42 protein-coding genes are annotated in these 51,043 nt (G+C 71.5%); 25 read left to right on the top strand and 17 right to left on the bottom strand.

Annotation, left to right across the window (positions count from 1 at the left end; translation table 11 throughout):
* Nucleotides 1-257 precede the first annotated feature (257 nt).
* The 3 genes from ACQ5SO_RS13225 to ACQ5SO_RS13215 all read right to left on the bottom strand — a co-directional run bounded on the left by ACQ5SO_RS13225 (nt 258) and on the right by ACQ5SO_RS13215 (nt 2,699).
* Nucleotides 258-1,046, bottom strand: a complete 789-nt coding sequence (locus ACQ5SO_RS13225; protein ID WP_430942084.1) for an SDR family oxidoreductase — start codon at nt 1,044-1,046, stop codon at nt 258-260.
* A 118-nt stretch (nt 1,047-1,164) separates the two neighbouring features.
* Nucleotides 1,165-1,773 carry a 2-dehydro-3-deoxy-6-phosphogalactonate aldolase gene (locus ACQ5SO_RS13220; RefSeq protein ID WP_430942083.1) on the bottom strand — a complete coding sequence of 203 codons (609 nt, stop codon included), beginning with the start codon at nt 1,771-1,773 and terminating at the stop codon, nt 1,165-1,167.
* On the bottom strand, nt 1,770-2,699 hold the full coding sequence (locus ACQ5SO_RS13215) for a 2-dehydro-3-deoxygalactonokinase (RefSeq protein ID WP_430942082.1): 930 nt from the start codon (nt 2,697-2,699) through the stop codon (nt 1,770-1,772). The genes ACQ5SO_RS13220 and ACQ5SO_RS13215 overlap by 4 nt, the downstream gene beginning before the upstream one ends.
* A 927-nt stretch (nt 2,700-3,626) precedes the next feature.
* Here ACQ5SO_RS13215 and ACQ5SO_RS13210 point away from each other — a divergent pair.
* The 3 genes from ACQ5SO_RS13210 (at nt 3,627) to ACQ5SO_RS13200 (ending at nt 7,625) form a co-directional block, all read left to right on the top strand.
* Entirely contained in the window at nt 3,627-5,489 is a 1,863-nt protein-coding gene (locus ACQ5SO_RS13210; protein ID WP_430942081.1) for a dynamin family protein, read from the top strand.
* Nucleotides 5,489-6,964 carry a GTPase gene (locus ACQ5SO_RS13205; RefSeq protein ID WP_430942080.1) on the top strand — a complete coding sequence of 492 codons (1,476 nt, stop codon included), beginning with the start codon at nt 5,489-5,491 and terminating at the stop codon, nt 6,962-6,964. Before ACQ5SO_RS13210 ends, ACQ5SO_RS13205 begins: the two co-directional genes overlap by 1 nt.
* Before the next feature lie 127 nt (nt 6,965-7,091).
* Nucleotides 7,092-7,625, top strand: coding sequence for a hypothetical protein (locus ACQ5SO_RS13200; protein WP_430942079.1), 534 nt, complete (start codon nt 7,092-7,094; stop codon nt 7,623-7,625).
* A 178-nt stretch (nt 7,626-7,803) separates the two neighbouring features.
* Here the strand turns inward: ACQ5SO_RS13200 and ACQ5SO_RS13195 are convergent, their stop codons facing one another.
* The 6 genes from ACQ5SO_RS13195 to ACQ5SO_RS13170 form a co-directional block, all read right to left on the bottom strand.
* Nucleotides 7,804-8,712 carry an MBL fold metallo-hydrolase gene (locus tag ACQ5SO_RS13195; RefSeq protein ID WP_430942078.1) on the bottom strand — a complete coding sequence of 303 codons (909 nt, stop codon included), beginning with the start codon at nt 8,710-8,712 and terminating at the stop codon, nt 7,804-7,806.
* Nucleotides 8,713-8,815: 103 nt separating this feature from the next.
* Nucleotides 8,816-9,466: an aspartate/glutamate racemase family protein gene (locus ACQ5SO_RS13190; protein WP_430942077.1), complete on the bottom strand. Its 651-nt coding sequence runs from the start codon at nt 9,464-9,466 to the stop codon at nt 8,816-8,818.
* Nucleotides 9,467-9,471: 5 nt separating this feature from the next.
* Nucleotides 9,472-10,338 carry an ABC transporter permease gene (locus tag ACQ5SO_RS13185; RefSeq protein WP_430942076.1) on the bottom strand — a complete coding sequence of 289 codons (867 nt, stop codon included), beginning with the start codon at nt 10,336-10,338 and terminating at the stop codon, nt 9,472-9,474.
* Between the two features lie 4 nt (nt 10,339-10,342).
* Nucleotides 10,343-11,197 (bottom strand): ABC transporter permease, encoded by an 855-nt coding sequence (locus ACQ5SO_RS13180; RefSeq protein ID WP_430942075.1) that lies wholly within the window; start codon nt 11,195-11,197, stop codon nt 10,343-10,345.
* A 146-nt stretch (nt 11,198-11,343) separates the two neighbouring features.
* Nucleotides 11,344-12,609, bottom strand: a complete 1,266-nt coding sequence (locus ACQ5SO_RS13175; RefSeq protein WP_430942074.1) for an ABC transporter substrate-binding protein — start codon at nt 12,607-12,609, stop codon at nt 11,344-11,346.
* 43 nt (nt 12,610-12,652) lie between these two features.
* The gene (locus ACQ5SO_RS13170) at nt 12,653-13,633 is read right to left on the bottom strand and encodes an ABC transporter ATP-binding protein (RefSeq protein ID WP_430942073.1); all 981 of its coding nucleotides are present in this window, start codon (nt 13,631-13,633) and stop codon (nt 12,653-12,655) included.
* Nucleotides 13,634-13,886: 253 nt separating this feature from the next.
* Here ACQ5SO_RS13170 and ACQ5SO_RS13165 point away from each other — a divergent pair, with 253 nt between their 5' ends.
* Nucleotides 13,887-14,576: a GntR family transcriptional regulator gene (locus ACQ5SO_RS13165; protein ID WP_430942072.1), complete on the top strand. Its 690-nt coding sequence runs from the start codon at nt 13,887-13,889 to the stop codon at nt 14,574-14,576.
* Nucleotides 14,573-15,412 (top strand): GNAT family N-acetyltransferase, encoded by an 840-nt coding sequence (locus ACQ5SO_RS13160; RefSeq protein WP_430942071.1) that lies wholly within the window; start codon nt 14,573-14,575, stop codon nt 15,410-15,412. The genes ACQ5SO_RS13165 and ACQ5SO_RS13160 overlap by 4 nt, the downstream gene beginning before the upstream one ends.
* Nucleotides 15,413-15,476: 64 nt before the next feature.
* Here the strand turns inward: ACQ5SO_RS13160 and ACQ5SO_RS13155 are convergent, their stop codons facing one another.
* Nucleotides 15,477-20,663 carry a beta strand repeat-containing protein gene (locus ACQ5SO_RS13155; protein ID WP_430942070.1) on the bottom strand — a complete coding sequence of 1,729 codons (5,187 nt, stop codon included), beginning with the start codon at nt 20,661-20,663 and terminating at the stop codon, nt 15,477-15,479.
* Nucleotides 20,664-20,936: 273 nt separating this feature from the next.
* Between ACQ5SO_RS13155 and ACQ5SO_RS13150 the strand changes: the two genes are divergently transcribed.
* From ACQ5SO_RS13150 to ACQ5SO_RS13135, 4 genes are all read left to right on the top strand, one after another.
* Nucleotides 20,937-21,800: an MHYT domain-containing protein gene (locus tag ACQ5SO_RS13150; protein WP_430942069.1), complete on the top strand. Its 864-nt coding sequence runs from the start codon at nt 20,937-20,939 to the stop codon at nt 21,798-21,800.
* A 333-nt stretch (nt 21,801-22,133) separates the two neighbouring features.
* Nucleotides 22,134-23,300: an acyl-CoA dehydrogenase family protein gene (locus tag ACQ5SO_RS13145; protein WP_430942068.1), complete on the top strand. Its 1,167-nt coding sequence runs from the start codon at nt 22,134-22,136 to the stop codon at nt 23,298-23,300.
* A gap of 38 nt (nt 23,301-23,338) precedes the next feature.
* On the top strand, nt 23,339-24,550 hold the full coding sequence (locus ACQ5SO_RS13140) for an acetyl-CoA C-acetyltransferase (RefSeq protein WP_430942067.1): 1,212 nt from the start codon (nt 23,339-23,341) through the stop codon (nt 24,548-24,550).
* Between the two features lie 134 nt (nt 24,551-24,684).
* Nucleotides 24,685-25,158 carry a hypothetical protein gene (locus ACQ5SO_RS13135; RefSeq protein WP_430942066.1) on the top strand — a complete coding sequence of 158 codons (474 nt, stop codon included), beginning with the start codon at nt 24,685-24,687 and terminating at the stop codon, nt 25,156-25,158.
* Between the two features lie 20 nt (nt 25,159-25,178).
* Here ACQ5SO_RS13135 and ACQ5SO_RS13130 read toward each other — a convergent pair whose 3' ends face one another.
* Nucleotides 25,179-26,369, bottom strand: coding sequence for a hypothetical protein (locus tag ACQ5SO_RS13130; protein ID WP_430942065.1), 1,191 nt, complete (start codon nt 26,367-26,369; stop codon nt 25,179-25,181).
* Between the two features lie 215 nt (nt 26,370-26,584).
* Between ACQ5SO_RS13130 and ACQ5SO_RS13125 the strand changes: the two genes are divergently transcribed.
* On the top strand, nt 26,585-27,085 hold the full coding sequence (locus ACQ5SO_RS13125; protein WP_430942064.1) for a hypothetical protein: 501 nt from the start codon (nt 26,585-26,587) through the stop codon (nt 27,083-27,085).
* Between the two features lie 84 nt (nt 27,086-27,169).
* Here the strand turns inward: ACQ5SO_RS13125 and ACQ5SO_RS13120 are convergent, their stop codons facing one another.
* From ACQ5SO_RS13120 to ACQ5SO_RS13105, 4 genes are all read right to left on the bottom strand, one after another.
* Nucleotides 27,170-28,261 (bottom strand): zinc-binding dehydrogenase, encoded by a 1,092-nt coding sequence (locus ACQ5SO_RS13120; RefSeq protein WP_430942063.1) that lies wholly within the window; start codon nt 28,259-28,261, stop codon nt 27,170-27,172.
* Between the two features lie 64 nt (nt 28,262-28,325).
* Nucleotides 28,326-28,772: a PaaI family thioesterase gene (locus ACQ5SO_RS13115; protein WP_430942062.1), complete on the bottom strand. Its 447-nt coding sequence runs from the start codon at nt 28,770-28,772 to the stop codon at nt 28,326-28,328.
* The gene (locus ACQ5SO_RS13110) at nt 28,769-30,313 is read right to left on the bottom strand and encodes a long-chain-fatty-acid--CoA ligase (RefSeq protein ID WP_430942061.1); all 1,545 of its coding nucleotides are present in this window, start codon (nt 30,311-30,313) and stop codon (nt 28,769-28,771) included. The genes ACQ5SO_RS13115 and ACQ5SO_RS13110 overlap by 4 nt, the downstream gene beginning before the upstream one ends.
* Before the next feature lie 250 nt (nt 30,314-30,563).
* Nucleotides 30,564-31,373, bottom strand: a complete 810-nt coding sequence (locus ACQ5SO_RS13105; RefSeq protein ID WP_430942060.1) for an enoyl-CoA hydratase/isomerase family protein — start codon at nt 31,371-31,373, stop codon at nt 30,564-30,566.
* Nucleotides 31,374-31,535: 162 nt separating this feature from the next.
* Between ACQ5SO_RS13105 and ACQ5SO_RS13100 the strand changes: the two genes are divergently transcribed.
* Entirely contained in the window at nt 31,536-32,162 is a 627-nt protein-coding gene (locus tag ACQ5SO_RS13100) for a MarR family winged helix-turn-helix transcriptional regulator (RefSeq protein ID WP_430942059.1), read from the top strand.
* Between the two features lie 48 nt (nt 32,163-32,210).
* On the top strand, nt 32,211-33,200 hold the full coding sequence (locus ACQ5SO_RS13095; RefSeq protein WP_430942058.1) for an NAD(P)H-dependent flavin oxidoreductase: 990 nt from the start codon (nt 32,211-32,213) through the stop codon (nt 33,198-33,200).
* A 203-nt stretch (nt 33,201-33,403) separates the two neighbouring features.
* Here the strand turns inward: ACQ5SO_RS13095 and ACQ5SO_RS13090 are convergent, their stop codons facing one another.
* Nucleotides 33,404-34,972 (bottom strand): class I adenylate-forming enzyme family protein, encoded by a 1,569-nt coding sequence (locus ACQ5SO_RS13090; protein WP_430942057.1) that lies wholly within the window; start codon nt 34,970-34,972, stop codon nt 33,404-33,406.
* A gap of 153 nt (nt 34,973-35,125) precedes the next feature.
* On the opposite strand from ACQ5SO_RS13090, the gene ACQ5SO_RS13085 reads away from it, so the two are divergent.
* From ACQ5SO_RS13085 to ACQ5SO_RS13065, 5 genes are all read left to right on the top strand, one after another.
* Nucleotides 35,126-36,238 (top strand): hypothetical protein, encoded by a 1,113-nt coding sequence (locus ACQ5SO_RS13085; RefSeq protein ID WP_430942056.1) that lies wholly within the window; start codon nt 35,126-35,128, stop codon nt 36,236-36,238.
* A 104-nt stretch (nt 36,239-36,342) separates the two neighbouring features.
* The gene (locus ACQ5SO_RS13080) at nt 36,343-36,891 is read left to right on the top strand and encodes a TRAP transporter small permease (RefSeq protein ID WP_430942055.1); all 549 of its coding nucleotides are present in this window, start codon (nt 36,343-36,345) and stop codon (nt 36,889-36,891) included.
* A gap of 89 nt (nt 36,892-36,980) precedes the next feature.
* A complete protein-coding gene (locus tag ACQ5SO_RS13075; RefSeq protein ID WP_430942054.1) occupies nt 36,981-38,288 on the top strand; it encodes a TRAP transporter large permease in 1,308 nt (435 codons plus the stop codon).
* A 49-nt stretch (nt 38,289-38,337) separates the two neighbouring features.
* A complete protein-coding gene (locus ACQ5SO_RS13070; protein ID WP_430942053.1) occupies nt 38,338-39,198 on the top strand; it encodes an IclR family transcriptional regulator in 861 nt (286 codons plus the stop codon).
* A 227-nt stretch (nt 39,199-39,425) separates the two neighbouring features.
* Nucleotides 39,426-40,985, top strand: a complete 1,560-nt coding sequence (locus ACQ5SO_RS13065) for an AMP-binding protein (protein WP_430942052.1) — start codon at nt 39,426-39,428, stop codon at nt 40,983-40,985.
* Between the two features lie 89 nt (nt 40,986-41,074).
* Here the strand turns inward: ACQ5SO_RS13065 and ACQ5SO_RS13060 are convergent, their stop codons facing one another.
* Complete coding sequence (locus tag ACQ5SO_RS13060; RefSeq protein WP_430942051.1) at nt 41,075-42,274, bottom strand: acetyl-CoA C-acetyltransferase; 1,200 nt, start codon at nt 42,272-42,274, stop codon at nt 41,075-41,077.
* A 101-nt stretch (nt 42,275-42,375) separates the two neighbouring features.
* Here ACQ5SO_RS13060 and ACQ5SO_RS13055 point away from each other — a divergent pair, with 101 nt between their 5' ends.
* The 8 genes from ACQ5SO_RS13055 (at nt 42,376) to ACQ5SO_RS13020 (ending at nt 50,898) form a co-directional block, all read left to right on the top strand.
* Entirely contained in the window at nt 42,376-44,502 is a 2,127-nt protein-coding gene (locus tag ACQ5SO_RS13055) for a 3-hydroxyacyl-CoA dehydrogenase NAD-binding domain-containing protein (RefSeq protein WP_430942050.1), read from the top strand.
* Nucleotides 44,499-45,644: an acyl-CoA dehydrogenase family protein gene (locus ACQ5SO_RS13050; RefSeq protein WP_430942049.1), complete on the top strand. Its 1,146-nt coding sequence runs from the start codon at nt 44,499-44,501 to the stop codon at nt 45,642-45,644. The genes ACQ5SO_RS13055 and ACQ5SO_RS13050 overlap by 4 nt, the downstream gene beginning before the upstream one ends.
* Before the next feature lie 26 nt (nt 45,645-45,670).
* Nucleotides 45,671-46,090 carry a hypothetical protein gene (locus tag ACQ5SO_RS13045; RefSeq protein WP_430942048.1) on the top strand — a complete coding sequence of 140 codons (420 nt, stop codon included), beginning with the start codon at nt 45,671-45,673 and terminating at the stop codon, nt 46,088-46,090.
* Between the two features lie 14 nt (nt 46,091-46,104).
* Nucleotides 46,105-46,476, top strand: coding sequence for a MaoC family dehydratase (locus ACQ5SO_RS13040; RefSeq protein WP_430942047.1), 372 nt, complete (start codon nt 46,105-46,107; stop codon nt 46,474-46,476).
* Nucleotides 46,477-46,552: 76 nt separating this feature from the next.
* Nucleotides 46,553-47,458: an SDR family NAD(P)-dependent oxidoreductase gene (locus tag ACQ5SO_RS13035; protein WP_430942046.1), complete on the top strand. Its 906-nt coding sequence runs from the start codon at nt 46,553-46,555 to the stop codon at nt 47,456-47,458.
* Nucleotides 47,458-48,282 carry a citryl-CoA lyase gene (locus ACQ5SO_RS13030; protein ID WP_430942045.1) on the top strand — a complete coding sequence of 275 codons (825 nt, stop codon included), beginning with the start codon at nt 47,458-47,460 and terminating at the stop codon, nt 48,280-48,282. The genes ACQ5SO_RS13035 and ACQ5SO_RS13030 overlap by 1 nt, the downstream gene beginning before the upstream one ends.
* A 70-nt stretch (nt 48,283-48,352) precedes the next feature.
* Nucleotides 48,353-49,468, top strand: coding sequence for an NAD(P)-dependent alcohol dehydrogenase (locus tag ACQ5SO_RS13025; RefSeq protein ID WP_430942044.1), 1,116 nt, complete (start codon nt 48,353-48,355; stop codon nt 49,466-49,468).
* Nucleotides 49,469-49,470: 2 nt separating this feature from the next.
* Nucleotides 49,471-50,898, top strand: coding sequence for an aldehyde dehydrogenase family protein (locus ACQ5SO_RS13020; protein ID WP_430942043.1), 1,428 nt, complete (start codon nt 49,471-49,473; stop codon nt 50,896-50,898).
* The last annotated feature ends 145 nt before the right edge of the window (nt 50,899-51,043 follow it).

The raw sequence follows: 51,043 nt of genomic DNA, 5'->3' as shown, positions 1-51,043 counted from the left end.
TCCCCTTTCTCGGTGGGGTGTTTTTGCGAAACGGTATTTCACCGGGTGGTTGGGGGGAGGGGGTGGGGCGGGGGTGGTGGGGGGGGTGGTGTTTGGGGGGTCTCCCCCCCCCCAAGCCCCCTGACCCGGGGGGGATCCCCCCGGGACCCCCCTTTTTTGTGGCTGGGGGGCGCGGGAGGGGCGCGGCGGCGCTGACGCTTGCCGACGCCCCGCCCGCCCGGCCCGTGCCGGGCCTGCCCCCTGCCGCGCCCGGCTCCTCAGCCCTCCAGCATCTCCGCCATCCGGTGCGGCGTGGGGTTGAGCAGCAGCCCCCCGTCCACCGGGATCACCGTGCCTGTGATCCAGCTCGCGGCATCGGAGGCGAGGAAGGCGCAGAGCTCGGCCACATCCTCGATCACCCCCATGCGGCGCAGGGGAATGTGGGATTGCTCGTTCTGCGCCAGCCGCTCGGCGCTCATCAGCCGCCGCACCCCCTCGGTATCGGCGATGGGGCCGGGAGAGACCGCGTTGACCCGGATCCCTTCCGGTCCCCATTCGAGCGCATAGGCGCGGGTGAGCATGTCCACCCCGGCCTTCGCGGCGCAGACATGGGCCTGGCCGACCATGGCGACCTGGGCCTGCGGGGCGGTGACGTTGATGATGTTGGCGCCCGGGCGGCGCAGGTGCGGCCCCGCGGCGCGCATCACGTGGTGGGTGCCCAGCAGGTCGATCTCCATCACCGCGCGGAACCCGTTCGAGGAGATGTCCGCCGCCTTCGCCACGAAGTTCCCCGCGGCGCCGGACAGCAGCGTGTCGATCGGCCCGAAGACCTCGGCGCAGCGGGCGAAGGCGGCCTCGACCGAGGCGTAGTCGCGCACATCCACCGACATGCCTTCCGCCGCCGGGCCGATGGCGCGCAGGGCCTCGACCGCCGCCTCGACCTTTTCCGGATCGCGCGAGAAGGTGAACACCTTCGCGCCCTCGGCCGCGAAATGCTTCGCGACCCCGAGATTGATGCCGCTGGTTCCACCGGCCACCGCCAGCACCTTGCCGTCGAACTTGCCCATGTCTGGGGCCCTCCCATGCCTTCTCGCGCGCCCCTCTTCCGGTGCGGCGCCTGTCGGCATGATCCATGCCGGGGAGGGGAAGTCCAGAGTTTTTGAAGCGATGTTTTAAATGGCGCGCTCAGCCCCCGACGGCGGCATCCCAGGCCCGGACCACCGCCTCGGCCTTCGCGCGCACCGCGTCCGCCCCGTCGCCGGGGCGGTACAGCGCCGTGCCGATGCCGAAGCCGCTCGCCCCCGCCTCCAGCCAGGCGGCGAAATTGTCCGGGCCCGCGCCGCCCACGGCCAGCGTCTCGGTCCCCTTGGGCAGCACCGCGCGGATCGCCTTCAGCCCCTCCGGCCCGATGAGCGCCCCGGGGAAGAATTTCAGCCCGTCGGCCCCGGCGCGCAGGGCGGCGAAGCACTCGGTCGGGGTCATCACGCCGGGATAGGAGAGCATCCCCGCCGCCTTCGCCGCCCGGATGACCGCCGGGTTGCAGTCGGGCGAGACGCAGAGCCGCCCGCCCGCCGCGGCCACGCCCGCCACGTCCGCCTCGCTCAGCACCGTGCCCGCGCCGGTCAGCGCCCGGTCCGCGCAGCCCTCGGCCAGGATCCGCACGCTCTCCAGCGCGTCGGGCGAGTTCAGGGGGACCTCGATCTTCGTGATCCCCTCTTCGATCAGCGCCTCGGCGATGGCGAGGACTTCATCCGGGCGCACGCCGCGCAGGATGGCGATGATGTTGCGGGTCATGCGCGTTCTCCTTCGCCGCTCTCCATCGCGCGGCGGGCGGCGACCAGCCCCGCCAGCGCCAGGTCCTCGCCCGGGTGGGCGGTGGGGGCCAGCCCCTGGGCCCGCAGAGCCGCGGCGTAGCGGGCGCAGAGCGCGGGCGCCCCGACCAGCGCCACCTCGCGCCCCAGCCACCAGGGCTTGGCGCCCGCAAGCTCCATCCCGATCAGCAGGCCCGAGAGGCGCGCGCGCGCCGCGGCGGGGGGCAGCCCGTCCAGCAGCCCCGCCGCCCGGATCGCGAACAGAAGGCCCGTCACGTCCTGCGGCCGGTCCATCGCGTCCTCGACGCCCTGCAGGAAGGCCGGGCCGTCCTCGGTCCCGTCATCGGGCGCGGGCATGGAATGGCGCAGCACCGAGGCCTCGGAGAGCAGCGCGAACAGCTCTCCGGTCAGGAAGGTCTGGAAGCTGATCGCCTCGCCCGCGCTGACATGCACCCATTTCGAATGGGTGCCGGGCAGAACGACCACCCCGTCGAAATCGGGCGCGGCGGCGAGGAAGCCGGCGATCTGCGTCTCCTCCCCGCGCATCACGTCCGGGCGGGGGCGGGCCTGCGACAGGCCCGGCAGGATGCGCAGCGAGAGGCGCGGATCGGCGCAGGGGGCGGCCACGGCGCCGGGGCCCGCGGGGGCGCAGGGCAGGGCGCGGTACGGGGCCTCGACCCAGCCCTGCTTCGCGCCGACCATCCCGCAGGCGAGGGTCTCGGTCCGCGCGCCGGGCGTCAGCCAGTCGCCGACGAGGTCCAGCAGGGCGGCCTCGAACCCTCCGGCGGCGAGCGATCCGGCCCCGGCGTCCGAGCGGCGCTCCTCCAGCGCGGCGTCGCCGGGGCCCATGCGCCAGGCGCGCAGGCGGCTGCCCCCCCAGTCGAGGGCGATCCAGGCGGTCCGGGGCATGCGGGCTCTCCTTCTTGTCGGTCGGTCTGGTCCCTTGCCCGGATGGGTAGCAGACCGCGGCGGGGCTGTCTCGGGTCCGGGCGTGCGTGCACGCGCCGGAGGAGGCATCGCGCCGCGGCGCCCCAAATGGGGGATGCGGGCAGCCGAGTCGCAGGGCACGACTCGCAACCGCAGGACCCGGGCGCCGATTTCGTAGATGCCTGGGATTGAGCGCAGATTGCTGGCATCAACCCGGCGGCGAAACGGGTAAGCTCCAAGCTTCCGCACGGTGGAATTGCGCCGCCGATTTCGCAATTGAGAATACGCGCGACCAGGCGCGCCCGTGGGTATGAAAACCCGCGGCGTTTCTGAGTGACCGCAGGTAAGATGAACGAACGGTCATCGTTTCGCGCATTGTTTCCCAGTCGCCACCCCGGGCCTTGCCTCCGTCGGGCCCGTTCAAATCTGCTTAAATTCTGATCTCTACAGCCTCAGTTTCTTGCAGAGACCGTCCGCGGCGCGCGGCGTCGCGGGTGGAGTTGCGCATTCAATTGGGCGGCGCCCGTGTAAAACGGTTGAATTATTTCATTTAGTTCGAAGATTTCGACGTCAAAGCGCCCGCGCACTCAAAATTAACGATTGAGGAGGGGTGATTGACGCCGCTGGACTTCGCGCGAAACCCCAGAGGAATTTGTTCTACTGTAATATCCATCGGAAATCGGCAGGGGCATGCGCCATTCATTTAAGTATAAACCTTGACATTCGTTCAAAAACAACCAGAGCGCGTGAACGTATTAACCGGTTTCACGTTTACAGCTTGACCGCCTGCCTCTACGCCTTAGGTCAACCACCCGAGCAGACCGTGCTGTTTTTTACGCTGCGACGAGGGACACCGTGACGCCTAATCAGTTCTTGAATCGACGTGCCCGCGCGTCGACCGCCATCGCTGTGCTTGACGCCGCCGGCGCCGACGCCGCGTTCCGCGCCCGGTTGCAGGACGATCTCGACCGCGGCTGCGTGAACGTCACGCTGCTCGGCCAGATCAAGTCCGGCAAGAGCGCCCTCGCCAACGCCCTGATCGGGCGACCCGGGCTGCTGCCCGTCGACGTGAACCCGTGGACCGCCGCGATCACCAGCCTGCACGTGAACCAGGCGGGCGAAGACGGGCAGGCCGCGAAATTCGAGTTCTTCGACGAGGCCGGCTGGAAGCGGCTGGCCGAGGGCGCAGGGCGGCTCGGCGCCCTGGCCGGGCGCGCCTCGGACGAGGACGAGCTGGAACGGCTGCGCGAGCAGGCCCGCGCGCTGCAGCGCAGCGCCCAGGCGCGGCTCGGCCGCAATTACGAGATGCTGCTGGGCGGCGTGCACCGCCATGGCGGCTTCGACGCCAAGCTGCTGGCCCGCTACATCGTGCTGGGCGAAGAGGCCGACCCCAACGGCGCCGGCCGCTATGCCGAGCTCACCCGCCGCGCGCAGCTCTGGCTCGATGCCGGCGCCTGGCCGATCCCGCTCTCGATCCATGACACCCCCGGCGTCAACGACCCGCTGCTGGTGCGCGAGGAGATCACCCTCGACGCCCTCAAGGACACCGATGTCGGCCTCGTCGTGCTCAACGCCGCGCAGGCGCTGACCTCCGAGGACGTGGCGCTGCTGCGCACCCTCGCCGCCCTGCGCGGGGCCGGGGCGCTGATCTTCGTCAACCGCATCGACGACCTTGGCGATCCGGCCGCGGACATCCCCGCGATCGAACGCTCGCTGCGGGGCGCGCTGCTGCGCGCCGGGCTCGACGACAAGTCCGAGATCCTGTTCGGCAGCGCCCTGTGGGCCGAGACCGACGATCCCGCGACCCTGCCGCCGCATTCGCGCGAGGCCTTCGCGGCCCATGCCGCGCGCACCGGCGCGGCCACCCCGCGCGCGGCCTCGGGCGTCGATGCGCTGCGCGAGGCGATCGTGGCGCGCGCCGCGTCGGGCGAGGGGCGGCGCAAGCTGTCGGACGTCGAGGGCGAGATGCGCGGCTGGATCGAGGAGCGGCGCGCCGCCCTCGCCTCCGGCGGAGCCGGTCCCGACGCGCGGCTCGAGGCGCTCGAGGCGCTGATGGTCGAGGTGTCCGACGGGCTCGAGCGCGTGCTCGCCGCCCATGCGCCGGCCGTGACCCGGCGGATGGAAGAGGCGGTGGACCGCTTCGCCGACGTCCAGGCCGACGCGCTGCGCCGCGCGGTGATGGACGGCGGCAAGGGTGGCTGGCAGGCCGACATCGCGCCGCTGCGCGCCGATCTCTCGCGCCTGCACGAACAGTTCGCCGAGAAGGTCGGCCTGTCGCTGCGCTCGTTCTGGGACACGGTGCTGCGCGAGGCGGGCGACGCGCTCGCCGCCGGCGGGGTCCCCGCCCAGGCGCCCGAGCCGCCGCGGATGCCGGTTCCGGCCGCGCTCAGCCGCGCGGTGTCCTTCGACATGGACGGCCGCTGGTGGTCGCGCTGGCGCGGCCGTCGGCGCTATGCCGAGGAGCAGGCGGACGCCCTGCGCGCGCTCATCAAGGACGACATGGCCCCGCTGCTGGCCGAGCTGCGCCACGACCACGAGACCCGCGTCGCCGCCGAGGCCCGCCGCGCCCTGCGCCGGTTCTTCGAGCTGCGCTGCATGGCCGTGGGCGCGCCCGACGGGATCCTGTCGGCGGGCGGCGACCCGGCCTTCACCGACGCCCGCCGCGCCGCGCTGACCGAGGCGCTGGACCGCGTCTCGGCGCTGCTCGGGGCCGATGACGCCGCGCCGGCCGTCGAACCGGGCTTCCAGGCCCAGAAGCAGGCGGCCCAGTGATGACCTTCGACGCCGAGATGACCGCCGCCCCCGCGGGGGCGGGCGAGGACGCTTCCGCCCTCGCGCCCCCCGCCGCCGCCGCCGCCGCGGCCCCCGCGCTGCGCCCCGTGCCCGCGTCGCGCCATGACCGCCTGGCCCGGGCCGCGACCCGCCCGGTGCGCATCGCCCTGATCGGGGAGTTCAGCGTGGGCAAGTCCACGCTGGCCAACCTGGTGCTGGGGGCGGATGTCGCCGCGGTGCGCGCGACCTCGACCCATGCGCCCGCGATCTGGTTCTCGGGGGCGAAGGGCGACGAGGCGACGCTGTTCGACTTCAACGGCAGTACGCTGACCGCCTCGGTCGCCGACCTGTCCGGCGCCTCCCTGCGCGACTGCGCCATGGTGCGCGCGCCCGCGCCGCGGATCGGCGTGCGCAGCTGGGAGCTGATCGACACCCCCGGCCTGTCGGACCCGTCGCTGGACCGCCACCCGCTGCCGGTCGCCGTCGCCCGCGCCGACGCGGTGGTGATGATGACGCTGGCCACCCAGGCCTGGCGGCGCTCCGAGATGGAGGCGTTCTCGGCCCTGCCGCCCCGCCTGCGCCGCCGCGCGGTGCTGGTGGCCGCCGGGGCCGACCGCCTCGGGGAAGCGGACCTCGCCAAGGTCCTGTCGCGCCTGCGGACTGAGGCCGACCCGGCCTTCCGCGCGATCCTGCCGGTGTCCTCGGTCCAGGCCGGGCGCGCCCGCGCGGCGCATGACGCCGCGGGGTGGGCCGCCAGCGGCGCCGCGGCGCTGTTCGCGCAGATCGACGCGCTGGTCTCGGAGATCGCGGCCGAGCGGCGCGCGATGCTCGACCGCTACGTGCGCGTGCCGGACCCGGTCCCCGCGCCGGCGCCCGAACCCATGCCCGCCCCGGCGCCCGCCGCCGCCGCGGACCCCGTTCCCGCCCCCGCGCCCGCGGCGCAGGCGGCGGACCAGATCCCTGCCGCGGCCGCCGGACCGGCGGCGGCAGGGCCCGTTTCCGCCGGGACCGACTTTGGTTCGGGCGGACGAGACCCGCACGCCGAGGGGCGTGCAGCAAGCGTGGCGCAATCCCCGACGAAAAGCGTACCGGGGGCGTCTGAAACCAGGAGCGATTCCCAAATGCCCAACAACATCAGCGATCTGCGCGAGTGCGCCGGCTTCATCGGCGCCTGCCTCGTCGACTCCGACACCGGCCTGATGCTCGCCTCCGAAGGCGGCGCGAACTTCGACCTCGAGACCGCCGCCGCCGCGAACACCAGCGTCGTGAAGGCCAAGCTGAGCGCCATGCAGGCCCTGGGCCTCGATGACGCGATCGAGGACATCCTGATCACCCTCGGGACCCAGTTCCACCTGATCCGCCCGCTCGCCTCGATGCCGACCGTGTTCATCTACGTCGCGCTCGACCGCAAGACCGCGAACCTCGGCATGGCCCGCATCCAGACCAAGAAGGTCGAAGGCCAGGTCAAGCTCTGAGCCGCCAGGCTCCGACCCGCTGACAGCGGCGCCGGGGGAGGCTGGTCCTCTCCCGGCGTGCATCGCCCCGCAAGCGCGGGGCCATACGCCCGCCCCGCAAGCGCGGGGCCAGCTTCAGGACCCCGTGATGATCCATACCGATATCGGCCGCGCCGCCCAGCCCCACCTCGCGGGACTCGAGCTTCCCGCCGCGCTGCTTTCGGGCGCGCAGGACGGCTTCCGCGCGGTGGAGGCCAACGGGCCGTTCAAGACGATCTTCGGCGCCGCCTGCATCGGCGCCGGCTGGCGCGGCCTGCTGGACGAGGCGGCCGCGACCGGCGCAGGCCCGGCCCGCGCCGCCGAGGCGCTGCGCAAGGCGCTCATCGCCCACGCGCCGCAGCTGGCGATCCTGCCGCTGCCGGATGCGGGCGAGCACCTGGTGGCGCATCTTCCCGCCCGCGGCGGGCATGGCGACAGCGTGGCGGTGATGGTGACGGCGGCGGCGCTGCCGCGCACCGGGCGCCTGGCCGCGGCGCAGGAGCGCCTCGCCGCCCTGCGCGGCATCGTGGCCGAGATCAACCGCGACCTCGCCGCCGCCCGGCTTCCGGCCTTCGACGCGGAAGCGATCGACGGGTTCGACGCCTTCGCCCTCGCCTTCGCGCGGCTGCGCTCCTTGCCCTGAGGGGCGGGCCGCCCGCCGCCCCATACCCGGCTCCGCCGTGCCGGATCGCCTCCCCGGGGCAGGCGGCCTGACCGCGGCCCGGAACTTCCCCCCGGGCGCGCCGGGCCTGCGACGCGCCCCGCAATTTCAGCGGGCGCGTCGCCTCTTCCTCTCCTCGTCCTCTCCGGCCCCGCGCCGCTCACTCCCACTCCATCTGCTGGAACGCGGCCTGGGCGTTGCGCCGCGCCAGCGCGTCGAACTGGGCCAGGTGCGCGAAACCGGACTGGTCCACCTCCACCACCCCGATGATGTCGCCGCCGGCCTCGAGATGCGCGCCGACCTTTTCGCGCAGGTTGAGGAGGTAGTCGCGGGTCTCCGCCCGCGCCTGCGCCAGGGTCGTCGCCGGGCCGTGGCCGGGCACGAGATGCGCCGGGTCCAGCGCCTCGATCGCCGCGAAGCTGTCCAGCCAGGCGGCGGTGTCCGAGAACTCCATCACCCCCAGCACGCGCCCGACATAGACGATGTCGCCGGTGAACACGGTCTTCGCATCGGGAACCCAGGCGAAGCTGTCGCCCGGGGTATGGGCGCCGCCGGGATGGCGGATCTCGATCACCCGGCCGCCGAGCTCCAGCGTGTAGGCCGCCTCGAAGGTCACGTCGGCCTGGACGGGCTCGGTCCCCGCCAGCGCCTCGCCGATCAGGGCGCTGAGCATGGTCAGCTGCATGGAGCCGCGGGCGGCCTGGTCCTCGACCGCCGCGGCCGAGGCGATCACGGTCGCGCCCTGGTCCTTCCAGTAGCCGTTGCCGAGCCAGCGGTGATCCTGCCCGCCGGTGTCGATGACATAGGCGACGGGCTGGTCGGTCAGCCCGCGCACCACCTCATGCAGCGCCTTCGCCCCGGCGCGGGAGCCGCCGGGATCGACCAGCACCGCGCCCGCCCCGGTCTCGATCAGCCCGAAGGTGGCGTTGTTGCCGAGGTTCGAGGGATTGCGCTGCTCGGCCGGGCCCTCGATGGCCCAGATGCCGGGGGCGACGGGCTGGACCTCCAGCCCCTCCGCGGCGGCGGCGGAGGCGGCGAGCAGGGCGAAGGCGATGGCGTGGCGCAGCATGGAGATCCTCCCGGGTCGGTTTTCCCGGGGGATAACACATTAATTCACCGTTGAATATGTGAATGCGTCGGGGCGGGAGCGGGCAGGGGGCTCCCCCCGCGCCTCAGCTCCCGATCCGGGCCAGCGCCTGGGCGAAGCCCGCCGCGGCGCGCACCCCGTCGACGAGCCGCAGCGACAGCCCCGCCTGCAGCGCGGGCAGGTGCGCGGCCATCCCGGCGCAGCCGAGCACCACGGCCCGGTCGCCCGCCCGCTCCATCGCCGCCAGGTCGGCGCGCAGCGCGGCGATGGTCTCGGGCGCGCCCTCGTCCACCTCCAGCACCGGGATGCCCGAGGCGCGGACCTCGCGGCACACGGGGCCGAAGCCCTGGGCCTGGATGTTGCCCTCGATCACCGGGACCGAGACGGCGAGGGTGGTGAGCGCCGAGAATTCGCCCGCCAGCATTGCGGCGGCATGGAACGCGGCCTGGCCGATGCCGATGACCGGGCAATGGGCGGCGGCGCGGGCCTCGGCGAGGCCGGTGTCGTCGAAACAGCCGATCACGATGGCGTCGGCCCCGGCCTCCTTCGCCGCGGGCAGCAGGGCGAGCAGGCCCGGGACGGCGGCGTCGCCATCCTCCGGCCCCTGGATCGCGGGCGGCCCGGCCTGGTTGGTCCAGCCCAGGATCTCGGCGCCCGGCGCGGCGAGGCGCGCGGCGGCGACGATCCCGTCGGTCATGTGGGCCGAGGAGTTGGGGTTGATGAAGAGGATGCGCATCTGGCTCAGCCCTCGGCCCGGCCCGCGTTGGCGGCCTTCTCGGCCGCCCGCGCGATCGCCGCCCGCTTGGCCTTGCGGCGCGAGGCGACCATCACCGCGGCCAGCGCCGTGCCGATCACGATGAAGGAGAACAGCGTGGTCAGCGTGCCGAGCGCGTAGATCACCGGGGTGGTGACGTTGGTGGTCATCCCGAAGATCTCGAGCGGCAGGGTGTTGTAGCTGCCGGCGGTCAGCAGGGTGCGGGCGAACTCGTCATAGGAGAGGGTGAAGCCGAACAGGCCGACGCCGATCAGCGACGGGGCGATCATCGGCAGCGTGATGTACCAGAAGGTCTGCCACGCCGTCGCGCCCTGGTCGCGCGCCGCTTCCTCATAGGCTTTGTCGAAGCGGTTGAAGACGGCGAACATGATGAGAAGGCCGAAGGGCAGGGTCCAGGTCAGCTGGGAGCCGAAGCCGGACGTGGCCCAGTGCACCTTCAGCCCCGCCTGCTGGAAGATCAGCCCGACGCCGAGCGACACCAGGATCGACGGGATCACCAGCGAGGCGATGATCAGGTAGAACAGCGCCGTCGAGCCCGTGAAGCGCTGCCGGAAGGCCATGCCGCCCAGCACCGAGACGACCAGCGTGGTGACCATCACCATCAGCCCCAGCACCAGCGACCGCCCGAACGCGCCCCAGATGTCGCCCACGGCCTGCTCCTCGAACAGGTCCTTGAACCAGTAGAGGGACGCGCCGCGCATCGGGAAGGTCAGGCCGCCCTCCGGCCCCTGGAAGGACAGGATCGCGATGGTGATCGTCGGGCCGTAGAGGAACAGGATGAACAGCGCGAAGAAGGCCGAGAGGACATAGAAGGAGGCGGGACGCTTTTCCATTGGATTACAGCTCCTTCCGGATGTCGACGAAGCGCAGCATGATGGCGATGGTGATCAGCACCGTGCACAGCAGCACCACCGCCGTGGCCGCGGCCGACGGGTAGGCGAGAAGGGCGATGTCGTTGGAGATCAGCCGGCCCACATTGGCCCGCTGGGACCCGGACATGAAGCGCACGGTGATGAAGTCGCCCATCACCAGGGTCACCACGAAGATGGTGCCGATCATGATCCCCGGCTTGGTCAGCGGCACGATCACGTGGCGCAGGATCTGGAAGCCCGTCGCGCCGTTGTCGCGCGCCGCCTCGATCAGCGACCGGTCGATGCGCATCATGGTGTTGAAGATCGGGACCACCATGAACAGCGTATAGAGATGCACGAAGGCCAGGATCACCGCGAAGTCGGAATAAAGCAGCCATTCGACCGGCTGGTCCGTCAGCCCGAGGTCCATCAGCGCCTGGTTGGCGATGCCGTTGCGCCCGAGGAACGGGATCCAGGAGATCATGCGGATGATGTTCGAGGTCCAGAACGGGATCGTGCACAGCAGGAACAGCGCGATCTGCATCGTCAGGCTGCGCACGTGGAAGGCCAGGAAATACGCCACCGTGAAGCCGATGGTCAGCGTCGCCGCCCAGGCGATGGCCGCGTACTGGAACGTGGCCAGGAACACCCGGCCCGTGACCTCGGAGCCGAACAGGAACGCGTAATTCTCGAAGCTGAAGGCGGGGATGATCGACCACTCGGTCGCTTCCCAGAAGCTCACCGTCACGATGGCGGCGATGGGCAGGACCAGGAAGGCCAGCAGGATCACGGTCAGCGGCGCGGCTTGCAGCCAGCCGACCAGGTGGCGGTTCTTCAGCATCCTCGGCTCCGATGCGGGCGGGGGGGCGCGCGCGGCGGGGGCGCGCGAGAAAAAGGCGGCGGCGCCGGGGCAGGGAGGACGCCCCGGCGCAGCATCGGCCCGGCGGGGGAAGGGAGGATCCCCCGCCGAACCGGTTCAGACGCGCATCAGGAGGCGATGAACTCGTTCCACTTGCGGACCATGTAGCGGTTCTCGTCCATCACCGCGTTCCAGCAGGCGACCGCGCCCATGCGGTCCTGGAAGGACCCGCCGTCGCGGGTCTCGCCAGCCTTGGCCAGCACGTCGCCGAACGGGTTGGTGATGTCGCCGGTCGCGGGCTTGCCCTCGAACCAGTAGCCCCACTCGTTCTCGGACATGTAGTTCTTCGAGGTCTCCGGGACCGCCGAGTAATAGCCCTGGCGCATCAGGAAGCCGCCGACCCAGCCGTCGAGATACCAGTTGATGTACTCGTAAGCCGCGTCCAGCTTCATGCCGGTGAGCGAGTTCGACAGGCCGATGCCGCCGCCCCAGGAGCGGTAGCCTTCCTTCAGCGGCTGGTATACGCAGGGAATGCCGCGCGACTTGACCGCGGTGATCGCCGGGGACCACATCGACTGGATCATCACCTCGCCCGAGGCCATCAGGTTCACGGACTCGTCGAAGGTCTTCCAGAAGGCGCGGAACTGGCCGTTGCGCTTGGCCTCCGAGAAGATCGCGATGGTCTTGTCGATCTCCTCGCGGGTCATGTTACCCTTGTCGGCGTACTGGATCTCGCCCATCGCCTCGCAGACCATGGCCATGTCCATGATGCCGATCGAGGAGATGTCGAGGATCGACGCCTTGCCCTTGAACTCGGGGTTCAGCAGCTCGGCCCAGCTGTCGATCGGGCGGCCGATCAGGTCGGGGCGGATGCCCAGCGTGTCGGCGTTGTAGATGGTGGGGATGAGGGTCATCCACCCGGTCTCTTCATCGGCGAAGGTCCTGGAGCCCTTGCCCTCGACGAAGCCGACGGTGTGCGGCGCGGTGCCCTGGGCGATGGTGCTCTCGGGGGTCAGCTTGCCGTTGCGGAAGATGCCGACGATCTTGTCGTAGTTCTTGATCTTCGAGGTGTCCATCGCCTGCAGGTTGCCGGTCGGCCAGACCTTCTTGCAGATCCAGTACTCGATGTCGGCGATGTCGAAGCTGTCGGGCTGGGTGGCCGCGCGCTGGGTGACGCTGTCGGAATCCAGCGCCGTCATCTCGAGCGTGATGCCGAGGTCTTCCTTCACCTTCTTGGCGACCTCGTTGAGGTTGGAGACGCCGGTGCCGAACTGGCGCAGCACGATGTTCTTGCTCTCCTGCGCCCAGATCATCGGGGCGGGCAGGGCCGACGCGGCGGCGGCGGCGACGCCGGTCTTCAGCAGCGAGCGGCGGGTGTATCCGACTTTGGCCATGATGGGTCCTCTCTGTCGTGTGGGTCTGCTTCAGCGGCCCTGATCAGGCCTGGAGGCGGTGCAGCCGCCCCTCGTCCCAGGACAGGCGCACCGCCTCTCCCGGGGATTTCGGATCCGCGAAGAACGCGGCGTCGGGCACGAGGGCGAGCAGCTCCTCGCCCTCCATCCGCGCGGTCACGGCCACGCGGTCGCCCTGGTATTCGACGGATGTGACCACCGCGTCGCGCCCCCCGGCGCCCGCGGGGGCCAGAAGGGTGTGGTCGGCGCGCAGCGCGCAGGGGGTCCCGTCCACGGTCAGCACGTTGTGCCCGCCCATGAAGCGGGCCACGAACTCGGTCCGCGGGGCGCTGAACACGTCGCGCGCGGGGCCGGCCTGTTCGATCACCGCGTTGTTCATCACCACGATCTCGTCGGCCAGCGCCAGCGCCTCGTCCTGGCCGTGGGTGACGTGGATGAAGGTGATGCCCAGCTCGCGCTGGAGGCGCTTGAGCTCGGCGCGCACCCGGATGCGCAGGAACGGGTCGAGCGCCGAGAGCGGCTCGTCGAGCAGCAGCACCCGCGGGCGGGTCACGAGGGCCCGCGCCAGCGCCACGCGCTGCTGCTGGCCGCCCGAGAGCTGGTCGGGCATCCGGTCGGCGAGGTGGGACATGTCCACCAGCTCCAGCATCTCGTCCGCCGCCTTGTGCCGGACCTCCTTCGCCTCGCCCTTCATGCGCAGGCTGAAGGAGACGTTGTCGCGCACCGAAAGATGCGGGAACAGCGCGTAGGACTGGAACATCATCGCCGTGCCGCGCTTGGCGGGCGGCAGGCGCGAGATGTCCTTGCCGTCGAGCACGACCGAGCCGTCGCTGACGCTTTCATGCCCCGCGATCATCCGCAGGGTCGTGGACTTGCCGCAGCCCGAGGGGCCGAGCAGGCACACGTAGCTGCCGTTGGAGAACACGTGGTCGATGCCGGCCACCGCCACCGCGTCGCCATAGCGTTTGGTCAGTCCGACCAGTTCAAGGTCCTTGCCGGTGCGCATGCGCCTCTCGCCTTCCTGTCCGCGTCGTTGGATCCAAGCGTGGCGCAACCTTGGTCTCGGACGGAAAGGATTTTGCGCTGCAGCAGGGCGCAAAACGGCGAAAGCCCGCGGATTAAGCAGCTGCACAGGAGCGGCGCCCAATTGTTAATCCAAAATTGTATACAATCTTGTCCACATTGCCGCGCCCCTCCCGCATGGCTTGAGAATCACCGCCCCGCGGTCTCGAATGGCGGAACACAGAAGGATTCGGCCCATGAACGTGCAGAACGCGGGCGGACGCAGCGGCGGCGCGCGCATCGCCGAAGAGCTCGCCGCAGCGATCCATGAACACCGCCTCGCGCCGGGCATGAAGCTCAACGAGGACGAGGTGGGCCGGATCTACGGCGTCTCGCGCACCGTGGTGCGCGCGGCGCTGCAGGACCTGTCGCACCAGCACCTGGTGGAGCTCAAGCGCAACCGCGGCGCCTTCGTCGCCCAGCCCTCGGTCCGCGAGGCGCGCGAGGTGTTCGAGGCGCGCGCGCTTCTGGAACCGCGCACGGCGCGCTCGGCGGCGGAACGCGCCACCGAGGCCGACATCGCCATGCTCCAGGCCCATATCGACGAGGAGCACGCCGCCCTCGCCGCGGGGAAGGAGGGGCGGGCGCTGCAGCTGTCGGGCCAGTTCCATATCGAGCTGGCGCGGGTGGCCGACCAGGACATCATCGCCGATTTCGTGGCCCAGCTGGTGTCGCGCTCCTCGCTCATCATCGCGCTCTACTGGCAGCGGCGCACGGCGCTGTGCGAAAGCCACGCGCATCACGCGCTGCTGGACGCGCTGGCCGCGCATGACGGCGCGGCGGCTGAGGAGCTGATGAAGAGCCACCTGATCGACCTGCTCACCTCGCTCGACCTGCGCGCCCAGGCGGCCCGGCCCGCGTCCTTGTCCGAGGCGCTGCAGGCATGAGCGCGGGGGCGACGCTGCGGACCGCCGCGCCGGACGAGGTCGCTCGGATGCTCGACTGGGCGGCGGCCGAGGGCTGGAACCCGGGGCTGGAGGATGCCGCGGCCTTCCGCGCCGCGGACCCGGACGGGTTCTTCGTGGCCGAGGCGGGGGGCGAGATCGTCGCCGCGATCAGCGTGGTCAATCACGGGCCGGGCTTCGCGTTCCTCGGCCTCTACCTGTGCGTGCCGGAGCGGCGGGGGCAGGGGATCGGCTACGCGCTCTGGACCCACGCGCTGGCCCATGCGGAGGGGCGGACGGTCGGCCTCGACGGGGTCGAGGCGCAGCAGGGCAATTACGCGACATCGGGCTTCGTGCGCACCGGCGCCACCACGCGCTGGGAAGGGACGGCGCCGGCGGCGACGGACCCGCGGATCCGCGACATGGGGGCAGGGGACGCGCCCGCCCTCGCCGCGCTGGACGAGGCGGCGAACGGCGTGGCGCGGCCGCGCTTCCTCGCCGCCTGGCTGGCGCCGTCCGAGACCCGCCGCACGCTGGTCCTCGACGGCCCCCACGGCCCCGCGGGCTTCGCCACCGCCCGCCTGTGCCGCGAGGGGGCGAAGGTGGGCCCCGTGATCGCCCCGGACGCCGCCGCCGCCCTGGCGCTGACCGCCGCCGCGGCCCGCGCCGTCGGGGCCGCGCGCATCGCCGTGGACCTGCCCGCGCAGGCCGGGGAGTTCGCGGGCCTGCTGAAGGCCGCGGGCTTCGCGCCCGGCTTCACCACCGCCCGGATGTACAAGGGCCCGGCCCCGCGGACGGGACCGGGCCTTCACGCCATCGCCACGATGGAGCTGGGCTGAGGGGGCGCCCGGCCGGGGGAGGGCGCTGCGCCGCCCCCCGGCCCGGCGGCCCCCCGGCCCGGCCTCAGCCGATCGCGTAGCCCCAGCCCTCGCCTTCCTCGGCCAGCGCGAACCAGGACAGGTCCTGCTCGGGCGTCGCGGGGATCTCCTCGTCCGTGGTGGCCGAGACCTGCAGCCGGTGGGCGAACCCGGCCGCATCCACCGGCTGGATCGGCGTCACCGTGCGGTCGTACGCGTTCTCGCCCGAGCCGCGCTCGACGAACACCAGCGGCGCATCGTCGAACGCGCCCGAGAAGGCCTGCCGCTCCCACATCCCGTCCGAGCGGATCACGCCGGCCTCGGACTGCATCGCGCCGTCCTCGGTCCGCTCCACCCCGGTCTCGACCGCGAGCCAGCCCATCGTCTCGGCCCCGTGCGCGTCGCCCTCGATCTCGAGGCCGACGTAATTCGGCCAGGCGGGACGCGCCCAGGAGGCGAGGAAGGAGGGGTCGTTCTCGGTCTGGGTCTGCGCGAACACCGCCGGGCGGCCCTCGAACACGTCCGCCAGTTCGCCCTGGTAGTCCCAGTTCGCGATCCCGTCGCCCTCGGTCGCATCAAGCCCGGCCTGCATCACCATCCCGTCGACGAGCCAGGCCCCGGCCTCGACCGCGATCCAGGAGACCGCGTGCGGGGCGTGGTAGCCGTCGGAACTGTCCAGCTCCTGCAGGCGCACGTCGAAGCCATGCGCATCGACGTCCGAGACCCGGCCGATCACCAGATCGACCCCGAGGGGCGTCTCGACCTGCACGATCACCACCGGGTTCACGAAGGCCGATGCGAACTCGACATGGAAGCCGGTGTGGTCGACCACCGCGGTGCCGGCCTCGTAGACCTTCTGCATCGACCGGCCCTCGAGCGTGCCCGACCCGCTGAAGGCCAGCCAGTTGAGATGCTCGAAGGCATGGCTCTGCTCGTAGTTGACCGCCTTGTCCTCGACGAGGCGGACATCGAAGCCGTCGGCGCGGATCCCGCCCACGCGGGCGCCGATATGCTCCATGTCGAAGGCCGAGGTGGCCTGCGCCATCACGTTCTCGGGCGCGGCGGCGAAGGCGCTGTCGAAGCTCTGCGCGCGCACGATGCCGTCGGCGGCGAGCCAGGCCTGGCCGGCCTCGTAGTCCAGCCCGCTCCAGTCGCCGCTTCCCTGTTCGATGGCCAGCCAGCCGACATCCTCGGCGGCGTGGTAAAGGTCGCTCGACTCGTCTTCCTGCAGCGCGACGCCGAAGGAATTCCAGCCCACGTCGTTCAGCCGCGCGTTGACCACGGCGGGGCCGTTGAAGCTCTGGACCTGGGCGAAGACCGCCGGAAGGGCGCCGTCCGGCAGGTCGAAATGCACCGTCTCGAAGCCGCGCTCCGCCACCTGCGAGGTGTTGGCGACGCCCGCGTGCAGGATCGTGCCGTCCGCCAGCTGGTGAACCCCGGCCTCGAGCACCAGCAGCGTGACCTGCTCGGGGAAATGCGGCACCGGCTCGAGGCGCAGATAGGTGCGTTCCTCCTGCTGCAGGCGGATCTGGGCGCCGTCGGGGCCGACATCGCGCAGGCGGGTGACGGCGTAGACGTCCTGGCCGAGCCCGGGCGAGACGGCCAGCACCACCGCGTTTTCATAGGTGTTGGCGAAGTCGATGGTCTGCCAGTAGGCGGTCGCCGTGACGCGCATCACCTCGCCGATCACCGGGCGGGCCTCGGCGGTCAGCTCCACGCCCCCGGCGGTCTGGGCCAGGACCAGCTCGGCATTCGCAGCGGTGGCGACGTCGAAGAAGGTCTCGGGCGTTCCGTCCCCGTCCTCGTCATGCGCGAAGCCCGTGGCGGTGCGGGTGAACTGCGCGACCTCGGCGCCGGTGAAGCGGACCAGGTCGTCGGCGCCGAAGCCCTCGATCACCGCGTTGGCGAAATGGGCGGCGTCGCCATAGGCCACGCCCGCCTGCGCGCCGAAGCCGAGCGCATAGGCCACGCCCTCCATGCTGACGGAGAGCATCATGACGTCGTCGACCACGAAGCGCGGGGCCTCGTAAGCGCCGAAATCCGACAGCGGCGCGTCCTCGGAGAACGGGTCGAGGAAGTCCGTGGCGCGGAACCAGTCATTGGCCGAGAATTCGAGCGTGACGCCCCAGGGGTTGGCGGCGTCGGCGAAGGGGTGATCGCCCGGGGGGAACCAGCCCGGCGGCGGCAGGCCCGCATCCAGCGCGGGATTGGCGGCCGAGAGGTTCAGCGCGATGGTCTCCACCGGCCCGCGGTGCTGCGCCAGCCAGGCGCCGTCCCGCTGCACGAAGATGTCCGCGATGTCGAGGCCCGCATCCTCCAGCACCGTGACCACGGGCGCCGAGTGGCCCGGGGTCGTCTCCAGCACCGGGGCGATGGTCTTGGGGAAGGCGGCGAGGCTGTCGTCGAAGATCGCGCGCCCGAAGATGGCGCCGCCGCCGGTGACCACCACGTCGCCCGCGCCGGTGGTGAAGATGTCGTCGTCGAAGCTCGCGATGCCGTTGCCCGCGACGATGCTGTCGGCGACCACGATCCCGTCGGACCCGGCCGAGAGGTCGAGGTGGATGCCGTGCCCGTCCCAGGCGTCGTTGAACGCGACGGTCGAGGACAGCAGCGCCAGCCGCGCGTCCCCGACCGCGGCGATGCCGCCGCCATTCGACGACGCGGTGTTCCCGGCCACGGTGGTGGAGATCAGCGTGGCGTCCCCCGCCACCCACAGCCCGCCGCCATCGCCGCTCGTCGGCACGGCGCCGCCGGTCGCGATGGCCTCGTTCCCCTCGATGGTCGAGCCGACGGAGAGCAGGCTCCCCCCCGCCTCCACCGCGCCGCCCGCGCCGAGGCCGCCGGTATTGTCCCGCACGGTGGAGCGCAGCAGGGTCAGCGCGCCGCCATCCTCGACCAGGAAGCCGCCGCCCGCCGCCGGGCCGTCCAGCGGGCCGAACAGGCTCAGGCGCGCGTCGCCGCCGCGGACCACGCTGTCGCGCAGCAGCACGTCGCCGCCCGCCGCCACCGTCAGCCCGCCCTTGAGGTCGAGCTGGATCAGCTCGGCCGTCCCGGTCGCGAAGACGCGCCCGTCGATGGTCACGTCGCCGATCCCGTCGCCATTCGCGTCGCCGTCGATCACGACGGGCCCGCCGCCCGCCGCCGCGCCCAGCGTCAGCGGCTGGCCCCAGAAGCGCACCTCGCCGCCGTTCTCGAACGTCTCGCCCGCGCCGCCGGCGAAGGTGATCGTCCCGCTCAGCGCGCCCGACTGCACCGCCGCCACGGCTTCGCGCAGCGAGGTCTCGCCATCCGTCGCGTCCACGATGTCGTTCGCGATGGTCACCACCAGCGACGCGGCCTCGAGCGGCCCGACGCCGGTCGAGGCCGCGCCGATATCGCCCGAGAGCGGATCGCGCAACCCGCCGGCGATGTCGGTGGGCAGCGGCTCGGCCTCGTCGCCGTCGCCGTCGAGGTCGAACGCGTCCGCCGGGGTGAAGCCGAGATCGGCGCCGCCGACGGCCGGGTTGGCGCCGGAATTCACCAGCGGCATGGTCAGCCGCAGCGCGACAGGGTCCAGGAAAACCCCCGGCCCGCCATCCGGGTCCGCCGTCCCCCAGACCGCGCGCCAGTCGAGGCCCGCATCCGCCAGCACCGTCGCGCCGGGGGTCAGGGCGCCGCCGAAATCATCCGCCTCGCCCAGCAGGTTGGCCCCGAGCAGCGAGACGGGAGAGGTCCCCGCCCAGTCGCGGATGTCGTCGCCGAGCGCGCCCGCGACGTTCCCCGCGACGATGGAATTGGCGATGCCGACGGCGCCGCCGCCGGTCGCCAGGATGCCGCCGCCGTCGATCGCCGCGCTGTTGCCGCCGACCGAAACATGGGCGAGATCGGCCAGCTGCCCGTTCCCGAACCACAGACCGCCGCCCAGGTCCGCCGCGTTGCCCTGGGCGATCACGTTGGTCAGGGTGCTGGCGCTCGTCGCCGCGCTGTCGAACCAGGCGCCGCCGCCCTCGGCCGCGCTGTTGTCCCACAGGGCCACGTCCACCAGGTCGGCGCGGCCGAAGCCGGACACCGCGATCCCGCCGCCGGACCCGGCGGTGTTGTTCGCCAGCGTCAGGTCGCGCAGCAGCGTCTGGCCGGTCGCGTTGATCCCGCCGCCGAGATCCCCGGCCGTGTTCGATTCGAACCACATCCCCTCGACGCTCGACGTGCCGCCGGCGAGCACGCCGCCGCCGGAATAGGTCGCGCTGTTGCCGGAGATGAGCGGCTGGAAGTCCGGCGACCAGTGCGACGCGAACAGGTCCGAGTGGAACAGCGACAGGCCCCCGCCCCAATCCGCCGTGTTGCCGGTGAAGCCGCCGCTGAAGTCCGTCTCGATGCTCGACAGCACCGCGTAGACGCCGCCGCCGGTCTCGGCGCTGTTGGCGTTGATGCTGGACTGGTCGAGCAGGAGCAGCGTCGACTGGATCAGCTCGGCGCCGCCGCCATAGAGGTCCGAGCTGTTGCCGTGGAGACGCGAGCCGTCGTGCATCAGGATGTCGGCGTCGTTGGCATAGAGGCCGCCGCCGTCGCTGAAGGCATGGTTGTTCCTGATCCGGGTCCCGTCGAGGTCAAGCGTGCCGCCGACAAGGTATAAGCCGCCGCCCGCATTCGCCTCGTTCCAGGTCAGCAACGCGTCGAAGAGGGTCGAATCCGCGCCCACGAGCGCCAGCGCGCCGCCCGCCTGGGCGGTGTTGCCGTCCAGCGCCCCGCCCGAGACCTCCAGCGTGCCGCCGTCCATGCGCACCGCGCCGCCCTCGGACCCGGCGTCGTTGTCGGAGGCGTAAACGTCCACGAGCGTCACCGCGCTGGCGCTGGCGTTGATCGCGCCGCCCCACTGGCTCGCCTCGTTGGCGCTGAGGGTGACGTTCTGCAGCGTCAGCTCGGCATTGAACGCGTTGATCGCGCCGCCGCTCGTCTCCGACCCGCCGGTCAGGCGGGCGTCGTGGATGTCGACCGTCGCGCCGTTGATGGTGAAGAACCGGTTCGCGCCGCCGCCGGTCAGGGTGACGGCCCCGGCGGCGTTGGCGCCGTAGATCTCGAGATCCTCGGTGATGCCGATCTGGCCGGAGACCGCCAGGTTCGAGACGCCGGAGTCGAAGAAGATGCGCGACGCGGTCCCGTCGGCCTCGGCCTGGGCGACGGCTTCGCGCAGCGACAGCAGGCCGTCGGCGGCGTTCACGATGTCGGCTTCGGTGGTGACGAAATAATCGGTCATGAATTTCAGCCTCTTTCCCGGGGGGCGTCGGGACGGGCGACGCCGCGCATCAATTCGCGGGTTAACAATTAGTGAATCGGTGCGGCGCTGTCATTTGGCAAATTCGGCGGGCGGGCGTGGTAGGCAAGTTTTTAACGCTTGATTGCGAAACAGGGACGGACGCGCCGCGGTTCGCCGGGGCGACGTCCCTGTTCGCCCTGTGTCGCCGCGGCGGCGGCCTGCGTCCGCCCCGGCCCGTTCCCCGCGCGGAGCGCCCTCGATCAAGTGACTGCGATGCTGTCCCACGAACATGACCTGCTGCTGGTCGCCGCCTCGCTCGCCATCTCGTTGATGGCGGGGTTCACCGGGCTGTCGCTGACCCGGGGGGCGGCCGAACTGTCCTATGAACGGCGCAGGCCGGTGCTGGCGATGGCCGCCGTGGTCATGGGGGGCGGCATCTGGTCGATGCACTTCGTGGCCATGCTGGGCGTGAAGCTCGAGGTGCAGCAGCACTACGACGCGCTCACCACCGCGGCCTCGGCGCTGCTGGCCATCGCGCTGACCTGGGTGGCGCTGCATACCGTGCATTTCGGGGCCCGCACGGCGCGCCGCCTCGTCGCCGGGGGGCTGTGGCTCGCGCTCGGGGTGGCGGCGATGCACTACCTGGGCATGGCGGGGATGCAGGTCGCGCGCCCGGTCTACACGCCCGCCGGGCTCGGCGTGGCGGCGGCCTCGGCCGCGGCGCTGTGCACCGGCGCGATCTGGCTGTGCTATGGCGGGCGCGGGCGGGTTCCGATGCCGCTCGGCGCCGTCGGCTTCGGGCTCGCGGTCTGCGCGGTCCATTTCATCGCCATGGCGGGCACGATGTTCGAACGCGGCCCGGACGCCGCCGGGGCGGGCATGCATCTCGACAACGAGGTGCTGGCCTTCGGGGTCACCCTGTTCGCCTTCGTCATCTCCGGCGCCTTCCTGGTGGTCGGGGTGAACGTCTCCGGCTCCGGGCAGCGTCGCCGGTCCCCGGGCGCGGCCGCGCTCGCCGCCGCGCCGGGGGTGGAGCTGTGGCTCGGCGACGGGGCCGAGGTGCAGGAAGCGCAGGAGGAGGCGCCTGCCGAGCCCGCGCCGCAGGCCCGCGCGCGGGCCCGGACGCAGGGCCGCTGAGGCCCAGGGCGCAGGGCCGCCGGGGCGAAGGGCCGCCGGGGCGAAGGGCCGTCGGGGCGCAGGGTCGCCGGGGCGAAGGGCCGCCGGGGCGAAGGGCCGCCGGGGCGAAGGGCCGCCGGGGCGAAGGGCCGTCGGGGCGCAGGGTCGCTGTGGTGCCGGGCCGCGCCCGTCCTCGCCCGGATCCCGCGCCTGACCGCCGCGGGCGAAATCATTCTGCACAGCGGTATTTGATATTGCGATTTTGAAACGTCGATGCGACAACACCCCCAAACCCATGGGGGGAGAGACTCGCCTGTCCGCCCCCCGCGCAGACCTTGAGGAGGAGGGGACGAGATGGCGATGGACGACGACAGCTTCCAGCAGGTGCTCGACACGGTTTCGCGCTTCGCGCGCGAGCGGCTGATCCCGGCCGAGGCGGAGGTCGAGGCGCTCGACGACATCCCCGCCGGCATCGTGCAGGAGATGCGCGACCTCGGCCTGTTCGGCCTGTCGATCCCCGAGGCCTACGGCGGCCTCGAGCTCAACGTGCTGCAGGAGAGCCAGGTGGTCGAGGCGCTGTGCTACGCCTCCATGTCCTTCCGCTCGATGATCGGCACCAATGTCGGCATCGGCGCCCAGGGCATCGTGATGGAGGGCACCGAGGCGCAGAAGCAGCAGTACCTGCCGGGCCTCGCCTCGGGCGAGCTGATCGCCTCCTTCGCGCTGACCGAGCCCGACAACGGCTCGGACGCCAGCCATATCCGCACCTCGGCGCGGCGCGATGGCGACGACTTCGTCATCAACGGCACCAAGCGCTACATCACCAACGCGGTGCGCGCGAACGTGTTCACCCTCTTCGCCCGCACCAACCCGGACGAGAAGGGCGCCTCGGGCGTCTCGGCGTTCCTGCTGCCCGCGGACACCCCCGGCATCCACATCGCGACGCCGGACAAGAAGATGGGCCAGAAGGGCACCAAGACCTCGGACGTGATCCTCGAGGACGTGCGCATCCCGGCCGAGTTCATCGTCGGCGGCCCGCAGAACGAGGGCCGCGGCTTCCGCACCGCGATGAAGGTGCTCGACCGCGGCCGCGTCCACGTCTCCTCCATGGCCGTCGGCACCGCCCAGCGGATGCTGGACGAGGCGCTGCACTACGCCATGGACCGCAAGCAGTTCGGCGTGCCGATCTGCGAGCACCAGCTGGTCCAGGCCCTGCTGGCCGACAGCCAGGCCGAGCTCGCCGCCGGCCGCGCCCTTGTGCGCGACGCCGCGCGCACCTACGACGCCAAGGGCGCCGCGGCGCTGGAAGCGTCCTGCGCCAAGTATTTCTGCACCGAGATGGCCGGCCGCGTCGCCGACCGCGCGGTGCAGGTGCATGGCGGCGCCGGCTACATGGCCGAATACGCGATCGAGCGGCTCTACCGCGATGCGCGCCTGCTGCGGATCTATGAAGGCACCAGCCAGATCCAGCAGATCATCATCGCCCGCAACATCGTGAAGGCCGCCGCCGCGGGGGCGTGAGCCCCCCGCGCGCGCGCCTGAAAGGGAGGAAAAGAGAGATGTTTGAAGACGTCGTGATCTGCGAGCCGGTCCGCACCCCGGTCGGCCGTTATGGCGGCCAGTTCCGGGACCTGCACGCCCATGAGCTGGGAACCGCCGTCGTGAAGGGGCTGATGGAGCGCACCGGCCTGCCGGGCGAGCGCGTCGACGACGTGATCTTCGCCCAGTGCTACCCGTCGATGGACGCGCCCGCGCTGGGCCGCGTCGTCGCGCTCGACGCCGGGCTGCCCATTTCCGTGGGCGGCTACCAGATCGACCGGCGCTGCGGCTCGGGCCTGCAGGCGGTGATCAACGCGGTGATGCAGGTCGCCTCCGGCGGCTCCTCGCTGGTGATCGCGGGCGGGGCCGAGTCCATGTCCAACGCGCCCTTCTTCACCACCAAGGGCCGCTGGGGGATCAAGGGTGCGGCGATGGTGTTCGACGACGCGCTGGCCAAGGGCCGCGTGACGGCGGGCGGCATGAATTACCCGGTGCCGGGCGGCATGCTCGAGACGGCCGAGAACCTGCGCCGCAGCCATTCCGTGCCGCGCGAGGAGCAGGACGCCTTCGCCGTGGAATCCCACCGCCGCGCCGTCGCCGCGCAGGAGGGCGGGCTGTTCGACGCCGAGATCATCCCGGTCACCGTCTCCTCCCGCAAGGGCGACACGACCTACACGAAGGATGAGCACCCGCGCCCCGAGGCGACGCTCGAGAGCATGGCCAAGCTGCGCCCGATCCGCCTCAAGCAGGACCCGGACGCGACGGTGACCGCGGGCAACGCCTCGGGCCAGAACGACGGCGCCTCGGCCTGCATCGTCACCACCCGCGCCATTGCGGAAGAACTTGGGCTGAAGGCTTACGGCACGCTGAAGAGCTGGGCCGTGGCGGGCGTCGGCCCCGAGGTGATGGGCATCGGCCCGGTGCCCTCGGTCAACAAGGCGCTGGACATCGCGGGGCTGTCGCTCAAGGACATCGACCTGATCGAGCTGAACGAGGCCTTCGCGGCGCAGGTCCTGGCCTGCACCCGCGACTGGGGTTTCGAGGCGGCGGATTTCGAGCGGATGAACGTCAACGGCTCGGGCATCTCGCTCGGCCACCCGGTCGGCGCCACCGGCGGGCGGATCCTCGCCGGCCTGATGCGCGAGATGGAGCGCCGCTCGGCCCGCTACGGCGTCGAGACGATGTGCATCGGCGGCGGACAGGGCCTCGCGGCGGTGTTCGAACGCGCCTGACCTTCGGGGCAGGGGATCTGGAAGGGGCCGCCCGGTTGGGCGGCCCTTTTCGCGTTCCGGGGGCGTGGACGGCGCGGCGCGTCCGGTGCAAGCTGCCCCCCGGGGGATGCACCTGCCCGAGGAGGCCGCCGCACATGTCCGACACCGCTCCTGCAAGCCCGGTCCTCGGCTGGATCGGCTTTTTCGCCGGCGCAGGCGCGCTGGTCCTTGCCATCGTCACGCTCGCGGCCGGGCCCTTCGCGCCGCAGCAGCCCGCGGGCGTGGGGCTGGGCGAGCTCGCCGCCGACATCGCCAAATCCGCCGCCCGCGCCGTCGCCGGGCGCCCGCAGCCCGAACCCGTCGCCCCCGTGCGCGACATCGACGACTGGCTGCGCGTCGCCGTCGGGGCGCTGTCGGGGCTGGCGGTGATCCTCGGGGCCGCCGCCCTCCTGCGCGGCGAGGCGATGCGCGCCGCCGCCCCTGCCATCGCGCTGGGGCTGCTGGCCGCCGGGTTCCAGCTCTTCACCTGGACGGTGATGATGGTGGTCGGGGCGCTGGTGCTGATGGCGCTGATCTACGCGCTGCGCGACGCGTTCGGGGACATTTTCGGCGGGCTGTTCGGGGGCTGAGCGGCCCCCCCCGCGCGCCGTCACTCCACCGGCGCGCCGAAACCCGCGATGGCGAGGCCGAGCGCCGCCAGCCCCCCGTACCACGCCGCCCGCCCGCGAAGGCCCTCGCCCCGCGCCCGGATCGCCGCGATCCCGGCCTGCAGCGCGTAATACCCCGCGAAGGCGCGCGAGGCGTAGCTGATGATCTGGTACACGTCCGCCGTCCAGGTCAGCAGCAGCCCCGCGCCGACCAGCACGCCGTAGGCTTGCCGCTGGCTCAGCCGCCCGCCCGTCAGCTCGGCCATCAACCCGCCCGAGCCGCTGGTGTCGGCGATGGCGGCGCTGAACTGCGCGCTCAGCGCCGCCAGCACCAGCAGCGGCGGCAGGATCGGGGCCACCACCTGCATCATGTCGATGATCGCCGTCTCGCTCAGCGCCTCCGGGTCGGTGTCGAAGGCATAGGTCAGCAGCACGATATAGGTGATGTAAATGGCGGCCGAGATCAGCTGCGCCAGCTTCATCGCCCGGATCCGCGTCGGCGCGTCATAGGCGGCCCCGAGGTATCGCACCGTCTCGAACCCCTGGACGGTGACGATCAGCCCGGCCATGAGCGTCGCGGCGCCCCAGCCCGTGACCTGCGCCGGGCGCGCCATCAGCGCCCCCTCCCGCGCCGCATCGCCGAAATACAGCGCCAGCCCCGCCACCAGCCCCGCGATGATGGCGAGCTTCAGGCCCACCGACACCTGCTCCAACCGCTCGAGCGCCGAGAACCCGCGCAGCCAGCCCGTCAGCAGGATCACCACGAACACCGCCGTGGTCAGCAGGTCGGCGTGGAACCCGTCGTTCAGCGGCGTGAGGCTGACGCCGAAGGCCCCGAAGAGATTGAGGTAATAGGCCACCGACACCACGAAGGCGAAGGCGAGGGCGGCCGAGGACGCGGCCTCGAGCCGCCGCGCCAGGGGCGGGTCCTCGGCCCCGCGGTCGAGGGCGGCGATGTTGAACCGCACCGCGCCGCCGAAGGCCCAGGCCAGCGCACACAGCCCCGCCATCGCCAGCGGCGCGAAGGCCCCGTAGCTGACGTCGAGGATCGGGCCGAGCACCAGGAACCCGCTGCCGATGATCGAGGCGAGCGGCGTGATCGTGGCCCGCCACAGCGTCGCCGTGGCCAGCCGCGGCCAGAGCAGCAGCCCGCCGGTCAGGACCATGGCGGCGAGGATCATCGCGTTGAGCATGGCGCGACATAGCCCCGGCGGGGGCGGGGCGGCAAGGGGCGATGGCGGGGCCCGCCTCGCCGCTCGCCGCGCCCCCTGCCGCAGCCCCCGCCGCCTCCCGCCGCGCGCCTCCCGGCGCCGTGTTCCGGGCGCCATTTTCCCGGCGCCTTGGGCAGGCAGCGTGCCCCCCGGTTCCGCGCCCGATGCGGCGCGCCACGACAACAAGGATGCCAGGTTTGAAACACGCCCTTTTCGCCGCCGCCCTCGGCGCGCTCGCCGCTTTCCCCCTCGCGGCCCACGCCCAGTCCGATCTCGACCGGCTCGAGACCGCGTCCGAGGCGATGGGCGACGCCGCGATCCGCATGATGGCGCGCGAGGTGGCCGCCAATGGCGGCGACCCGGCGCCGCTCCTCGCCGCCGCGCCGGACATGTCCTGGGACGCGCCGATGCGCGCCGCCGGGGCCTGCATGATCGAGGCCCACGAGGCCGAGATCGGCGCCGCGGGGGTCGAGGAGATGCTGGGCAAGATGGAGGGTTTCGTCGCCCGCATCGCCGCGCTCGACGCCGCGGGCGCGACGATCTCCGAGGTCGGGGAGCCCGACGTCTCGCCCACGGGCATGAGCATGGAGCGCTCGCAGCAGATCGCGATGGAATGCGGGATGGTCGAGCAGCAGATGAAGCGGATGCAGGCCTCGGGCTTCGCCGCCGCGATGATGCGCGCCGCCCAGGGGGGCTGAAGACGCCTGCCGCCCCTCGTCGGAATGCACAAGGGCCGCCCCCGGGATCCCCGGGGGCGGCCCGTCCTGCGCCGGGGCGCGGGATCAGTCGTGCTTGAGCACGATCACGTTGCGCCGCGCGTTGCCCGCCATGGTGTCGGCGAAGGCCTCGTTGATCTCCTCGAGGCTCCAGCGCCGGGTGATCAGCTCGTCCAGCTTCAGGCGGCCCTGGGCGTAGAGGTCCACCATCCACGGGATGTCGCGCTTGACGATCACGTCGCCCATGCTCGAGCCCACCAGCCCCTGGCCCGCGGCGGCCATCAGCAGCGGCGAGTACGTGGCGTTGGAGCCGAAATGCGGCATCCCCACCATCACCACCTTGCCGCCATTGGCGAGGTAGCGGGGCGCCATGTCATAGACCTTCGCCACGCCCACCGTCACCAGCACCACGTCCGCGCCGCGGCCGCCGAGGATCTTCTTCACCTCGACCCAGGGCTTGCCGTCGGCGAGGATCGCGTCGGTGGCGCCGAACTCCTTCGCGCCCTCCAGCTTCGCCGCGTTGGCGTCGACGGCGATGATCCGCCGCGCGCCCGCGATCCGCGCGCCCTGGATGGCGTTGAGGCCGACGCCCCCGGCGCCGATCACCACCACGTCCTGCCCGGCGCGGATCTGCGCCGTGTTCACCGCCGCGCCCACGCCGGTGATGACCCCGCAGGCCACCAGCGCCGCGGCGTCCTTCGGCATGTCGGACGGGATCTTCGCGATCTGGGTCTGGTCCACCACCACCTTCTCGGCGAAGGCGCCGGTGAAGACGCCCTGCCAGATCGGCTCGCCCTCGGGGGACGCGATGGGCCCCGCGGCCGGATCGCCCGGATCCTCGCAACTGCTCGGGCGCCCGTTCCCGCAGCTGGGGCAGGCGCCGCAGGCGCGGATCACCGTGACCACCGCCGCGTCGCCGACCGCGAAGCCCTTCACGCCCTCGCCCACCGCGGTGACGGCGCCCGCCGCCTCGTGGCCATAGACCGCGGGGAGCGAGCCGCCGAAGCCGCCCTGCCACAGCGAGATGTCGGAATGGCAGATTGCGACGGCGTCGACGCGGATCTCCACCTCGCCGAAGGAGGGGGCGCGCAGCTCCACCTCCTCGATGGTCATGGGCTGTCCGTGTTCGCGGCAGATCGCGGCTTTGATGCGGGCCATGGGTCGGGTCCTTTCGGGCGGTATGCGGCGCGCGCCGCCCGGCCCTTCGCGCGGAAGGGCGGGGTCAGGCGGCGCGGGGCCGCGAGCGTTTGAAGGCGCCTTGCGCGGTGGCGACGAGGCGCCCCTCGGAATCCTCGATCCGCGCGTCGACATGGAAGATGGAGCGGCCGCCGCCCACCACCTGGCCGAAGCCGAGCAGGGGGCCGCGCCGGGCGGGGGCGACGAAGCCGGTGGTCAGCGACAGGGTCACGCAGGCGCGCGGGGCGCCGAGGTCCGGGGTGTAGACGCCCGACATGCCGCTGGTGAAGTCGAGAAAGCTGCACAGCACGCCGCCATGCACGATCCCGGCGGTGTTCAGGTGCCGCTCCTGCACCATGAAGCGGGTGCGCGCATGGCCGTCCTCGCCCCAGGAGATCAGCTCGAACCCCATCTCGGCGTTGAAGCCCGAGAGGGTGTGGCGGGCGGGGATGGCGGGGGCCGACAGGGCGTCGGCGAGGGGCGCGCCGGTCATGCGCCGCCCCCGTAGCGCGCCCGCAGCGCCTGCTTGTCGACCTTGTTGACCTTGGTCAGCGGCAGCGGCTCGGCGGTGAAACTCACGAGGCTGGGCGCCTTGTAATGCGCCAGCCGCTCGCGGCAGAAGGCGATCAGCGCGGCGGGGTCCTCCTCCGCGCCCTCGACCAGCTGCACCACGGCGTGGACCCGCTCGCCCCATTTCGGATCGGGGCTGCCGATCACCGCCGCGGCGCGCACGTCGGGATGGTGGGCCAGCACGGTCTCCACCTCGATCGGGTAGACGTTCTCGCCGCCGGTGATGATCATGTCCTTGATCCGGCCCGACAGGAACACGTAGCCGTCCGCGTCCACGTAGCCCGCGTCGCCGGTGTAGTACCAGCCGTCGACCAGCGCGGCGGCCGTCGCCTCGGGGCGCTCCCAGTAGCCGAGCATGATGTTGGCGCCGCGCACGGCGAGCTCGCCGACCTCGCCCACGGGCAGATCGCGCCGGTCCTCGTCCACGATCTTCAGGTCCACGAAGGGCGCGGTGCGGCCGATGGAGCGCAGCAGCGGGCTGTCGGGGTCCTCGTGATCCTCGGGGTTGAGGAAGGTGACGATGGGCGAGGCCTCGGTCATCCCGAAGGCCTGGGCGAAGCGCACGCCGGGGAAGGCCTCCATGGCGCGGGAGAGCAGGTCCGGCGGCATCGGCGCCGCGCCATAGGTGATCAGGCGCAGCGACGACAGGTCGTGGCGGTCGAACTCGGGGTGGTCGAGCATCATCGCCAGCATGGTCGGCACGAACTGGGCGATGGCGACGCGGTGGGTCTCGATGCGGCCGAGCAGGTCGCCGATGTCGAATCTCGGGGCCAGCGCCAGGTGCGTGCCCATCATCGCCGCGCCGTAGACCCGGGCCCCGGCGGCGGAATGGAACATCGGGCCGGTGATGGAATAGGCCTCGTTCGGGCGCATGTCCCAGTTGGCGAGGATGCCCATCTGGTTGGCGAAGATGTTGGTGTGGGACAGCATCACCCCCTTGGGGGCGCCGGTGGTCCCGCCGGTGTAGAACATCACCAGCATGTCCTCGCCGCCCCCGGCCATGTCGCCGGTCAGCGTGCCCGGGTCGGCGGCGGTGAGGGCGTCCTCGTAGGCCTCCATCCCCTCCCGCGCGGGGCCTTCGACCAGCACCGCGTGGATCGAGGGGCAGTGCGGCAGCACCGCCGCCAGCGTGTCGGCATGGGCGGCGTCCACGACGATGGCGCAGGGGCGGTGGTCGTTCAGCGTCTCGATCATCTCGGCGGCCGAGAGGCGGAAGTTCAGCGGGGCCGCGGCGGCGCCGAGCAGGGGGGCGGCGAACAGCGTCTCCATCCCCATGCGCCCGTTGAAGCCGAGCCAGGCGATCCGGTCGCCGCGCTTCGCCCCGCGCGCCAGCAGCGCGGCGGCGAGGCGGCGCGCGCGGGCGTCGAGCGCGGACCAGCTCTGGGTTCCCGCCGCGCAGCTGATCGCGGGCGCGTCGGGCCAGGTCCTTGCGGCCCGGGCCAGCAGGTCGGTGATGCGGAACATGGTTCTCCCCCCTCGGGCATGCGCGGCGGACGCTTGGGCGTCTCTTTCACGCGGCTGGCGCAGCCCCCGCGGCACGGGCGCGATGATAGGCGCGCGCCGCCGGGGGTGCAATTGAAAATGACGCTTTAGTTTCGCACAGCGATATCTGCGGGCCGCATGCGAAACCCCTGGACGTGACGACGCCCCGGCGGCCTGCGGGGCCGTCGGGGCGTCATGGGCGGGACCGGGCGCGGCGCGGACGCCGCGCGGCTCAGCGATAGTCGAAGCGCAGCGGCTTCTTGTTGGTGAACCGCTCCACCGCCTCGCCGTTGTAGCGGCTCGAGAGGCAGATCGACTGCGCCTGCTGCTCCAGCGCCAGCAGCGTCTCGGCGTCGGTCTCCAGCGCCTGGCCGCTGATCCGCTTGGTCAGCTCGAACGCCGCCGGGTTGCCCTCGGTCATCATCCGGGCCGAGGCCCAGGCGCGGTCCATCAGATCTTCGGGGGCGACGACCTCCATCACCAGGCCGATGCGCTGCGCTTCCTCTGCGGTGACGGTGCGGCCGGTGTAGAACATCTCCTTCGCCCGCTGCGCGCCGACGGCGCGGGGGAGGGAGTAGAACAGGCCCCCGTCGGGCACGAGGCCGACCCGGCAGAACGAGGCGTTGAAGGCCGCGCGGTCGGTGGCGATGATGAAATCGGCGACCAGCGCGATGCCGAGGCCGGCGCCGTAGGCGGGTCCGTCCACGGCGGCGATCACCGGCACGGGCAGGCCGCGCAGGGCGCGCACCCAGCCATGCATGTGGCGCAGGCGGCCGAGGTAATCCTCGGCCCCGTCATAGGTCCCGGCCTCGCGCTCGGCGTTCATGGCCTTGAGGTCGCCCCCGGCGCAGAACACGCCGTCCGAGCCGGCGATGATCACCGCGCGCAGCGAGGCGTCGTCGGTCAGCTCCCGCGCCGCGGCGGCCAGCGCGTCCTTCAGGGCCTGGTTCAGCGGGTTGCGCTTTTTCGGGTTGGTCATCTCGAGCAGCGCGATGCCGCCCTCTCGGGTGATGCGCAGCGCCTGCGGGGCGTCGTCGGTCATCTCGGCCTTCCTCCCATCCGGTCGTGATGCTGGGGGGCGGTCGGGGCCGCCATCCCTGCCTGTCATTGCGGGCCAGAATTAGTTATCTTGCTAATAGTGAGCAAGCGAATTAATTTTGGGTCCCCGCCGATCCCGGCGGCAAGGCCCGAGGGAGCGCGCCGCATGGCCCCGACGATCGCCCGGACAGACGCCGCCGACAGGCCCCAGGACGCGCCCGGGACGGGGGCCGCGCCCGGGCCCGGCGACGCGCGCCGCGCCCCCGCCGATCCCGCCGCCGATCCGGCGCGCGACGGGCCGCTGTTCCAGGACATCGCCCGGTTCCGCGGGATCCTGTTCGACCGCCTGCTGCGCCCGCACGACGTCACCATGGCGCAAGGCTGGGCGCTTCTCCACCTCTCACAGGCCGAGCGGGCGGAAAAAACGGAAGACCGTTCCGAAACCGCCCCCAACCCCAACCCCGCCCCCGCCGCCGCCGCCGCCGCCCGGCGGGGCATGAGCCAGTCGGACCTCGCCCGGCGGCTCGAGATCGGCGTGGTCGCGACCTCCAAGCTGATCGACCGGCTCGAGTCGCGCGGGCTGGTGGAGCGGCGGGTGGACCCGGGCGACCGGCGTTCCAACCGCGTCCACGCGACCCCGGCCGGGCGGGCGCTGCTGCGCGCGATGGCCGAGGTGCAGGCCGAGGTCGACGCCCTCGCCGCCGCCGGCATCGACCCGGCGGAGCTGGAGACCGCGCTGCGGGTCCTCGCGGCCATGCGCGGCAACCTGCGCGCCGCCATCGCGCGGGGCTGAGCGCGTCCGCGCCCGCGCCCTCCCCTCCCGACCGAGCCCGGAGATCCCATGCCGCTTCCCGCCGCCTTCGCGCGCCTGCGCCTGCCGCTGATCGGCGCGCCGATGTTGATCGTCTCGGGGCCCGAGCTGGTGATCGCCCAGTGCAAGGCGGGGATCGTCGGCGCCTTCCCGGCCCTCAACGCGCGCGAGAAGGACGGCCAGTCGCTGGACGCCTGGCTGGCGCGGATCGAGGAGGAACTCGACCGTCACAACCAGGCGAACCCCGACCGCCCCGCCGCGCCCTACGCGGTCAACCACATCGTCCACAAATCCAATGCGCGGCTGGAGCGGGACCTCGAGATCTGCGAGCGGCGCAGGGTCCCGGTCTGGATCACCTCGCTCGGCGCCCGCCCCGAGGTGAACGCCGCCGCCCATGCCTGCGGCGGCCTCGCGCTGCATGACGTCGCCAGCGACCTGCATGCCCGCAAGGCCGTCGAGCGCGGGGCCGACGGGCTGATCGCCCTCGCCGCCGGGGCCGGTGGGCATGGCGGCACCCGCGCGCCCTTCGCCATGGTGCAGGAGATCCGGGCCTGGTTCGACGGGCCGCTGTTCCTCGCCGGGGCGATCGGGACCGGGGATGCGCTGCTCGCCGCCCTCGCGATGGGGGCGGACGGGGGCTATGCCGGCTCGGCCTTCATCGCGGCCGAGGAGGCGAACGCCGATCCGCGCTACAAGCGCATGGTGGTCGAGGGCGCGGCGAAGGACATCCTGTGGACCGGCCATTTCGCCGGGGTCCCCGCCAATTACCTGCGCCCCGCCATCGCGGCGGCGGGGCTCGACCCCGACGCGCTCGGGCCGGGGCAGGGCGTGACCAGCTTCGCCGAGGACCGCGAGGCGGATCGCCCGAAGGCCTGGAAGGACATCTGGAGCGCCGGGCACGGCATCGGCGCCACCCGCGCCATCACCCCGGCGGCCGAGACCGTGGCGCGGCTGGAGGCCGAGTTCGCCGCCGCCCGCGCCCGCCTCTCGGCGCAGCTCGCGGCCCTTTCGGCGGACTGAAGCCCCCCACCGCGCAACACGGGCGAAACGAAATGCGCCGGACAGGGCGGCCCCCCTGTCCGGCGCTGGTTGTGAAGGCCCGCGGTCAGGTCCCCCGCGGGCCTTGCCGTCACGACGCCGGGCGGAGGAATATTGCCCGCGCCATGACCCATGCGCCCCCGCCGCGCGGGGGCCGCATCCCTGTTCCGAGGGGGCGCGCCCGCTCAGAGGCGGTCCTTGAGCAGCGCCTTCTGGATCTTGCCCGTCGGGCCGATCGGCATGGCCTCGAGCACGATCACCTCGGAGGGCACCTTGTAGGCGGTCAGCGACTCGCGCGCGAACGCGATCACCGCCGCCGGGTCCACCTTGCGGCCCGGGGCGGCGGTGACGAAGCCCACCACTTCTTCATTCCCCGGCACGGCGCGGCCCAGCACGGCGGCCTCCTGCACGTCGTCATGGGCGCTCAGCGCCGCCTCCACATCCGCCGGGTAGACGTTGAAGCCCGAGCGGATGATGACCTCTTTCTTCCGCCCGACGATGGCCAGCATCCCGTCCGGGCGGATCTCGCCAAGGTCCCCGGTGGCCAGCCAGCCGCCCGGCATCAGCACCTTGGCCGTCTCCTCGGGCGCCTTGTAATAGCCCTGCATGCAGAAGGGGCCCTTCGCCCAGATCTCGCCGCTCTCGCCCGCGGGGACGTCGCGGCCCTCGTCGTCCACGATGCGGATCTCGACCCCGGGCGAGGGCAGGCCGACCACGTTGCTCGCCGCCTCCATGCCCATGGGCACGCGGGTGACGGGCACGAACTCGGTGGCGCCGTAGCCGTTCGAGAGGGTGACGCCGATCACCTCCTTCACCTTCGCCTTCAGCGCGGGGTCGAGGCTCGCGCCCCCGCTCCCGGCCGCGCGCAGCTTCGCGCCGGACATGTCGAGGCCCGCGGCCTCGATATGCTCCAGCATCCGGGTGTAGAGCTGCGGAACCGCGACCATCATCGTCACCTCGCCCGCCGCGACCTGCTCCACGAGATGCGCGACCGAGAACCGGGGCGCCACGTGCAGCCGCGCGCCGGCGGCGAAGGCCGACAGGACGTTGGAGGAGAGCCCGATGGAATGCGCGATGGGCGAGACGAGGTAGATCGAATCCGCCGTCGAAAGCTCGCGGTTGATGACCTGCGCCTCGGCCTGCGCGAGCAGCGTCGCGTTGGACAGCATCACCCCCTTGGGCGTGCCGGTGGTGCCCGAGGTGAACATGATCAGGCCGAGATGCGACTCGGCCTCGGTCAGCGGCGCGACATCGGCGGCGGGCAGGGCGTGGATCTCGCCGATGGAGGCGTCGGCATAGAGGGGGGCTGCGCCGAATTCGGCGGCCAGCGCCTGCGCCGCGCCGCCGCCATCCACCAGCGGGAAGGCGATGAGGCGCGGCTGCGCGAAATCGGCGATGGCCTGGATCTCGGAGGCCTTCATCCGCGCGTTCAGGATCGACACGCAGGCGTCGAGCCGGTTGGCCGCGGTGACCAGGGTGATGGCCGAGGCCGAGTTCTCGGCCGCCAGCAGGATGCGGTCGCGCGGGCGCAGCCCGGCGGCGGTCAGCGCCGCGGCGACGGCGTCGACCTCGCGCTCCAGCTCGGCCCAGGTCAGGCGGCGCGCGCCTTCCTCGATGGCGATGGCGTCGGGCCGCTCGGCCGCCCAGCGGGCGACGAGTTCATGGAACCGCGCATGGCGGTCCGCAAGCCGGGCGGCGGGCCGGGCGGCGGGGGCGTCGGAAGCGGCGGCGGGGGCGATGTCGGCGGCGTTCATGGATGGTCCTCCCTCGATCCATGGTCCATGGAAATCGCCGATCGGGGAAGCGGAATCAACCCCGTAAGTTTCGCACAGTGGTATTTACCATTGTTTTTTTGAAATAGTGGCGCCACAAACAGCCTGGATGCGATCCATGGGAGGACCAAAGGCATGAGCAAGACCGGAACCCTCGGCGCCGCCGTGATCGGCGCCATCGGCGCCATCGTCGCGACGGGCGCCGCGCAGGCCCAGAGCGTGTCCTACGGCACGTTCATGCCGCAGAATCACCCGATCAACACCGAGGCCGTGACCCCGTTCTTCGAGCGCATCACCGCGGCCACCGGCGGCGCGGTCACGCTCGACCTGCAGCCCGGCTCGGTCGTCACCGGCACCAAGACCACGCTCGAGGGCATCTCCTCGGACCTCGTCTCGGCGGGCTACGTCGTCGACGTCTACATCCCGTCCTCGCTGCCGCACTCGGTGATGATCACCAATCTCGGCATGCTCGGCGCCTCGCCGCTCGCCGGCACCGCGGCGGTGACCGAGCTGCAGCTGCTGAACTGCCCGGGCTGCGCCGAGGAGATGGCCTCCTACGACGCCAAGACCTTCGTCGTGCAGCGCATCACCGACTACATCCTCTACTGCCGCGAGGGCATCGAGACCTCCGAGGACCTCGTCGGCAAGAACATCAAGGTCAGCTCCAACTGGTCGCTGATCGTCGAGAAGCTCGGCGCCAACCCGGTCAACGTGCAGGCCTCGGAGATGTACGAGGCGTTCCAGCGCGGCCTGATCGACTGCGCCGTCGCCCCCGAGGTGTGGCTCGACGTCCGCTCGCTCTGGGATACCGCCAAGGTGGTGTTCGAGCTGCCGCTCGGCGCCTTCCAGGGCGGCCACCTGATGGCGATGAACGCCTACCTGTGGGAAGACTTCGACCAGGCCGCCAAGGACGCCTTCATCGCCAACATGCCCTCGCTGATCACCGAGGTGACCGAGGCGTATCTCGGCGGCGACCGCAAGGCCCGCGCGGGCGCCGAGGCGAACGGCGTGAAGTACATCCCGGCCGACGACAAGTTCAAGGCGGTGCTGGCCGAGGCGCGCGCCGAGGTCGAGGCGCTGGCGATCAAGCGCGGCCAGGACGCCGGCGTCGCCGACGCCGAGGCCACCGCCGCGAAGTTCAAGGCCCTGATCGCCAAGTGGGAGGCCATCGAGGCCGAGGCGGGCGGCGACATGGACGCGTTCGAGGCGCGCCTGAAGGCCGAGATCTACGACAAGATCGACTACTGATCGCCATCTGAACCGCGCACGGCCCCGCAGCGGCGGGGCCGCGCGCCGCAAGGGCCGCGCGCATGCCGCGCCCGCGGCCGACACGGAAGGGGGAGGCCTTCGCCATGTTCAGCCTGTTCGAGAAGGGCGTGACGCTCGCCGCAAAGGCGTCGTTCCTGGTCGGCGCCGTCGCCATGGTGCTGATGATGCTGCATATCGGCGGCGACGTGATCGCGCGCACGCTGTTCAGCACGCCGCTGCCCGGCACGCTGGAGATCACGGCCGAGTGGTACATGATCGCCATCGTCTACATGCCGCTGGGCCTGATCCAGCTGCGCGATTCCAACATCGCCGTGGACCTGTTCACGCAAGGTCTGTCGGACAAGGTCCAGCACTGGCTGCGGGCGCTGACCAGCGTCGGCGCGCTCGCCTTCGTCTATTGCTGGGCCGTCGCCTCGTATGACCTGGCCGAGAAGAAGACCAAGCGCGGCGCCTTCATCGACAGCGGGTTGATGGAGATCCCGACCTGGCCGGTCTACTGGGCCTGCTTCGTCGCCGTGCTGCTGCTGGGCCTCGCCACCGTGGTGGTGCTGATCCGCGCGGTCCTCGATGCGCGCGCCGCCGATGACGGCGAGCACCCGGCCCATCACGACACCCCCTCGGGCGGCGTCTGAGCGCCCGGCGCGCGCCCCCGCCGCAAGGGGGAGGCGCGCCGCTCCGCCGACCTTTTCCTGAATTTCCAGCTACGGGCCACGCGCACATCATGGAACCGGCTACCGTCTTCATCTTCGCCCTGCTGCTGCTCTTCGTGCTGCTGGCGCTGCGCATGCCGATCGCGATCGCGCTCGCCATCGTGTCGGCCGGGGGGATCTTCTTCATCCGCGGGCCGCGCGCGGCGATGTCGATGCTGGGGTCCGAGACCCACAGCTTCGCCGCCCACTGGACGCTGAGCGCGATCCCGATGTTCCTGCTGATGGGCGCCTTCGCCTTCCATGGCGGGCTGACCACGTCCCTGTTCAAGGCCGGGCGGATATGGCTGTCGCGGCTGCCCGGCGGCCTTGCGGTCGCGACCAACGTGGCCACCGCGATGTTCGCCGCCTCCTCCGGCTCCTCGCTCGCCACCTCGGCGGCGATGACGCGGCTGGCGGCGCCCGAGATGCTCAAGGCGGGCTACGCGCCCTCGCTGGCGACGTCCGTGATCGCCTGCGCCGGCACCATCGGCGCGCTGATCCCGCCCTCGATCCTCTTCGTCGTCTACGCCTGGTACGCGCAGGAACATGTCGGCAAGCTGCTGATGGCGGGCCTGCTGCCGGGCATCCTGACGGCGGTGATCTACTCGCTGCTCATCATCCTGCGCTGCAAGTTCAACCCGTCGCTGGCGCCGGCCGTGGACGACCACTTCTCCTGGCGCGACCGGTTCTCGGTGCTGAAAGAGATCTGGCCGATCCCGTTCCTGATCGTGGTGGTCATGGGCTCGATCTATGGCGGCGTCGCCACGGCGACCGAGGCCGCGGCCCTCGGCTCCGTCGCCACCCTCGCGCTGGTGATCGCGCGCGGCGATTTCTCCTTCTCCTTCTTCCGCGGCTCGGTCGCGGACGCGCTCTCCTCCTCGGCCTCGATCTTCTTCGTGGCGCTGGCGGCGGCGCTGTTCTCGAAGCTGCTGGCGCTCTCGGGCATCCCGCCCATCGTCGGCGACTTCATCGAGCGCAGCCAGATGTCCGAGCTGCAGCTGATCCTGGTGGTCGTGGTCCTGTACCTGCTGCTGGGCTTGTTCCTCGACCCGATCGGCATCCTGCTGATCACCCTTCCGATCCTGCTTCCGGCGTTCGAGACGCTCGACATGAACCTGATCTGGATGGGCGTGATCATCGTGAAGATGATCGAGATCGGCCTGCTCACGCCCCCGGTCGGCCTCAACGTCTTCGTGGTGAAAAGCGTCGTGGGCGACCAGGTGGAGCTGCGCGACATCTTCCGCGGAGTCATGTGGTTCCTGCTGGCCGAGATCGTTATCATGGCCCTCATCATCGCGTTCCCGCAGATCAGCCTCGTTCTGCCGAACATGATGGACTGAGCGTAGAGCAGGCGATCCCCCGGCTAAGGGGGGCGGACAGGAGAACCACATGGCGCAGGCCCCCGAACGCAGGCACGACGCGACGACGCACCCGTCCGGGCCGTCGCGCATCTTCGCCGCCCGCTCGCTCGAGAGCCTCGAGGCCGAGTATGGCGAGGACCGCAAGTTCATCTGGTCGGTGGCCCGCGCCATGCAGCTTCTGCAGGCCTTCCGGCTGCGCGACGGGGCGATGGGCAACAACGAGCTGTCGGAGAGCACCGGCATCGCCAAGGCCACGGTCACCCGCCTGACGCACACGCTGACGGAACTGGGCTACCTGAAGCGCGACGGGTCGCGCAAATACTACCCGTCGCCGACCCTGCTGACGCTGGGCTACACGGTCCTCGGCAAGCTGCGCGTGCGCCAGATGGCCCAGAGCGGGATGCAGGAGATCGCCAACGCCTCCAACGCCTCGGTCGCGCTGTCCTGGCCCGAGGAAGACACCATGGTCTACGTCGCCGCCAGCGCGGCGGCGGGGGCGGACGGGCTGCTGCTCGATGTCGGCTCGCGCGTCTCCATGGCCAACACCGCCGTCGGGCGCGCCTATCTCGCCTGTCTTTCGGACGAGGAGATCGAGGCGAAGTTCAAGCGTTGGGAGGTCCTCTACGGCGCCGCCTGGCCCGAGCTGCGCGAGCGGGTGCTGCGCTCGATCGAGGAGGTCCGCACCCGCGGTTTCTGCGTCGTGGACCGCGAATGGCGCAACAACGTGCGCGCGGCGGCGACGCCGATCTACGACGCCGACCACCAGACCTACATGTCGATGAACTGCGGCGGCCCGGCCTTCGTGCTGGACGAGGCGAAGCTGGTCGAGGAATGCGGGCCGCGGCTCGTGCATCTCGCGGCCAAGCTCGGCTGGCGGTCCCCGTGGTGAGGGCCGCGCGCGGCTGACCGGCCGCGCCGAAGGCATCCCGGCCCCCGGCATCCCGGGCGGCCCACGCACAGACACAAGGCGCCGGGCGCAGCCCGGGGGCGTCCGCGCGCCCCCGGGACCGGCCGCGCCATGCCGAATGTCCGGCGTCCCCCGATGGGAGGGGGGCGCCGCGCAAGACCGCCGCGCCGGGCCCCCTCGCCCGCCCGCGGCAAGGGAGGAGACCCGAGATGGACGCCGCCGCAGAGCTTCACCAGACCGCCACCGACGCCGCCCTCGCCCTGCGAGCGCTGCGCCGCTACCCGGACCGCATCGCCTTTCGCTGGGATGGCGGCGAGATGACCTATGCCGAGACCGAGGCCCTGATCGCGGGGCTGCAGGTGGAGCTGAAGGCCCTCGGCGTCGGTCCCGAGCAGGCGGTGGCGATCCTGTCCTCGAACCGGGTCGAGGCCTGGTGCACCGTGGTCGCCACCCAGGCCCTCGGCGGCGCGGTCAGCAACCTGCACCCCATGGCCTCGGCCGAGGTGCACGAGGCGCAGATCCGGGAGCTGTCGCCCGTCGTCGTCGTCGCCGACGATGAAAGCCATGCCGAGACCGCCGCGGCGCTGGCGAAGGCGCTGCCGGACCCGGCGCACCTGCTGCTGGGCGGCGGCGAGACCTCGCTGACCGCCCGCGCGCGCCGCCACGCGGACGCGCAGGTGGTGAATGTCGGAACGCCCGAGATGACCGCGACGCTCAACTTCACCGGCGGCGCCACGGGGCGGCCCAAGAAGGTGGTGCGCACCCAGGGCGGCGTCGCGGCGATGACCCTGTCGGTGCTGGCGGATTACGACCTGCCGAAGGCGCCCCGGTTCCTCGCCGTCGCGCCGATCAGCCACGTGGGCGGCACCAAGATCGTCCCGACCCTGCTGCGCGGCGGCATGGTGCGCATGGTCCGCGGCTTCGACCCCGCCCGGGTGCTGGAGCTGATCGAGGCGGAGCGGATCTCGGTCGCGCTGCTGGCGCCGACGATGATCTACGCGCTCCTGGACCACCCCGACGTCAAGACCCGCGACACCTCCTCGCTCGAGCTGCTGCTCTACGGCGCGGCGCCCATGTCGCCGCTGCGCCTGAAGCAGGGGCTCGACACCTTCGGGCCGGTCTTCGCGCAGTTCTACGGCCAGACCGAGTGCTACCCGATCACCTTCCTGCCGCCCGAGGATCACGACCCGGAGCGCCCGGAGCTGCTGATGTCCTGCGGCCGCCCCGTCTCCCAGGCGCAGGTGAAGCTGCTGGACCCCGAGGGGCGGGAGGTCGCGCAGGGCGAGCCCGGAGAGATCTGCGTGCGCGCGCCCTCGGCCATGACCGGCTATCGCGACCGGCATGACGAGAACCTGGTGGCGCTGGAAGGGGGCTGGCTGCACACCGGCGACATCGCCGTCGCGGATGCCGAGGGGCGGCTCTATATCGTCGACCGCAAGAAGGACATGATCGTCTCGGGCGGCTTCAACATCTACCCGAAGGAGGTCGAGGACGTGCTCTACGCCGAGGAATCGGTGGCCATGTGCGCCGTCATCGGCGTCCCGCATGACAAGTGGGGCGAGGCGGTCATGGCCTATGTCGTCCCCCGCGCCGGCGCCACGATCACGGCCGAGCAGGTCACCGCGCTGGTGAAGGAGCACAAGGGCGCGATCCAGGCCCCGAAGGCGGTGGAGATCGTCCCCGACCTGCCGCTCACCCCGCTGGGCAAGATCGACAAGGTCGCCCTGCGCAAGCCCCACTGGGAAGGGCGCGAGCGCGCCGTGGGCTGATCCGGGGCAGGGGGAAGCGGCCCCCCCTTCAAACGAAAAACGCCGCCGGGGACGACCCCGGCGGCGTTTTCATGCGGCGGGCGCGCGGGTCAGACCCGCTCGATGATCGCCGCCGTGCCCATGCCGCCCGCAACGCAGAGCGTGATCAGGCCGACCGACTTGTCCTGCCGCTCCAGCTCGTCCAGCACCGTGCCCAGCAGCATCGCGCCGGTGGCCCCGAGGGGGTGGCCGAGCGCGATGGCGCCGCCGTTCACGTTGACCTTGGAATGGTCGAGCCCCAGCTCCTCCATCGCGAACATCACCACCGAGGCGAAGGCCTCGTTGATCTCGAACAGGTCGATGTCATTGATGGTCATGCCCGCGCGCTTCAGCGCCAGCTCGGTCGCCGGGACCGGGCCGGTCAGCATGATCGACGGCTCGGAGCCGATATTGGCCCAGGAGCGCAGCTTCGCCCGGGGCTTCTTGCCGAGCTTGGCCTCCGCCGAGGCGTCGCCCATCAGCACCGCCGCGGCGCCGTCCACGATGCCGGACGAATTGCCCGCGGTGTGGACATGGGTGACCTTCTCAAGCTCCGGATAGCGCAGCTTGATGCGCGCATCGAACGCCGCCTTGCCCGCCGCCTCGAAGGCCGGTTTCAGCTTGCTTAAGCTTTCCACCGTGGCGCCGGGGCGCATGTGCTCGTCCCGCTCGCACTCCACCAGCCCGGCGGAATTCTTCACCGGCACGATGGATTTCGCGAAGCGCCCGCCCTGCACGGCCGCCGCGGCGCGCGCCTGGCTCTCGGCCGCATAGGCGTCCACGTCCGTCCGGCTGAACCCGTATTGCGTGGCGAGCACGTCCGCGCCGATGCCCTGGGGGACGTAGTGGGAGGCGATGGTCTCGCGCGGGTCCGAGGCCCAGGCCCCGCGATCCGCGCCCATCGGCACGCGCGACATGCTCTCGACCCCGCCGCCCACGGCGATGTCGCACATGCCCGCGCCGATCTGGCCCGCGGCCTGGCCCACGGCGTCGAGGCCCGAGCCGCAGAAGCGGTTGATCTGCACCGCGGGCACCTCGATCGGCCAGCCCGCCGCCAGCACCGAGGCGCGGGCGATGTCGCCGCCCTGTTCGCCCACGGGAACCACGCAGCCCATGACCACGTCGCCCACCAGCGCGCCCGACAGATCGTTCCGCTCGGACAGCGCGCGCAGCGGCGTCGCGCCAAGCTGGATCGGGCTGATCGCCGCCGCGCCGCCATTGCGTTTGCCGCGGGGCGTGCGCACCGCGTCGTAGATATAGACTTCAGACATGGAATCCTCCTCTGAGTGAAAATTAAATTTCACTGAGCGGTATTGCAATCGCCAATTTGCCTCGGTAGAGACCTATCAAGCACCAAGGGAGGAGCCGCATCATGTCGCAAGCAATCCGTGTCGAGAAAGCCGCCGACGGCATCGCCACCGTCACCTGGGATGCGGCGGACGCCTCGGTCAACGTGCTCTCGGGCGCGGCGAAGGCCGAGTTCATCGCGGCGATGGACGCGCTGATCGCGGATGAGGCCGTGCGCGGCGTGATCCTCGCCTCGGCGAAAGAGACCTTCATCGCCGGCGCCGACCTGACCTTCATCCAGAGCCTGCGCGGCCGCCCGGCGGAAGAGATCGCGCCCCTGCTGACCGTCTTCCGCGACGCGCTGCGCCGGATGGAGAAGGGCGGCAAGCCGGTGGTCGCGGCGCTGAACGGCTCGGCCCTCGGCGGGGGGCTGGAGCTTGCGCTGGCCTGCCGCTTCCGCGTCGTCGCGGACAACCCCAAGGCCCGGTTCGGCCTGCCGGAATCCACGCTGGGCCTGATCCCCGGCGCGGGCGGCACCCAGCGCCTGCCGCGCCTCGTCGGCATCGCCAAGGCGGTCCCGATGATGCTCTCGGGCAAGCCGGTGACGGCGGCCGAGGGCGCCGCGATGGGCCTTTTCGACAAGCTCGTCGCCCCCGCGGACCTGATGGCCGAGGCGCGCGCGATGATCGACGCCTGCACCGACCCGGCCCAGCCCTGGGACGGCCGCGGCTTCATCGCCCCCGGCATGGACGTGGAATCGCGCCAGGCGCAGGGCTTCTTCCAGATGGAATCGGCCAAGCTGCACGCCAAGACCCGCGGCAACTTCCCCGCGCCCGTCGCGATCCTGTCGTGCGTCTACGAGGGCATGCGCGCCCCGATGGACGTCGCCCTGCGGATCGAATTCGCCAAGGTGCTGGAGATCTTCCCCGGCGAGGTCGCCCAGAACACCGTGCGCACGTTCTTCTTCACCCAGAATGACGCGCGCAAGGCCAAGGCCCGCCCCGAGGCGCCCGCGCTGACCGTGACCAAGCTCGGGATCCTCGGCGGCGGCACCATGGGCGCCGGCGTGGCCGAGGTCGCCGCGAAGAACGGCGTCGACGCCGTGGTGATCGAGCGCGACGCCGAGGCCGCCGCCGCCGCGTTCGACAAGGTGAAGGCGGGGCTGGAAAAGCAGATCTCCCGCGGGTTCCTGACCGAGGCGAAGCGCGACGCGATGGTCGCCCGCATGACCTTCACCGACGATTTCGCCGCGCTCGAAGGCGTGCAGGCGATCATCGAGGCGGTGTTCGAGGACCGCGAGGTCAAGCGCGAGGCGACCGCCAGGGCGCTGGCGGCGGCGGGCGAGGACGTGTTCTTCGGCTCCAACACCTCCAAGATCCCGATCACGGGCCTGGCCGAGAATTCCCCGCGCCCCGACCGCTTCATCGGGATGCATTTCTTCAGCCCCGTGCCGCGCATGCCGCTGCTGGAGATCATCCGCGGCGAGAAGACCTCGGACGAGACGCTGGCCCATGCGCTCGACATCTCGAAGCTGCTCTCGCGGGTGCCGATCATCGTCAATGACGGGCCGGGCTTCTTCACCTCGCGCTGCGTGTCCTCCTTCGTGAACGAGGGCATGGCGCTGCTGCGCGACGGGGTGCAGCCGGCGGCCATCGAGAACGTGGCCACCGCCGCGGGGATGCCCGCCGGGCCGCTGATGCTGGCCGACGGCGTGGGGCTCGACCTCATGCTCCAGGTCCGCAAGCAGGAGGCCGTGGACAAGGGCCGCGGCGGCGAGATCACCCCCGAGATCGCCGTCCTGACCAGGCTGGTCGAGGCCGGGCGCCTTGGCCGCAAGAACGGGCAGGGCTTCTACGACTACACCGCCGAGGGCCCGTCCCTCTGGGCCGGGCTGGCCGAGTTCTGGCCGCCCGAGGCGCAGCAGCCGAGCCCGCAGGCGATCCAGGACCGGATCCTGCACATCCAGGGCCTCGAGGCGATCAAGTGCTTCGAGGAAGGCGTGATCGAGCGGCCCGAGACCGCCGATCTCGGCTCCGTCCTTGGCTGGAGCTTCGCCAAGCACACCGGCGGCGTGTGTTCTTACGTCGATCTCGTCGGCACGCCGAAATTCCTCGCCGATTGCGAGGCGCTGGCGCAGACCGCCGGCGAGCGGTTCACCCCGCCCGCGCTGCTGCGCGAGATGGCGGCCGAGAACAAGGGGTTCTACGCATGAGCTTCCTGTCCTTCCCGCGCCCTTACCGCGACGACCACGAGATCTTCCGCGAGAGCGTCCGGCGCTTCATCGCGGACGAGATCCTGCCCCATCACGAGGAGTGGGAGCGCCAGCACCGCGTCTCCCGCGACGCCTGGCTGAAGGCGGGGCAGATGGGCCTGCTGCTCTGCGCCGCGCCCGAGGAATATGGCGGCGGCGGCGGTGATTTCGGCCATTCGGCGGTGATCATCGAGGAGCTCTCCCGCGTCGGCGCCACCGGCCCGGGCTTCCCGCTGCATTCCGACGTCGTGGCCCCGTACCTGGTGAATTACGGGACCGAGGCGCAGAAACAGGAATGGCTGCCGAAGATGGCCCGGGGCGAGGCGATCACCGCCATCGCCATGACCGAGCCGGGCGCGGGATCGGACCTCGCCGCGATCAAGACCACGGCGAAGAAGGACGGCGATGATTACGTCATCAACGGCCAGAAGACCTTCATCACCAACGGCCACAACGCCGACCTGATCATCGTCGTCGCCAAGACCACGCCCGAGGCCGGGCGGCGCGGTGTCTCGCTGTTCCTGGTGGAGGCGACGCGCGAAGGCTTCTCCCGCGGGCGGTCGATCGAGAAGATCGGCCAGCACGCGCAGGACACGGCGGAGCTGTTCTTCGAGAACGTGCGGGTGCCTGCCTCGAACATGCTGGGCGAGGCGGACAAGGGCTTTCGCTACCTGATGGGCGAGCTGGCGCAGGAGCGCATGGTGATCGCGCTGCGCGCCGCCGTCACGCTCGAGGCGATGCACGAGGCGACGCTGAATTACACGCGCGAGCGCAAGGTGTTCGGCCAGCAGGTGTTCGAGTTCCAGACGGCCAAGTACCGCCTGGCCGAGGCCGCGGCCGAGATCGCCATGTGCCGGACCTGGATCGACCGCTGCCTCGACGCCCACCTGCGGCGCGAGCTGACGCCCGAGATGGCCGCCGCCGCCAAGCTCACCTCGACCGAGATGCTGGGCAAGTGGCTCGACATCTTCCTGCAGCTGCATGGCGGCTACGGCTATACCCGCGAATATCCCATCGGCCGCGCCTGGACCGACTGCCGCGTGCTGCGGATCTATGGCGGCAGCTCCGAGATCATGCGCGAAATCATCAGCCGCAAGCTGTGACCGGCGCCGGAAAGGGAGAGCAGGACATGAGCGATCACGAGGCGCCGGCGATCCCGGCGGGCGACGTCTGGACCTGGGCCGATTTCGAACCCGGGCTGGCGCTCAACACCGTGTCGGTGACCCTGGACCGGGCCAAGCTGGACCTGTGGGAAGAAGTCTACGGGCCCGGCCCGTCTTACGGCCTGCCGCGCGGGCTGCTGGTCTCGGCCATGGTCGAGGCCTTCATCAAGTCGGGCCAGCCGCGCCCGGCGGGCAACATCCACGCCTCGCAGGAACTCGCCTTCGAAGGCCCGGCGCCGAAGCTCGGCGACGTGCTGACGGTCAAGGCCGCCTGCGCGGGCAAGGAGATCCGCAAGGACCGCAAGTGGGTGACCATCCGCACCGAGGGGCGGATCGACGGCGAGATCGTCTGCCGCGGCGATTTTCTCATCATCTGGAAGCTGTGACGGAGGACCCCGCGATGCTCTTGACCGAGATCCCCCCGCGCAGGCTTCAGGCGACCGCCGACAAGGTCGCGAAGCACGCCGAGCTGGTGCAGGACTTCAACCCCCTGCACCTTGACGAGACCTTCGCCGCCAAGACCCCCTTCGGCGGGGCCATCGTGCACGGGTCGATGATGATGAACCTGCTGGTCGACGCGCTCGAACGCGCGGGCGGCCCGGGCTTCGCCTCCGGCGCGCTGAAGCTGCGCTTCGCCGCCCCGGCGATGGTGGGCGAGACGCTGACCGCCTCGGGCGCCGCGCGCGAGGGGGAGCCGGGCGTCTGGGACGTCTGGGTCGCCCGCGCCGATGGCGTGAAGGCGGTGACGGGAACGCTGACGACCGCGGCCTGAACGGGCCGCGGCGAGAGAGATGAAGGGCGCCGCCCGCCCGGGCGCGCGCCCCGCAAGACAGACGGGAGAGAAGACCATGTTGGACGGAAAAGTCGTTCTGGTGACCGGCGCGGGCGGCGGCATCGGCAAGGCCCTGGCCCTCGGGGCCGCGAAGGCGGGCGCCTCGGTGGTGGTCAACGACCTCGGGGCCACGCTGACCGGCGACCGGCAGACCGGCTCGGCCGCGCAGGCGGTGGTCGACGAGATCCTGGCCATGGGCGGCGCCGCCGTCGCCAACGGCGACAGCGTGGCGGACCCGGACGGGGCCGAGGCGATGGTCCAGGCCGCGATGGACACTTTCGGCCGGCTGGACGCCTGCGTGAACAACGCCGGCATCCTGCGCGACGGCTTCTTCCACAAGATGTCCTTCGAGGATTTCGAGTCCGTGATCCGCGTCCACCTGTTCGGCGCCTTCAACGTCTCGAAGGCCGCGTCCCCGGTGTTCCGCGCGCAGGAGAGCGGCTCGCTCATCCACATGACCTCGACCTCGGGGCTGATCGGGAACCTGGCGCAGGCCAACTACTCGGCCGCCAAGCTCGGCATCGTGGCGCTGTCGAAATCCATCGCGCTGGACCTGGCGCGCTGGAACGTCCGCTCGAACTGCATCGCGCCCTTCGCCTGGTCGCGCATGACCTCGAACATCAAGGTCGACTCGCCCGAGCAGGAAGCCCGCGTCGCCAAGCTGCGCGAGATGAAGCCCGAGAAGATCGCGCCGCTGGTCAACTTCCTCGCGGGCGATGCGTCCAGGGACGTCACCGGGCAGATCTTCTCGGTGCGCAACAACGAGATCTTCCTGATGAACCAGATCCGCCCGATCCGCTCGGTGCATCGCGGCGAGGGCTGGACCGAGGAGACCGTCGCCTCCCACGGGATGCCCGCGCTCAAGGGCTCGTTCACCCCGATGGACGTCTCGGCCGACATCTTCCCCTGGGACCCGGTGTAATGGCCAGGCGCAAGCCCGAGCTGACCTCGAAGATCGGCTGGTCGACCCCGGACAGGATCACGGTCCACGGGCTCGACCTGCCGACCGAGATCCTCGGGGAGATGAACCTCGGGGACCTCGCCTTCCTGCTGGTCAAGCACCGCAAGCCGACGCCCGAAGAAAGCCGCATGTTCAACGCGGTGGTCATCACGCTGGTGGAGCACGGGATCACCCCGTCCGCCATCGTCGCGCGGATGACCTATCTCGGGGCGCCGGAATCGCTGCAGGCGGCGGTGGCGGCGGGTCTGAACGGGCTCGGCTCCGTCTTCGTGGGGTCCATGGAGGGCGCGGCGAAGATGCTCTACGACGCGCTGCCCGAGGATCAGGTGGGGACCGGCGTCGATCTCGACGCGCTGGCGGTGAAGACGGTCGCCGACTACCGCGCCCGGAAGCAGATCGTCCCCGGCCTCGGCCACCCGGTGCACAAGCCCATCGACCCGCGCACCCCGCGCCTGTTCGAGCTGGCGGCGCAGAACGGGTTCTCGGGCGAGTACATCGCGCTGATGCGTAGTATCGGCGCCGAGGCGGAGGCCAAGGCGGGCCGACCGCTCGCCATCAACGCCACCGGCGCGCTCGGGGCCATCTGCTGCGAGATGGGCTTCCCGTGGTTCATCACCCGCGGCTTCGGGACCATGGCGCGGGCCATCGGCCTCGTGGGCCATATCCTCGAGGAGCGGGAGAACCCCATCGCCGCCGAGCTGTGGCTGCGCACGGATGAAGAGATCCTGCGCAATTGCGGCCCGGACGCGGCGAAGGCCCCCGACAAGGCCGACCACAAGGGCTGAAAACGCCCCCCGCGCCGCCCCCGTCCCGGGGCGGCGCGACCCCATGGACATCGGGCGAAGGGAGGCCCCCATGACCGACATCATCGCCGCCGTGGTCGACGCACCCGGCGCGCCCTTCGACGTGCGCGCCATCACCCTTGGCGACCCGGGCCCGGGAGAGGTGCGGGTGCGCATCGCGGGCGTCGGCATCTGCCACACCGACCTTGTGGCCCAGGCGGGCTGGTTCACCGCGCCCATGCCCGCGGTCTTCGGCCATGAGGGTTCGGGGATCGTCGAGAGCGTCGGGCAGGGCGTGACCAAGGTCGCCCCCGGCGACCGGGTGGCGCTGTCCTTCCTCTCCTGCGGCTCCTGCGCCTGCTGCTCGCGCGGCGAGCCCGCCTATTGCGCCGACATGACGCCGCTCAACTCCTCCGGGTCGCGGCCCGACGGGACGACGCCGCTGAAGGACGGAGACCGCGACGTGGCGGGGGCGTTCTTCGGCCAGTCCTCCTTCGCCAGCCATTCCATCGCCTCGGAGCGCAACGTGGTGAAGGTGCCCGAGGGGGTGCCGCTCGACATCGCCGGGATCCTCGGCTGCGGGGTGCAGACCGGGGCAGGGGCGGTGCTGCGCTCGCTCGACTGCGCGCCCGGCTCCTCGCTCGTCGTGTTCGGCATCGGGGCCGTGGGGCTGGCGGCTGTGATGGGCGCCAAGCTGCGGGGCCTGTCCACCGTCATCGCCGTCGAGATCCACGAAAGCCGCCGCGCGCTGGCGCTGGAGCTCGGCGCCACCCACGCCATCGACCCCACCGCGGAAGACGCGGCCGAGGCGATCCGCGCGATCCTGCCGGGCGGCGTGGACGCCGTGCTCGACACCACCGGCCTGCCGCAGGTCGTCGACACCGTCCCCGCCATCCTCGCCAAGCGCGGCCAGTTCGGCTTCGTCGGCATCCCGCCCGCGGCGCAGATCGACCTGAAGCTGCCGGGCACGCTGATGGGCGCCATGCGCAACGGCTGGACCTTCCGCGGCATCATCGAGGGGGACTCGGATGTCGACGGCTTCCTGGCGGAGCTGATGGACGAATACCTCGCCGGGCGCTTCCCGTTCGACCGGATGGTCGCCCGTTACCCGCTGTCCAAGATCAACGAGGCCGTCGCGGACCAGCACGCGGGCCGCTACCTCAAACCCGTGCTCATCCCAGGAGAATGACGATGCTTGACCAGGCCGCGCCGCTGCAGGCGAAGATGCTGACCCATGGCGCGCTGACCGACGGGTCCGCGCGGATGGAGGTCCTCAACCCCGCCACCGCCGCCGTGATCGGCGACGCCCCGCGCTGCTCGAAGGAGGAACTCGACGCGGTGATGGACGCCGCCCGCGCCGCGTACCCCGCCTGGCGCGACGCGCCAGAGGCCGTGCGGCGCGAGGCGGTCTCGGGCCTCGCCCCGCGGATCGAGGCGCATTTGGGCGAGATCGCCGCGATCCTGACCGCCGAGCAGGGCAAGCCGCTGGCCATGGCCAAGGGCGAGATCCTGTCGCTGCTCAACTTCCTGAAGGCGCAGGCGAAGATCGAGCTTCCGGTCGTGGTGAACGAGGATCACGACAAGCGCGTGAGCAAGACCTGGCGCGTGCCGCTCGGCGTCGTCGCCGCGATCTCTCCGTGGAACTTCCCGGTGATGCTGGCCTGGTGGAAGATCGCCCCGGCGCTGCTGGCCGGCAACGTGGTGGTGCTGAAACCCGCCCCGCAGACCCCGCTGGCCGCGCTGAAGGTGGCCGAGCTGGTGGCCGACCTGTTCCCCGCGGGCGTCCTCCAGGTGATCTCGGGCGGCGATGAGCTCGGCCCCTGGGTCACCGCGCATCCGCAGGTCGACAAGATCAGCTTCACCGGCTCCACCGCCACCGGCCGCCGGGTGATGGACAGCGCCGCGCCGTCCCTCAAGCGCCTGACGCTGGAGCTGGGCGGCAACGATCCGGCGATCGTGTTCGACGACGTGAACGTGAAGAAGACCGCCGCCAAGCTGTTCTGGGCCGCGTTCTCCAACTCCGGCCAGATCTGCATCGCCGCCAAGCGCGTCTACGTGCAGCGCGGGATCTACGACGCCTTCCGCGACGCGCTGGCCGAGGTCGCGGCGCAGGTGAAGGTCGGCGACGGCGCCGAGGAGGGGACCCTGGTGGGCCCGATCCAGAACCGCACGCAGTTCGACCGGGTGAATGAGCTGCTGGCCGACAGCCGCGCCGCCGGGCACCAGTTCGCCTTCGAAGGCGAGGCGCCGCAGGGGCCGGGCTATTTCATCCCCGTCACCATCCTCGACAACCCGCCCGAGGACAGCCGCATCGTGCGCGAGGAGCAGTTCGGCCCGGTCCTGCCGCTGCTGGTTTTCGACGACGAGGACGAGGTGATCGCGCGCGCGAACGACACCGAGTACGGCCTCGGCGCCACGATCTGGACCGATGATCTCGACAAGGCCGAGCGTGTCTCGCGCCGGATCGAGGCCGGGACGGTCTGGATCAACGAGGCGATCTACCTGAGCCCCGACGCGGCCTTCGGCGGGCGCAAGCAGTCGGGCCTTGGGGCCGAGCATGGCGAGGACGCGATCATGGCGGTGACCGAGCCGCAGACGGTGGTGATGCGCCGCGGCTGAGGCCCGGACGCTTCAGCAGAGACGGCGAAAGGCGGCGGGGCGACCCGCCGCCTTTTCCCGTGGCTTGAAGGAGAGCGCCCGCCGCGCCCTCGGCGCGGCGCGGGCGGCCGAGCGGGGGGCGCGTCCCCCCCGAGGCCGCCCGCAC

Origin of the sequence: Rhodovulum sp. DZ06, assembly GCF_050586345.1 — a bacterium.
GTDB lineage: Bacteria > Pseudomonadota > Alphaproteobacteria > Rhodobacterales > Rhodobacteraceae > JBOCEF01.
Note: the sequence above shows the minus strand (reverse complement) of the source record. Positions and strands in the feature narration are given on the sequence as shown.

Excerpts from the sequence above, each read along its gene's own strand:
- ACQ5SO_RS13225 (WP_430942084.1), bottom strand. The coding sequence starts at position 1,046 with ATGGGCAAGTTCGACGGCAAGGTGCTGGCGGTGGCCGGTGGAACCAGC.
- ACQ5SO_RS13220 (WP_430942083.1), bottom strand. The coding sequence starts at position 1,773 with ATGACCCGCAACATCATCGCCATCCTGCGCGGCGTGCGCCCGGATGAA.
- ACQ5SO_RS13215 (WP_430942082.1), bottom strand. The coding sequence starts at position 2,699 with ATGCCCCGGACCGCCTGGATCGCCCTCGACTGGGGGGGCAGCCGCCTG.
- ACQ5SO_RS13205 (WP_430942080.1), top strand. The coding sequence starts at position 5,489 with ATGACCTTCGACGCCGAGATGACCGCCGCCCCCGCGGGGGCGGGCGAG.
- ACQ5SO_RS13200 (WP_430942079.1), top strand. The coding sequence starts at position 7,092 with ATGATCCATACCGATATCGGCCGCGCCGCCCAGCCCCACCTCGCGGGA.
- ACQ5SO_RS13195 (WP_430942078.1), bottom strand. The coding sequence starts at position 8,712 with ATGCTGCGCCACGCCATCGCCTTCGCCCTGCTCGCCGCCTCCGCCGCC.
- ACQ5SO_RS13190 (WP_430942077.1), bottom strand. The coding sequence starts at position 9,466 with ATGCGCATCCTCTTCATCAACCCCAACTCCTCGGCCCACATGACCGAC.
- ACQ5SO_RS13185 (WP_430942076.1), bottom strand. The coding sequence starts at position 10,338 with ATGGAAAAGCGTCCCGCCTCCTTCTATGTCCTCTCGGCCTTCTTCGCG.
- ACQ5SO_RS13180 (WP_430942075.1), bottom strand. The coding sequence starts at position 11,197 with ATGCTGAAGAACCGCCACCTGGTCGGCTGGCTGCAAGCCGCGCCGCTG.
- ACQ5SO_RS13175 (WP_430942074.1), bottom strand. The coding sequence starts at position 12,609 with ATGGCCAAAGTCGGATACACCCGCCGCTCGCTGCTGAAGACCGGCGTC.
- ACQ5SO_RS13170 (WP_430942073.1), bottom strand. The coding sequence starts at position 13,633 with ATGCGCACCGGCAAGGACCTTGAACTGGTCGGACTGACCAAACGCTAT.
- ACQ5SO_RS13165 (WP_430942072.1), top strand. The coding sequence starts at position 13,887 with ATGAACGTGCAGAACGCGGGCGGACGCAGCGGCGGCGCGCGCATCGCC.
- ACQ5SO_RS13160 (WP_430942071.1), top strand. The coding sequence starts at position 14,573 with ATGAGCGCGGGGGCGACGCTGCGGACCGCCGCGCCGGACGAGGTCGCT.
- ACQ5SO_RS13155 (WP_430942070.1), bottom strand. The coding sequence starts at position 20,663 with ATGACCGATTATTTCGTCACCACCGAAGCCGACATCGTGAACGCCGCC.
- ACQ5SO_RS13150 (WP_430942069.1), top strand. The coding sequence starts at position 20,937 with ATGCTGTCCCACGAACATGACCTGCTGCTGGTCGCCGCCTCGCTCGCC.
- ACQ5SO_RS13145 (WP_430942068.1), top strand. The coding sequence starts at position 22,134 with ATGGCGATGGACGACGACAGCTTCCAGCAGGTGCTCGACACGGTTTCG.
- ACQ5SO_RS13140 (WP_430942067.1), top strand. The coding sequence starts at position 23,339 with ATGTTTGAAGACGTCGTGATCTGCGAGCCGGTCCGCACCCCGGTCGGC.
- ACQ5SO_RS13135 (WP_430942066.1), top strand. The coding sequence starts at position 24,685 with ATGTCCGACACCGCTCCTGCAAGCCCGGTCCTCGGCTGGATCGGCTTT.
- ACQ5SO_RS13130 (WP_430942065.1), bottom strand. The coding sequence starts at position 26,369 with ATGCTCAACGCGATGATCCTCGCCGCCATGGTCCTGACCGGCGGGCTG.
- ACQ5SO_RS13120 (WP_430942063.1), bottom strand. The coding sequence starts at position 28,261 with ATGGCCCGCATCAAAGCCGCGATCTGCCGCGAACACGGACAGCCCATG.
- ACQ5SO_RS13115 (WP_430942062.1), bottom strand. The coding sequence starts at position 28,772 with ATGACCGGCGCGCCCCTCGCCGACGCCCTGTCGGCCCCCGCCATCCCC.
- ACQ5SO_RS13110 (WP_430942061.1), bottom strand. The coding sequence starts at position 30,313 with ATGTTCCGCATCACCGACCTGCTGGCCCGGGCCGCAAGGACCTGGCCC.
- ACQ5SO_RS13105 (WP_430942060.1), bottom strand. The coding sequence starts at position 31,373 with ATGACCGACGACGCCCCGCAGGCGCTGCGCATCACCCGAGAGGGCGGC.
- ACQ5SO_RS13100 (WP_430942059.1), top strand. The coding sequence starts at position 31,536 with ATGGCCCCGACGATCGCCCGGACAGACGCCGCCGACAGGCCCCAGGAC.
- ACQ5SO_RS13095 (WP_430942058.1), top strand. The coding sequence starts at position 32,211 with ATGCCGCTTCCCGCCGCCTTCGCGCGCCTGCGCCTGCCGCTGATCGGC.
- ACQ5SO_RS13090 (WP_430942057.1), bottom strand. The coding sequence starts at position 34,972 with ATGAACGCCGCCGACATCGCCCCCGCCGCCGCTTCCGACGCCCCCGCC.
- ACQ5SO_RS13085 (WP_430942056.1), top strand. The coding sequence starts at position 35,126 with ATGAGCAAGACCGGAACCCTCGGCGCCGCCGTGATCGGCGCCATCGGC.
- ACQ5SO_RS13080 (WP_430942055.1), top strand. The coding sequence starts at position 36,343 with ATGTTCAGCCTGTTCGAGAAGGGCGTGACGCTCGCCGCAAAGGCGTCG.
- ACQ5SO_RS13075 (WP_430942054.1), top strand. The coding sequence starts at position 36,981 with ATGGAACCGGCTACCGTCTTCATCTTCGCCCTGCTGCTGCTCTTCGTG.
- ACQ5SO_RS13070 (WP_430942053.1), top strand. The coding sequence starts at position 38,338 with ATGGCGCAGGCCCCCGAACGCAGGCACGACGCGACGACGCACCCGTCC.
- ACQ5SO_RS13065 (WP_430942052.1), top strand. The coding sequence starts at position 39,426 with ATGGACGCCGCCGCAGAGCTTCACCAGACCGCCACCGACGCCGCCCTC.
- ACQ5SO_RS13060 (WP_430942051.1), bottom strand. The coding sequence starts at position 42,274 with ATGTCTGAAGTCTATATCTACGACGCGGTGCGCACGCCCCGCGGCAAA.
- ACQ5SO_RS13055 (WP_430942050.1), top strand. The coding sequence starts at position 42,376 with ATGTCGCAAGCAATCCGTGTCGAGAAAGCCGCCGACGGCATCGCCACC.
- ACQ5SO_RS13050 (WP_430942049.1), top strand. The coding sequence starts at position 44,499 with ATGAGCTTCCTGTCCTTCCCGCGCCCTTACCGCGACGACCACGAGATC.
- ACQ5SO_RS13045 (WP_430942048.1), top strand. The coding sequence starts at position 45,671 with ATGAGCGATCACGAGGCGCCGGCGATCCCGGCGGGCGACGTCTGGACC.
- ACQ5SO_RS13040 (WP_430942047.1), top strand. The coding sequence starts at position 46,105 with ATGCTCTTGACCGAGATCCCCCCGCGCAGGCTTCAGGCGACCGCCGAC.
- ACQ5SO_RS13035 (WP_430942046.1), top strand. The coding sequence starts at position 46,553 with ATGTTGGACGGAAAAGTCGTTCTGGTGACCGGCGCGGGCGGCGGCATC.
- ACQ5SO_RS13030 (WP_430942045.1), top strand. The coding sequence starts at position 47,458 with ATGGCCAGGCGCAAGCCCGAGCTGACCTCGAAGATCGGCTGGTCGACC.
- ACQ5SO_RS13025 (WP_430942044.1), top strand. The coding sequence starts at position 48,353 with ATGACCGACATCATCGCCGCCGTGGTCGACGCACCCGGCGCGCCCTTC.
- ACQ5SO_RS13020 (WP_430942043.1), top strand. The coding sequence starts at position 49,471 with ATGCTTGACCAGGCCGCGCCGCTGCAGGCGAAGATGCTGACCCATGGC.